47 protein-coding genes are annotated in these 52848 nt (G+C 51.2%); 23 read left to right on the top strand and 24 right to left on the bottom strand.

Features of this window, described 5'->3' with window-relative positions; translation table 11 throughout:
* Positions 1–3848, bottom strand: a 3848-nt coding sequence (locus AC4GL5_RS10520; protein ID WP_490382738.1) for an ATP-binding protein, incomplete at its 3' end; no start/stop codon positions are given.
* A gap of 198 nt (positions 3849–4046) precedes the next feature.
* Between AC4GL5_RS10520 and smrA the strand changes: the two genes are divergently transcribed.
* Positions 4047–4658, top strand: a complete 612-nt coding sequence (gene smrA, locus AC4GL5_RS10515; RefSeq protein WP_490382737.1) for a DNA endonuclease SmrA — start codon at positions 4047–4049, stop codon at positions 4656–4658.
* A 9-nt stretch (positions 4659–4667) separates the two neighbouring features.
* Here the strand turns inward: smrA and AC4GL5_RS10510 are convergent, their stop codons facing one another.
* Both AC4GL5_RS10510 and uvrB read right to left on the bottom strand, forming a co-directional pair.
* Positions 4668–4943, bottom strand: a complete 276-nt coding sequence (locus AC4GL5_RS10510; RefSeq protein ID WP_490382736.1) for a hypothetical protein — start codon at positions 4941–4943, stop codon at positions 4668–4670.
* Between the two features lie 57 nt (positions 4944–5000).
* Positions 5001–7025, bottom strand: a complete 2025-nt coding sequence (gene uvrB / locus AC4GL5_RS10505; RefSeq protein WP_490382735.1) for an excinuclease ABC subunit UvrB — start codon at positions 7023–7025, stop codon at positions 5001–5003.
* Between the two features lie 273 nt (positions 7026–7298).
* On the opposite strand from uvrB, the gene AC4GL5_RS10500 reads away from it, so the two are divergent.
* A complete protein-coding gene (locus AC4GL5_RS10500; protein WP_490382734.1) occupies positions 7299–8477 on the top strand; it encodes a pyridoxal phosphate-dependent aminotransferase in 1179 nt (392 codons plus the stop codon).
* An 85-nt stretch (positions 8478–8562) separates the two neighbouring features.
* Here the strand turns inward: AC4GL5_RS10500 and AC4GL5_RS10495 are convergent, their stop codons facing one another.
* The 3 genes from AC4GL5_RS10495 to AC4GL5_RS10485 all read right to left on the bottom strand — a co-directional run bounded on the left by AC4GL5_RS10495 (position 8563) and on the right by AC4GL5_RS10485 (position 12972).
* Complete coding sequence (locus AC4GL5_RS10495) at positions 8563–8994, bottom strand: universal stress protein (RefSeq protein WP_490382733.1); 432 nt, start codon at positions 8992–8994, stop codon at positions 8563–8565.
* Positions 8995–9163: 169 nt separating this feature from the next.
* Positions 9164–11803, bottom strand: a complete 2640-nt coding sequence (locus AC4GL5_RS10490; protein WP_490382732.1) for a TRAP transporter permease — start codon at positions 11801–11803, stop codon at positions 9164–9166.
* Between the two features lie 164 nt (positions 11804–11967).
* Positions 11968–12972, bottom strand: a complete 1005-nt coding sequence (locus AC4GL5_RS10485; RefSeq protein ID WP_490382731.1) for a TAXI family TRAP transporter solute-binding subunit — start codon at positions 12970–12972, stop codon at positions 11968–11970.
* A gap of 419 nt (positions 12973–13391) precedes the next feature.
* On the opposite strand from AC4GL5_RS10485, the gene AC4GL5_RS10480 reads away from it, so the two are divergent.
* Entirely contained in the window at positions 13392–15056 is a 1665-nt protein-coding gene (locus AC4GL5_RS10480; protein ID WP_490382730.1) for an ATP-binding protein, read from the top strand.
* Here AC4GL5_RS10480 and AC4GL5_RS10475 read toward each other — a convergent pair whose 3' ends face one another.
* Positions 15057–16052 carry a TAXI family TRAP transporter solute-binding subunit gene (locus tag AC4GL5_RS10475; RefSeq protein WP_490382729.1) on the bottom strand — a complete coding sequence of 332 codons (996 nt, stop codon included), beginning with the start codon at positions 16050–16052 and terminating at the stop codon, positions 15057–15059.
* An 81-nt stretch (positions 16053–16133) separates the two neighbouring features.
* Positions 16134–16349, bottom strand: a complete 216-nt coding sequence (locus AC4GL5_RS10470; RefSeq protein ID WP_490382728.1) for a hypothetical protein — start codon at positions 16347–16349, stop codon at positions 16134–16136.
* Between the two features lie 83 nt (positions 16350–16432).
* Here AC4GL5_RS10470 and AC4GL5_RS10465 point away from each other — a divergent pair, with 83 nt between their 5' ends.
* Positions 16433–16672, top strand: a complete 240-nt coding sequence (locus tag AC4GL5_RS10465; RefSeq protein WP_490382727.1) for a (2Fe-2S)-binding protein — start codon at positions 16433–16435, stop codon at positions 16670–16672.
* Between the two features lie 83 nt (positions 16673–16755).
* On the opposite strand, the gene bfr (AC4GL5_RS10460) is transcribed toward AC4GL5_RS10465, so the two are convergent.
* Positions 16756–17226 (bottom strand): bacterioferritin, encoded by a 471-nt coding sequence (bfr, locus tag AC4GL5_RS10460; protein WP_490382726.1) that lies wholly within the window; start codon positions 17224–17226, stop codon positions 16756–16758.
* Between the two features lie 11 nt (positions 17227–17237).
* Positions 17238–17708 carry a bacterioferritin gene (gene bfr / locus AC4GL5_RS10455; RefSeq protein ID WP_490382725.1) on the bottom strand — a complete coding sequence of 157 codons (471 nt, stop codon included), beginning with the start codon at positions 17706–17708 and terminating at the stop codon, positions 17238–17240.
* A gap of 270 nt (positions 17709–17978) precedes the next feature.
* On the opposite strand from bfr (AC4GL5_RS10455), the gene AC4GL5_RS10450 reads away from it, so the two are divergent.
* A complete protein-coding gene (locus AC4GL5_RS10450) occupies positions 17979–18470 on the top strand; it encodes a thioesterase family protein (protein WP_490382724.1) in 492 nt (163 codons plus the stop codon).
* 60 nt (positions 18471–18530) lie between these two features.
* On the opposite strand, the gene AC4GL5_RS10445 is transcribed toward AC4GL5_RS10450, so the two are convergent.
* Both AC4GL5_RS10445 and AC4GL5_RS10440 read right to left on the bottom strand, forming a co-directional pair.
* On the bottom strand, positions 18531–19340 hold the full coding sequence (locus AC4GL5_RS10445; RefSeq protein ID WP_490382723.1) for an esterase/lipase family protein: 810 nt from the start codon (positions 19338–19340) through the stop codon (positions 18531–18533).
* Between the two features lie 27 nt (positions 19341–19367).
* Positions 19368–19844: an Lrp/AsnC family transcriptional regulator gene (locus AC4GL5_RS10440; RefSeq protein ID WP_490382722.1), complete on the bottom strand. Its 477-nt coding sequence runs from the start codon at positions 19842–19844 to the stop codon at positions 19368–19370.
* 154 nt (positions 19845–19998) lie between these two features.
* On the opposite strand from AC4GL5_RS10440, the gene AC4GL5_RS10435 reads away from it, so the two are divergent.
* Both AC4GL5_RS10435 and AC4GL5_RS10430 read left to right on the top strand, forming a co-directional pair.
* On the top strand, positions 19999–20640 hold the full coding sequence (locus AC4GL5_RS10435) for a LysE family translocator (RefSeq protein WP_490382721.1): 642 nt from the start codon (positions 19999–20001) through the stop codon (positions 20638–20640).
* Positions 20641–20730: 90 nt separating this feature from the next.
* The gene (locus AC4GL5_RS10430) at positions 20731–21372 is read left to right on the top strand and encodes a LysE family translocator (protein ID WP_490382720.1); all 642 of its coding nucleotides are present in this window, start codon (positions 20731–20733) and stop codon (positions 21370–21372) included.
* Here the strand turns inward: AC4GL5_RS10430 and AC4GL5_RS10425 are convergent.
* Positions 21319–22281, bottom strand: a complete 963-nt coding sequence (locus tag AC4GL5_RS10425; RefSeq protein ID WP_490382719.1) for a helix-turn-helix domain-containing protein — start codon at positions 22279–22281, stop codon at positions 21319–21321. The two genes, AC4GL5_RS10430 and AC4GL5_RS10425, sit on opposite strands and share 54 nt — an antisense overlap.
* Positions 22282–22707: 426 nt before the next feature.
* Between AC4GL5_RS10425 and AC4GL5_RS10420 the strand changes: the two genes are divergently transcribed.
* Genes AC4GL5_RS10420 through AC4GL5_RS10410 form a run of 3 tightly spaced genes read left to right on the top strand, consistent with a single transcriptional unit; the run spans position 22708 to position 26007 of the window.
* On the top strand, positions 22708–23376 hold the full coding sequence (locus AC4GL5_RS10420) for an ATP-dependent zinc protease family protein (protein WP_490382718.1): 669 nt from the start codon (positions 22708–22710) through the stop codon (positions 23374–23376).
* Between the two features lie 59 nt (positions 23377–23435).
* Positions 23436–24941 (top strand): inactive transglutaminase family protein, encoded by a 1506-nt coding sequence (locus tag AC4GL5_RS10415; protein ID WP_490382739.1) that lies wholly within the window; start codon positions 23436–23438, stop codon positions 24939–24941.
* Between the two features lie 4 nt (positions 24942–24945).
* Positions 24946–26007 carry an alpha-L-glutamate ligase-like protein gene (locus tag AC4GL5_RS10410; protein WP_490382717.1) on the top strand — a complete coding sequence of 354 codons (1062 nt, stop codon included), beginning with the start codon at positions 24946–24948 and terminating at the stop codon, positions 26005–26007.
* Positions 26008–26038: 31 nt separating this feature from the next.
* Here the strand turns inward: AC4GL5_RS10410 and AC4GL5_RS10405 are convergent, their stop codons facing one another.
* The 3 genes from AC4GL5_RS10405 to AC4GL5_RS10395 are packed head-to-tail and all read right to left on the bottom strand — an operon-like array spanning position 26039 to position 27928.
* Entirely contained in the window at positions 26039–26494 is a 456-nt protein-coding gene (locus tag AC4GL5_RS10405; RefSeq protein WP_490382716.1) for an N-acetyltransferase, read from the bottom strand.
* A gap of 29 nt (positions 26495–26523) precedes the next feature.
* On the bottom strand, positions 26524–26937 hold the full coding sequence (locus tag AC4GL5_RS10400) for a hypothetical protein (RefSeq protein ID WP_490382715.1): 414 nt from the start codon (positions 26935–26937) through the stop codon (positions 26524–26526).
* Between the two features lie 49 nt (positions 26938–26986).
* Positions 26987–27928: a LysR family transcriptional regulator gene (locus AC4GL5_RS10395; protein WP_490382714.1), complete on the bottom strand. Its 942-nt coding sequence runs from the start codon at positions 27926–27928 to the stop codon at positions 26987–26989.
* 209 nt (positions 27929–28137) lie between these two features.
* Here AC4GL5_RS10395 and AC4GL5_RS10390 point away from each other — a divergent pair, with 209 nt between their 5' ends.
* Both AC4GL5_RS10390 and oadA read left to right on the top strand, forming a co-directional pair.
* The gene (locus tag AC4GL5_RS10390) at positions 28138–29553 is read left to right on the top strand and encodes an acetyl-CoA carboxylase biotin carboxylase subunit (RefSeq protein ID WP_490382713.1); all 1416 of its coding nucleotides are present in this window, start codon (positions 28138–28140) and stop codon (positions 29551–29553) included.
* Positions 29554–29650: 97 nt separating this feature from the next.
* On the top strand, positions 29651–31471 hold the full coding sequence (gene oadA / locus AC4GL5_RS10385; RefSeq protein WP_490382712.1) for a sodium-extruding oxaloacetate decarboxylase subunit alpha: 1821 nt from the start codon (positions 29651–29653) through the stop codon (positions 31469–31471).
* A 460-nt stretch (positions 31472–31931) separates the two neighbouring features.
* Here oadA and AC4GL5_RS10380 read toward each other — a convergent pair whose 3' ends face one another.
* The 3 genes from AC4GL5_RS10380 to AC4GL5_RS10370 are packed head-to-tail and all read right to left on the bottom strand — an operon-like array spanning position 31932 to position 34776.
* Complete coding sequence (locus AC4GL5_RS10380) at positions 31932–32804, bottom strand: endo alpha-1,4 polygalactosaminidase (protein WP_490382711.1); 873 nt, start codon at positions 32802–32804, stop codon at positions 31932–31934.
* Positions 32805–32847: 43 nt separating this feature from the next.
* Positions 32848–33291, bottom strand: coding sequence for an MAPEG family protein (locus tag AC4GL5_RS10375; RefSeq protein ID WP_490382710.1), 444 nt, complete (start codon positions 33289–33291; stop codon positions 32848–32850).
* A gap of 39 nt (positions 33292–33330) precedes the next feature.
* On the bottom strand, positions 33331–34776 hold the full coding sequence (locus tag AC4GL5_RS10370) for a sigma-54 interaction domain-containing protein (RefSeq protein WP_490382709.1): 1446 nt from the start codon (positions 34774–34776) through the stop codon (positions 33331–33333).
* 255 nt (positions 34777–35031) lie between these two features.
* On the opposite strand from AC4GL5_RS10370, the gene speB reads away from it, so the two are divergent.
* The 5 genes from speB to AC4GL5_RS10345 all read left to right on the top strand — a co-directional run bounded on the left by speB (position 35032) and on the right by AC4GL5_RS10345 (position 40672).
* Positions 35032–35985 carry an agmatinase gene (gene speB, locus AC4GL5_RS10365; protein ID WP_490382708.1) on the top strand — a complete coding sequence of 318 codons (954 nt, stop codon included), beginning with the start codon at positions 35032–35034 and terminating at the stop codon, positions 35983–35985.
* A gap of 110 nt (positions 35986–36095) precedes the next feature.
* Positions 36096–37505: a YjiH family protein gene (locus tag AC4GL5_RS10360; RefSeq protein ID WP_490382707.1), complete on the top strand. Its 1410-nt coding sequence runs from the start codon at positions 36096–36098 to the stop codon at positions 37503–37505.
* Between the two features lie 390 nt (positions 37506–37895).
* On the top strand, positions 37896–38558 hold the full coding sequence (locus tag AC4GL5_RS10355; protein ID WP_490382706.1) for a carbonic anhydrase: 663 nt from the start codon (positions 37896–37898) through the stop codon (positions 38556–38558).
* Between the two features lie 384 nt (positions 38559–38942).
* On the top strand, positions 38943–39431 hold the full coding sequence (gene purE / locus AC4GL5_RS10350) for a 5-(carboxyamino)imidazole ribonucleotide mutase (RefSeq protein ID WP_490382705.1): 489 nt from the start codon (positions 38943–38945) through the stop codon (positions 39429–39431).
* Positions 39432–39556: 125 nt separating this feature from the next.
* The gene (locus AC4GL5_RS10345; RefSeq protein WP_490382704.1) at positions 39557–40672 is read left to right on the top strand and encodes a 5-(carboxyamino)imidazole ribonucleotide synthase; all 1116 of its coding nucleotides are present in this window, start codon (positions 39557–39559) and stop codon (positions 40670–40672) included.
* Positions 40673–40752: 80 nt separating this feature from the next.
* Here the strand turns inward: AC4GL5_RS10345 and AC4GL5_RS10340 are convergent, their stop codons facing one another.
* The 4 genes from AC4GL5_RS10340 to AC4GL5_RS10325 form a co-directional block, all read right to left on the bottom strand.
* On the bottom strand, positions 40753–41196 hold the full coding sequence (locus tag AC4GL5_RS10340; protein WP_490382703.1) for a DUF3224 domain-containing protein: 444 nt from the start codon (positions 41194–41196) through the stop codon (positions 40753–40755).
* Between the two features lie 112 nt (positions 41197–41308).
* Positions 41309–42541, bottom strand: coding sequence for an MDR family MFS transporter (locus AC4GL5_RS10335; protein ID WP_490382702.1), 1233 nt, complete (start codon positions 42539–42541; stop codon positions 41309–41311).
* Positions 42538–43335, bottom strand: a complete 798-nt coding sequence (locus AC4GL5_RS10330) for an ABC transporter ATP-binding protein (RefSeq protein ID WP_490382701.1) — start codon at positions 43333–43335, stop codon at positions 42538–42540. Before AC4GL5_RS10330 ends, AC4GL5_RS10335 begins: the two co-directional genes overlap by 4 nt.
* Positions 43335–44390, bottom strand: coding sequence for a FecCD family ABC transporter permease (locus tag AC4GL5_RS10325; RefSeq protein WP_490382700.1), 1056 nt, complete (start codon positions 44388–44390; stop codon positions 43335–43337). The genes AC4GL5_RS10330 and AC4GL5_RS10325 overlap by 1 nt, the downstream gene beginning before the upstream one ends.
* Positions 44391–44533: 143 nt before the next feature.
* Between AC4GL5_RS10325 and AC4GL5_RS10320 the strand changes: the two genes are divergently transcribed.
* Entirely contained in the window at positions 44534–45616 is a 1083-nt protein-coding gene (locus AC4GL5_RS10320) for an ABC transporter substrate-binding protein (protein WP_490382699.1), read from the top strand.
* Positions 45617–45687: 71 nt separating this feature from the next.
* On the opposite strand, the gene AC4GL5_RS10315 is transcribed toward AC4GL5_RS10320, so the two are convergent.
* The gene (locus tag AC4GL5_RS10315; RefSeq protein WP_490382698.1) at positions 45688–46575 is read right to left on the bottom strand and encodes a LysR family transcriptional regulator; all 888 of its coding nucleotides are present in this window, start codon (positions 46573–46575) and stop codon (positions 45688–45690) included.
* Between the two features lie 205 nt (positions 46576–46780).
* Between AC4GL5_RS10315 and AC4GL5_RS10310 the strand changes: the two genes are divergently transcribed.
* The 5 genes from AC4GL5_RS10310 to AC4GL5_RS10290 all read left to right on the top strand — a co-directional run.
* Positions 46781–48400, top strand: coding sequence for an NADH-quinone oxidoreductase subunit L (locus AC4GL5_RS10310; RefSeq protein ID WP_490382697.1), 1620 nt, complete (start codon positions 46781–46783; stop codon positions 48398–48400).
* Positions 48397–50868: a YbcC family protein gene (locus AC4GL5_RS10305; RefSeq protein ID WP_490382696.1), complete on the top strand. Its 2472-nt coding sequence runs from the start codon at positions 48397–48399 to the stop codon at positions 50866–50868. Before AC4GL5_RS10310 ends, AC4GL5_RS10305 begins: the two co-directional genes overlap by 4 nt.
* A 277-nt stretch (positions 50869–51145) precedes the next feature.
* Positions 51146–52174, top strand: a complete 1029-nt coding sequence (gene pseI, locus AC4GL5_RS10300; protein ID WP_490382695.1) for a pseudaminic acid synthase — start codon at positions 51146–51148, stop codon at positions 52172–52174.
* The gene (locus tag AC4GL5_RS10295; protein WP_490382694.1) at positions 52171–52620 is read left to right on the top strand and encodes an acyltransferase; all 450 of its coding nucleotides are present in this window, start codon (positions 52171–52173) and stop codon (positions 52618–52620) included. Before pseI ends, AC4GL5_RS10295 begins: the two co-directional genes overlap by 4 nt.
* Positions 52601–52848: DegT/DnrJ/EryC1/StrS family aminotransferase (locus AC4GL5_RS10290; protein ID WP_490382693.1), on the top strand; the 248-nt coding region annotated here is incomplete at its 3' end. The genes AC4GL5_RS10295 and AC4GL5_RS10290, both read left to right, overlap by 20 nt.

Below are 52848 nucleotides of genomic sequence, written 5' to 3'. Positions count from 1 at the left end.
TCAATTGAAACCGGTTTACAAAGGTAGTCGTCAAATCCCTGATCAAGAGCCCGATCAATCGCGTCGGATGCCACATCACCACTAACCGCAATGACGGGAAGTTCTTTCCCTTCTGCGCGTTCACGAATGATGCTCAGCACTTCTGAGCCAGAGATTCCACCCAGATTCATATCGACAAACATCAGATCCGGTACAGCATCCAGGAACTGGGAGATTCCATCTTCAGCGCTCTTCGCGGCAGCAAAGGTAATCTCCGGATCCAAATGCCGAATCAGGCGCTCAAGTACTTTTCTGTTGGTTTCATCATCTTCAACATAAAGCACCCTGAATGCCACAGATGTTTTTTGCACCTCACCGCTGAATGAGCCTTCGTCAATAGAAAAATCTTCCCTATCGAGTGATAAAGAAGGCTGGCCCGACTCTGAACCGGTCATTATCCCGCGGTCAGAAGCACTAATCTGAGGTCTCACATTATCCGGCTCAGTCTTCTCAGAGACCGCCTCCGCAGAACATGAGGAAACGGAACAACAAGCAGCACCATCCTCTGACGGCTCACAGGGGATTTTTAATGTAAAGATGCTACCGACACCGACTTCGGAATCCACATGAATACTGCCCCCCATCGCTTCAACGGCATAACGGGCAATGGCCAACCCGTTCCCCATCCCCTTCGCATCAATATAACCATCAGCTGCTTCGAAAGGCATAAAGATCTTATCGAGAAAATCCTGAGGAATTCCTCTTCCTGAATCCTGGATAGTAAGCTCACAGTAACTCTGAAGACAACGATGCCGAACCGCAATCTGACCGCCCGGAGCAGTAAAGTTTATAGCGTTTTTCAATAACGACTGTATAACCTGACGCAGGCGCTTAACATCAGCCTGTACAAAGTAATCCACACCAGGCAGGTCAGCTTCAAACCTGAGATCCGCTTGCTCGATATCAGAAATAACGTCCGTAATACAGTCTGTTACCATTTCGGAGAGGCACACCCGAGTTAAGTCAACGCTAAACTCCTGTCGATCCAGTTGAGCCAGATCCAGAACATCATCTACGAGCACCAGCATCGCTTCACCGGAATCCACAATTTGAGCCAGGTGCTCTTTGTGCTCATCCTGCATAGATTCTTCCATCTGAAGCAGATGACCAAAGCCGAGAATCGCATTCAGAGGGGTACGGAATTCATGACTCATTCTGGACAGGAACTGAGTCTTAGCCCGACTGGCATGCTCTGCGCGCTCTTTTTCTAACTTGAGGCTCTCTTCAGCCCAAAGCCTTTCATTTTCAGACTCATGCCCGGCAAGAAGGGCCGCAATTGTTGCCAACCAGGGTTCAAATAAGCGGGACTCTGAGGACCAATACCTGAAGTCCTGAAGAACCAAAGCAAAACAGATAACGGGCTGACCAGAAGAGATGACCGGTAGCAATAGCAGTCCTTTGCGCGAAAAATCCCGGCCCGGGAAAATATCGGAAAGAGGCATAAGCATTGGTTTAGCGGGCTCAATTGATGCCCTCCATTGAGCAACGCCCTGAACAATTCGTTCTTTAAAGCTTTCAATATCTGAAGTCATGATTTCGGACTCAGCATTGAAACGAACCGCCTCAGAAAAAGCAGGGCAACCGAGCTTCTGTTGCAAAGATTCTGCCAGCCAATAGTAACCTCTTTCAGACTGAGCCAAATCAACCAGAGAGGATAACTGACCTTCGATATCGGGGCGTTTATCCGGACTGCAGATAAAACGGGTTTGCATCTGAGAGATACTCATTAGCAAGCGGTTATTAAACTGCCTGAAATACTCCTCCCTTTTTCGCTCAGAGATATCCCGAATGAGCAGAAGAATTTTATTGGTCCCTGTGCGGGCAAAGCGCAGCTCCAGAGCCTGAGCGGTTCCGGCATTATCAAGGGTGATCTCTGTAAAATAGCGCGCCAGGCCCGAACTCCCCTGATCAGTCAGTTTCTGATGTAAGGTTTCCGCCTCTAACTGCGGGAAGATGTCAAAAAGTATCTGACCCGAGCTAAAATCCAAGCTGAGTATATCGCCTCTTGGCTGCTGAAAACTCAAGACTTCAAAACGGGAATTAAATACCACCAACATATCCGGAAGCGCCTCAATAAGCGCCTCATTCTCCGCTTCTCTGACCTCAAGCTCCTGTGAAGTGACGGACAATTTTTCGGTAAGACGCATCCGCTTACGATAAAGATCTGCTTCAAGGCGTTTACGCTTAGTGATATCTCTGATAAAGAAACAGGCAACCTCTTCTAAACCATCTGTGTAGAAACGAATCAGCATCTCAGAAGAAAATGAGATCCCATTGCGCCGTAATGTATTGCCTTCCTGCTCAATTGCCTCCCCTCGGCGAATGCGACTCCAGATCAGCTTCCAGCTTTCCTCATTGATCGACGCATCGATATCACCAATGTTCAGCCCCTGTAACTCCTGATAAGCGTATCCCAGCTGTTTTGAAGCCGTTTCATTTGCCCCGACGATGCCACCTTCGCGATTCACCCATAACACAAGTTCAGCAGCATCATTCAAAGCTTCACTTTGCCGCTTAAGAAGCAGGTACTCCTGACGCTTTTGGGTAACATCTTTAACACTGAGGATCGTATCCGTATCTGATGAAAAAGGTTCCCGGGTAAAAGCCAGTAAACGTCGCCTCCCTGTAACGGACCACCAGGCATAAAATACCTGACCGCTGGCACTGCCTATCAGGGACATCAGATCACCCAGCGGTTCACCTTTTTCATCACTCAGTCCAAGAGCACACTCTGTCAGGAAGATAGACATCGCTGGAGGTGTCACATCAGCCCCACCAGCCAGAAGAACGGCAGCTCTCTGATTAAAACTCTCGACACCGCCATGGGAAGAGACCTTCAGCAGCCCTTTTCCTCCATGGTTATAAAGCATTTTTTGCAGTGCATCCGGTTCGGAGTTTTCCGGGCGCTCCCGAAAAAGGCTCACAAGAAGACTGATAAGGGCCAAAAGAGCAAGACTACCGATACTCAGCAAAAGATATTGTTGAGAACTAAAATTGTTGCTGACAGGAAATGCTTTTGTTACGGAATAAGAGACGGGTAATTGACGGTTTTCACGGGTTACGACAACATCCTCGTATCCCCCTCCCCCTTCAGATGATTCCTGGCGATTGATCTCCACCAAGAGCTTATTTTTTGAGAACAATCGGATGGCAAGGCCCTCAGTTGCCACCACCTCATCCAACAGATGATATAGCTCCCGCTCCATATTCACCGTAAAGATCAATGCAGCCCGAACCTCAAATCCGTTGGAAACCGGTGCTGCAATCAGTAATAAAGGCTGCTCCTGGCGAAATACGCCGTCATGGTCGGAAATAGGGTATGGACTCATATAGGGGATTAGCCACTGATTCCTGCCCTGCCAGAGCGGGGCGAACAGTGCCGGGTATTCTGCAATCGGTGACGACTCACCAATCAAACGATTATCAGACGCGCCACGCACAACCCCACGGCTGTCGATCAGCATATAACCATCAATCTTGGATGACTTAAGTAAAGGGGAAAAAAAATGACGAAGATAAGACTGTTCAGGAGCTGCAATAAGCTCTTTTCTATTTATCGACAAAGCCGAAAGTGAACGGGCAGCATCCGAAACCTGAGGGTATCTCGACCAAATATTGAGCACACTTTTTTGTTTCTGAAACCAGCGGTTAAACAGCTGATCACTTACTCTGGCTTTCTCCTCCAACAAAGCTTGTCGGGTCTGATCATTATGTTGCTGTAACTGATAAAAACCGGCAAAACAGACAAATAAAATCAGGCTGGATACCACCACAGAGATCCAATGTGTTTTATTGCCCTTCAGTACCATCACAACTCATTCCTAACGCCGGTAAAGCACCACAAGCCCGATCAAAAAGCAGCTCAAGGCACCGTAACACTCTGTGTTCAATTAAAATTAGGTTAAGGGACATATTATCGCCTTTAATTTGTCTTATTAAAGCCTTATCTATAGAACCTAGGGTTTTCCCTCTACAGTAACTTACCTCCACTTCATTGGGAGACAGCTATGGCTTACCGTGATGACGATCTGGATTACTTTCTGCGCGAGATGCGGGGAGTCGTACCTCTGAAGCAAGATCAAAAAGCCGACCTTAAAACCAACAAAAAAGAGGATGCTATAGCACTGCAGGCCCGCCGCAATGCGGCCCAGGCGCAAACCGAAAAGGATACGAATTTTCTCTCAGATGAGTTTGTGGACCTGCTAGGCCCTTTTGACCCTGTAGAATACAAGAAAGAGGGCGTTCAGGAAGGCGTTTACAAACGGCTCAAACAAGGCCGCTACCCTATCGATGCCGCACTTAATTTGCATAAAAAATCAGTAGAGTTCTGCCGGAGAGAGGTATTCGGGTTTATTGAGGATTGCTATCGGCATGACATACGAGTAGCACTGATCAGTTTCGGAAAGGGCAGCGCCCCCGACTCACTCCCCTGCGTGGTCAAAAGTTATCTCGCCCGCTGGCTCCCGGAGTTTCCTCAGGTTATCGCAGTAAACAGTGCTCATAAAAGCCATGGTGGTAGCGCTGCGGTTTACGTGCTTTTTAAGAAGAGTGAACGTCAAAAAGCGATTAACCGCGACCGACATATTAAACAGGGGCGCCAGACAAAGACCACATGGTGATATCAACCGTCACTTCCGCCCCACAAACTTGAAAATGAGAAAAACCAAAAAAGCAGGTACTACTGGCAGAAAACACCAGAACAAACCCCACCCCCCTTCATCAAGAAGGAACAACGTGGCAGCTATCACCATCGGCTGACTGTAAAACAATCCTCGAATCGCTCTGGCATACCATGCAAAACTGATTGAACTTCCCGGCAAGGATGCAAAGGCCAGAGCGATCCAAACTAATACACCGGAAAGGAGAGCCACCAAAACAGCGACACTATGAAGAATTGCTTCCATGCAGATACCCGTGGCCTTCTTATGAACAGGAGTAACGACTTTTTAACAAAATTCGCATTATTTCAGCAGATGACTGTTCAGGCGCTGAATTTCATCCCGAATTTGGGCGGCTTTTTCAAACTCCAGATTCTTGGATGCCTCGTACATACTGTCTTCCAGCTTGCTGATCGACTTAAGCAGCTGTTCCGGTGACATCAACGCCGGATCTACGGCATATTCACCCACGGCCTCAGCAACCTTCTTACCGGCCTTGTTGCTGATTTTCTTGCCGGGAATGCGGGCACCTTCCATGATATCTGCAACATTTTTCATCACCGTCTGCGGTGTAATACCCGCTGCCTCGTTGGCCTCCATCTGCTTCTCACGTCGACGTTTGGTCTCATCAATCGCTTTCTGCATAGAGCCTGTAATGCGGTCGCCGTACAGAATCGCTTTACCTTTGGCATTACGGGCGGCTCGACCGATGGTCTGAATCAGCGAGCGCTCAGAACGCAGAAAACCCTCTTTATCCGCATCCAGAATAGCCACCAGAGATACCTCCGGCATATCCAGACCTTCCCGCAGCAGGTTGATCCCCACCAGCACATCAAACTCACCCAACCGGAGATCACGGATAATCTCAACACGCTCCACCGTATCAATATCCGAGTGCAGGTAGCGCACCTTCACGCCATGCTCCGACAGGTAATCGGTCAGATCCTCTGACATGCGCTTGGTCAGTGTCGTTACCAGCACGCGGTCTCCATCAGCCACCCGCAGACTGATCTCCGACATCAGGTCATCCACCTGAGAGGTTGCCGGACGTACTTCAATCTCAGGATCCAGAAGACCGGTAGGACGAACCACCTGCTCGACCACCTGCCCCTGATGCTCCGCCTCATAGTTACCCGGAGTCGCAGAAACAAACACCATCTGAGGCGAGATCTGCTCCCACTCCTCAAACTTCATTGGCCGGTTATCTAACGCTGAAGGCAAGCGAAAGCCATACTGAACCAACGTCTCTTTACGGGATCGGTCACCCCGATACATAGCGCCCAGCTGAGGCACGGTAACGTGAGATTCATCGATAAATAACAGGGCATCATCCGGCAGATAATCAAAGAAAGTCGGCGGCGCATTGCCCGGATCACGATCAGAGAGATAGCGCGAATAGTTTTCGATACCGTTGCAGTAGCCAAGCTCCAGCATCATCTCAATATCATAAAGGGTACGCTGCTCAATTCTCTGAGCTTCAACCAGCTTGTCATGCTCTCGGAACCATTCGATACGTTCTCTAAGCTCATCTTTAATATGCTCAGTAGCTTCAACAACGGTTTCCCGTGGCGTCACATAGTGACTCTTCGGATAGATGGTGATTCGGGGCAACTTCCTCAGTTGTTCACCGGTTAACGGATCAAAAATAGAGATGTTATCGATCTCATCATCAAACAGCTCAACCCGAACCGCTTCCTGTTCCGATTCTGCCGGGAAGATATCAATCACATCACCGCGTACACGATAAGTCGCACGACGAAAATCAAGATCATTGCGGGTGTACTGCAATTCAGCCAAACGACGCAGCATCTGACGCTGATCGATGCGTTCTCCACGGTTAATGTGCAGAACCATTTTGTGGTAGGACTTGGGATCACCCAGACCATAAATCGCAGAAACCGTCGCAACGATCAGAGAATCCCGGCGCTCTAACAGCGCCTTGGTGGCAGACAAACGCATCTGCTCAATATGCTCGTTAATCGATGCGTCTTTATCAATAAAGGTGTCAGAAGCGGGCACGTAGGCTTCCGGCTGATAGTAGTCATAGTAAGAGACAAAATACTCAACCGCATTTTCAGGAAAAAAGTCCTTAAATTCACCATATAACTGAGCGGCCAGAGTCTTATTGTGCGCCAGAATAATCGTTGGCCGCTGCGTGCGCTCAATAATGTTTGCCATGGTAAAGGTCTTACCTGAGCCGGTTACCCCCAAAAGGGTCTGATGCATCAGGCCACTATCTAGACCGTTACAGAGCGCATCGATAGCTGCAGGCTGATCGCCAGCAGGTTTGAAACGGGAATTAAGTTTAAACTTTTTCTGTGATTCCATGCTTTACCAGACTATTTTTTCACCAGAATAACACGACACAGCAAACAATGCTGAACATGCCATTCCTGAAATTTGAAGACACTATCAACCAGCGTCAGAACAAAACGAATACGCGAACCGAAGCCATCAGATCAATCAACCCAAACGTAGATAACGACCGGACTTTTTGGTGTTTTTTTTAAAGTTTTCACCTTCACGAAGGGTTGCTATCTCCTGTATGATTCGTCTGCATAACGCCTATTTTCTGACTGAAAATAAATTGAGGATATCAGCTTGGACGTACAACTGTCAGATCGCGTACAGTCAATCAAACCTTCACCGACTTTAGCGGTCACTAATCGTGCGGCAGAGCTTCGCGCAGCAGGCAAAGACATTATTGGCCTGGGCGCTGGTGAGCCGGATTTCGACACCCCGCAACACATCAAAGACGCAGCGATTGAGGCTATTAATAACGGCCTGACAAAATATACCGCTGTTGACGGTACACCAAGCTTAAAGAAGGCCATTATAGCGAAATTCGAGCGTGATAATGGTCTCAAGTACGAGCCAAATCAGATTCTGGTTTCATCCGGCGGCAAACAGAGCTTCTTTAATCTGGCTCTGGCACTGCTGAACCCGGGTGACGAAGTGATCATCCCAGCCCCTTACTGGGTTTCTTACCCGGATATGGTGATTGTGGCAGAAGGTAAGCCGGTTGTTCTTGAAACATCCGCAGCGGATCACTTCAAAATTACGGCAGAACAACTGGAAGCGGCGATTACTCCCCGCACCAAGCTGTTTGTTATCAACAGCCCGTCCAACCCAAGCGGCATGGCTTACTCTCTGGATGAGCTGAAAGCTCTGGGCGAAGTGCTGAAGAAGCACCCGCACATTATGGTTGCCACTGATGATATGTACGAACATATCCTTTGGGATCAGAACTTCTGCAACATTCTGAACGCGACGCCTGAGCTGTATGAGCGCACCTTCGTTCTGAATGGCGTGTCCAAAGCTTACAGCATGACTGGCTGGCGTATCGGTTACGCAGCAGGTCCTGCTAAAGTGATCGGCGCGATGAAGAAGATCCAGTCTCAGTCAACCTCAAACCCGGCATCGATTTCTCAGTATGCTGCTGAAGCTGCACTGAACGGTCCTCAGGAGTGTATCTCCGAGATGCTGGTATCCTTCAAACAGCGTCATGACTTTGTCGTTGAGAAGCTGAATGCGATTCCAGGTGTTAACTGCCTGGCGGGTGACGGTACTTTCTACGCTTTTGCTGACTTCTCTGAAGCGATCACCGCATACGGTTCTGTCAGTGACGTTGAGTTTGCTGAAGCGATGCTGGAAAAAGCCGGTGTTGCACTGGTTCCGGGCTCAGCATTCGGCACCGCAGGCTGCATGCGAATCTCTTTTGCAACCAGCAATGCAAACCTTGAAACTGCAATGGAACGTCTGGCTAAAGAGCTGGCTTAATTCTCTGCAGCTAAATCCGAAAAGCCTGAAGGTTTCCTTCAGGCTTTTTTTGCATGCAGTCAAACGATTACAATTTAGGCTTAACTCACCTCCGCAGCAGCATTACCGAGCAGTGGGAGCGTTCAGCAACCCGTGCAGAAACAGAACCCAGCAGAAACTCATCCAGACGGGATCTGTGATGTGCAGCCAGCAGCACCAGATCGATCTCGTGATGCTTAATGTGCGACAAAATATGCTCCGCTGGTGATCCTTCATACACCTTCATCACCGGGTGCAAACCTTCCGGCAGTTTTTCATGGGCAAACGTCTGAAGCTGTTCAGCAATATGATGAACCGCTTTACTGTGCTCATCTTCACTAAAGTAGCCTGCCACAATCGGATTACCATAACCGGCAACCACCGTGATCAGATGCAATTCAGCCTGATTTTCACGCACTTCACGCAGAGCGAGCTCCAGAGCCTGCTGACTGAAATCCGGCTCTCCCAGATCTACAGGTACCAATACTTTCTTAAACATAAGCATATCCTCTACTTAGCCTCAGTGGAGGCCAAACTGAAATTCCGAAGGCCTCGATATTTCAGTCTTTTAACGACAGAAGCAAAACTCTGCTGCCCTCCGGTTATTCGTTACCACCGACCAGAGAGCAAGATTAACAGAGTGTTGCTGCAATCCCTTTACAAATCGCTTAAGCAGCCTGAGGCTCAAACTCTTCCCGATGACGGCGACGCTGCATCCACGCAATCAGAATCAGAAGACCCAGGGCCGGAATATAGATCAGTTCACGTGGTGGCTGATCAACCGGAACCTGAACACCTGTGATCTCCTGATCAAAGGCCATGCCCGCTTTTTCAGCCGCACTGTCAAAGCCGACGTAATCAACGATCAGGCGATCACCATCTTTCAGCAGCTCTATACCGGTTGCCGATAAACGATCAAACCCCGTATCACCTTCCCCTAAAGGCAGAAGAGTTACGAAAGAACGCGGATTACCCACCGCATCCAAACCATCAACCCAGAAACGCAGTTCTGTGCCCGGCGCAACGTCACCCAGTGTTTCAACTACAGCGTCCGGCTGAACCATCTCATAAGGATCAACAATACGATCCATCCAGAAGCCCGGGCGGAACAATGAGAACGCCACCAGCAACAGCAGTGCAGACTCATACAGACGACTGCGGCTGAAGAAGTAACCCTGAGTTGCTGCAGTAAAGACCAGCATCGCGATGGTCGAGATGATAAACACCTGGATACCTTCAACCCAGGTCACATCGATCAGCAGCAGATCCGTGTTAAAGATAAACAGGAACGGCAACGCCGCAGTACGCAGGCTGTATGCAAAGGCCACAAAACCGGTCCGGATCGGATCACCACCGGACACCGCAGCAGCGGCAAACGACGCCAGACCGACCGGAGGCGTCACATCCGCCATAATGCCGAAATAGAATACAAACAGGTGAACCGCGATCAGAGGCACGATCAGACCCGCCTCCTGACCCAGCGTAATCACCACCGGTGCCAGTAGGGAGGACACCACAATATAGTTAGCGGTGGTTGGCAGCCCCATGCCCAGAATCAGACTTAAAACCGCGATCAGAATCAGCATCAGCAGCAGATTGCCCATAGAGAGCACTTCCACCAGATCCGCCAATACCGAACCAACGCCGGTCTGAGAAACCGCACCCACGATAATACCGGCGGTTGCCGTCGCAATACCGATACCGATCATATTGCGGGCACCGGTAATCAGACCATCAACCAGTTCATCAAAGCCCTGGCGGATCTTATCACCAAGAGCCGTTTCACCCCGGAAGAAGGCGATCAGCGGGCGCTGAGTCAGCAGAATGGCGATCATCAGAATCGTCGCCCAGAAAGCAGACAGCCCCGGAGACAAACGCTCTACCATCAGACACCAGACAAGCACCACAACCGGCAACAGGAAATGCAGACCGGATTTAACCGTCGGGCCCACCTCCGGCAACTGAACCATCGGCTCGTTAGGATCATCCAGTTTAAGATCCGGTACGTTAGCGGCAACTTTAACCAGCGACAGATAAACCGCAACCAGAAGAACCGCAATGACAGCCGTCGAATAATCACCAAAGGCGGGTTTAATCCAGCCGATACCGTAATAGACAATCGCCGCCATACCACAGGTCAGCAGGAAGCCCGTCAGCATACCGATCAGACGCAGATGCCAGGCTTTCACCTCCACACGGCGAGGCAAGCCCTGCATGTTCTGCTTCAGTGCTTCCAGATGCACGATATAAATCAGTGCCAGGTAAGAGATCAGTGCCGGCAGAAAGGCATGGGTAATCACCTGAACATAGGAGATACCCACATATTCCACCATCAGGAAGGCAGCAGCCCCCATCACCGGTGGCATGATCTGACCATTCACCGAAGAAGCCACTTCAACAGCACCAGCTTTCTCAGAGGTAAAGCCGACGCGCTTCATCATCGGAATGGTGAAGGTGCCCGTGGTGACCACGTTCGCAATGGAAGAACCTGAGATCAGACCGGTCAGGCCGGAAGACACGACAGCCGCTTTAGCCGGGCCACCACGCATGTGCCCCAGCAGAGAGAAGGCAACCTGAATAAAGTAGTTACCCGCCCCGGCTTTATCCAGCAGCGCACCAAACAGCACGAACAGGAACACAAAACTTGAGGAAACCCCCAGCGCGATGCCGAATACACCCTCAGTAGTCAGCCACTGGTGATTGATCAATGGCTCAAGATCGATCCCTTTGTGAGCGATGATATCAGGCATATACGCCCCGGCCAGAGAATAGCCCAGGAAGACGATTGCCACGATCATCAGCGGTGGCCCCAGCGTACGGCGCGTCGCCTCAAGCAGCAGAATAAGACCGGCCACCGAGACGGCCACATCCTGCGTATTGGGCAGACCGGGACGACTCAGCAGCTGATCGTAGAAAACAAAGATATAAGAGGCGGCAAAAGCAGCTACCAGCGACAACACCATATCCGCAACCGGAATAGTATGCCGAGGGGATCCGGTAAATGCAGGATAAGCCGTAAAGGCCAGGAAGGTAGCAAAGGCTAAGTGAATGGCACGCACTTCCGTGTCGTTAAAGATGCCAAAACTACCGATAACCGGCCAGTCATAAAAAGGTAAGGGCGATGCTATCCATAGCTGAAACAGAGACCACAGCAGAGCAGCCCCCAGTAAAACCCTTCCCTGCCAGCCATGGGGAATACGAGCCCCGGTATCATTGGCTGACACCATATCCTGCAGTTCTTGCTCATTTGCAGAATTATTGGCACTTGCGGGAGGGCGGCTATCCGGTCTGTTGTCATGAATTGACATATCAGCTCCTTAAACAGATCAGGCTCAGGACAGAAAAAGCCCTCTCCCGTCAGACATGGCACGCGGTAGCCTGACGGCAGAGGGTTTAAAAAGGTGAACCAACCTTTAAAAACAACACTCAGCTACCCGTCATCCGGGTAGCTGAGCAGCGCGGGGTGTAAGGATTACATCCAGCCACGCTCTTTGTAGTAACGGATCGCACCTTCATGCAGAGGCGCAGACAGACCGTCAGAGATCATCGTTTTAGGATCCAGGTTAGCGAAGGCAGGGTGCAGACGCTTGAAGCGGTCAAAGTTATCAAATACCGCCTTAACAACCTGATAGACAGCATCCGCACTAACATCAGCAGAGGTTACCATGGTTGCGGTATTACCAAAGGTCGCTACATCGTTGTCAGTACCCTTGTACATGCCGCCTTTGATACTGGCTTTAGCATAGAAAGAGTTGTTGTTGATCAGTTTGTCGATCACAGGACCGGTAACCGGAATCACATTAGCATCACAGGACGTGGTCGCTTCTTTGATTGCACCGGATGGGTGGCCTACGTTGTACAGCATGACATCGATTTTATTATCACACAGCGCCTGAGCCTGCTCAGATGCTTTCAGTTCAGCGGCCAGTTTGAAGGTATCTTTGGTCCAGCCCTTTTCGTCCATGATCAGTTCCATGGTGCCACGGGTACCGGAACCCGGATTCTGCAGATTAACGCGCTTACCGACCAGATCATCAAAGTGTTTAACACCGGAATCTGCACGGGCAACAACAGTGAATGGCTCACCATGGATCGAGAACAGTGCGCGCAGTTTCTTATAAGGCCCCTGCTGAATGAAAGACTCGTGCTTCTCACCTTTCATGGCGTAATACTGCCAGTCAGACTGAGCAACACCCATATCCTGTTGACCCTGACGGATCGCATTGATGTTAACAACAGAACCACCAGTCGACGGCGCTGTACATTTAACACCGTGATCACTGGTGCCACGGTTTACTAAACGGCAGATCGACTGACCTACAACATAGTAAACACCCGTCTGACCACCGGTACCAATGTTAACGAACGTTTGGCTCGCGCTGGCGGTAACAGGCGTTAAAGAAGCCGCCATACCCACCGCAGAAAACAGTGCGGTAGCAGCCAGTTTAGTTTTGAGAGACTTTAATTTCAGAGACATAGCAACCCTTCTTATCATTATCAACCCGCCGAAGCCGGGAATTGGTTTCTTCAGCTATCGAGCGGCATCAGCAGGTTTACCCTCATGCGAACCTGCTACCGCTCCTCCTTGCTAACAGAGCTACGGGCTCGGATATAACAGGAGGCAACCTAAAGTTACTGCAAAGTCAGGAAAGCCATGACCGCAATTCATGCCAACAAGACCTCCTAACGTGCCAAATGAGGCATAAATATTTCACTTTAAAAAAAAGATCCTGACAATAAAGCAAAATAACCCTCACCGGGTAAGTATAGGCAACACACTGAAAATGGTAGGCTTTGTTCGTGAAACGGCGTTTACGGGTAAGATAAAGATGCAAACGCTATACTGTCGCTCCTTAATATAAAGATCACCTGGGCCCAGCTCGAAAGGTTCAAAAGATGCAGAGAATCAAAACCTTTTATCATCACAACCCGCTGGGCCTGCGGCTGCTCACCGCTATTCTTATTTACAGCTCACTGATCACCCTGTTTGCCACGGGCTTTCAACTGTGGAGTGATTACCGCTATGAGCGCTCCGCCATTGATGAGCGCCTTATTCAGATCGAAAACAGCTCTCTTCGCGGCCTTTCAAACAGCTTGTGGGAGATCAATCCGGCACAGGTACAGGTTCAGCTTGATGGTCTTCTGCAGCTGCCCGATGTACGGTACTTAGAGATTACCACCCCCTACGGCGAAGCCTTTTTTGCCGGCAGCAAGCCAAAAACAGGGCAGCTTCTGCAGCACAACTACCCCCTGACCCATGAGGGACATGGTGGTAAAAGTTATACCGTAGGACAACTCAGCCTGATCATCAGCCTGGAAGATCTCTATCTGCGAATGGCCGATAAGGTACTGCTTATTCTGGCGACTCAAGGCATTAAAACCTTTCTGGTTTCTGTCTTTATTCTGACACTGTTCCACCATCTTATTACCCGCCATCTGAGCACTATGGCGCTCTTTGCCCGACGGCTGAAACTGGATCGGCTGGAGCAGCCATTAGCGCTTAAGCGCAAAGCTCAGAATGACGAACTAAACGATGTCGTATCAGCCTTTAACACCATGCGCCAATCAATGCTGGGCGATATGCAAAAGCGCGAGCAGGCCGAACAAGCGCTAGAGTCCGCCAACCGGGAGTTAGCAGACCTGAACTGGAAGCTGGAGCAAAAAGTAGCTGACCGGACTCAGCAGCTCAAAGAGCGAAGTGATGAATTAGAACAACGCAATCAAGAGCTTGAACATGCACTCAATCAGCTGCAAAGCACTCAGAAGCAACTGGTTGAGTCAGAAAAAATGGCTGCATTGGGTGAGCTGGTCGCCGGGGTCGCCCATGAGATCAACACCCCTATAGGCATCGGTTTTACCGCAGCCACCTATCTGTCAGATGAAGCCAAGCGTCTGCAAAAATCTCCCTCTTTCAAGGCATCAGAGGGCGAGAAACTTCTGAACCTCACGCTGGAAACCAGCGACCTGATCTGCAAAAACCTGGAGCGGGCCGCTCAACTGATCCGGGCGTTTAAACAAGTTTCAGTCGACCAATCCAGTGAACAGCACCGCCGCTTTGATCTGATTCAGTATCTTCACGAAGTCCTGCTATCCCTGCAACCTGGACTGAAAAACTGCCATCCCGAGGTCGAAATTCAGGGGCCGGAGCCACTGATCATCGACAGCTACCCCGGCAGCTACTATCAGGTTTTCAGCAACCTGATACTGAACTCGGTTATTCATGGCTTTGAACATCAGAAAGGCGGGAAGATCTCCATCAGTATCACGCCTCTGAAATCCGATGGTCACCAAAGAAAGCCTGCAGAACAGCTGGATCAGGCCGATCACCTGCAAGTGGATTATCGGGACAATGGCGTGGGGATAAAAGCAGACTGGCACCAGAAACTGTTTGAACCCTTTGTCACCAGCAAACGCCATCAGGAGTGCAGCGGGCTGGGAATGCATATCAGCTACAATCTAGTGACTCAGCTACTTCAGGGGCACATTGAAAGCATACCAACCGAGGGAGATTCCGGGGCGCACTTCAGATTGATCCTCCCGCTGCAACTTAAGGAAAGCTGATCAGTTCTGACCACTGTCCAGCCAGCCTTTCTCAACAAAATAATCTCTGGCTCCCGGATGCATGGGCGCAGCCAGGGGAATACGAACCATGGATTCAGCCTTTAAGGCCGAAAAAGCCGGATGAAGCTGCCGAAACTGATCAAACTGCTCAAACAGGGACTGAACGATGGCATACGCCACATCATCAGGAAGGTCATTTCGGGCAAAGAGAGTGGCGTTTACCCCAGCTGTACTCACATCCGGCTGCTGATCAGAGTAGATTGATCCCGGTAAGGTCAGCGCCTGATAGTGAGGACTATGAGCGATCAGAGCATCAATATCACGCTGCTCCAGCCCAATCAGATGGCTGTCACAATCCCGAATCGCTTCTTTAATCGCCCCGTTAGGGTGCCCAACAACATACAGCGTCGCATCAATCCGGTTCTCGCATAGCGCCTTCGCCTGCTCAGCCGGTTCAAGTTCCTCAAGAGCCGCAAAATCTTTCCGTTGCCAGCCTCTCGCTTTCATCAGCACATCAAGGGTTACCCGTTGACTGCTGCCAGCTTTACCAAGGTTAAAACGCTTATTTCTGAGATCAGCAAAGCTGTTAATACCTGAATCTTTCCGCGCCAGAATCGAAATATGCTCAGGATAAAGTCCAACCAAGGTACGCAATTCACTGGCCGAGCGGCGAAAGCCACCCCGACCGTGGTAGCCGTTATCCAATTGCCCCGCTTCAGAAATGCCCATATCCAGCCGTCCGGCAATCACCAGCTGCAGATTCTCTACCGACCCCAAAGTACTTCGTAGCGCACAACGAACCCCGTGCTGCTGACGGTTCAGATTCATCAGACGGCAAATAGCGCCACCCGCCGGATAGTAAAGCCCTGTGACACCGCCGGTTCCGAGAGTAAGAATCCGGCTATCCGCACGAAGCGTTGAAGAAAAGAAAAGCAGCGGTACAGCGAGTAAAACAACTGAAAGAAAATAACTTTGAATAGAAAAACCTGATTTCATCACACCGGCTTTCATCAACACTGCTGCCTTATTATTTTTTGTTTAACAGAGGGCTAGAAACACCAAGACCCTAATTAGAATTCAGCTCTGCGATTCAAAACCCGTAGTCAAAGTCTGACCGGAAGAAAAACCAACCAGATGACACAATCGCAGCAGTATATCAGCCCCCTTCTCTGGTGACAGTCCGTCTTCGGTTAAGGCATTGATTCGTGTCACGGCCGGAATGATCTCAAGCCGGGACAAGGCTGCGGTAATATCTTCTCCCCGCATATTGTAATAGCGGCCAAACGCAAACAAGAAATTTTCTCACTAAGACTTGCAAACGATAAGGATTATCACTAATATTTAACCATCAAGTTCAACTTACGGATGTTTCAGCCATGTATGTTTGTGTTTGTGCAGGAATTACCGATCAACAGATTCGCGATGCAGTCTCTTCAGGAGATCACAACCTGAAAGCATTGCGTGATAATCTCGGAGTAGCGCGCAGCTGCGGTATGTGCGTGAAGGAAACCCGACAAATTCTTGATGAAGAGTTGCGCATGAAAGCAGCGGCCTCTCTGGCAACTGAGCTGGCAATAGCCAAAACGGAACCCGTCCCTCAGAAACAAGCCGCATAAAAAATCATTGCTAAAAAAACGGCGTATCTAGATCATCTGGATACGCCGTTTTTAGCTTTTGAGAGACTGAAACCTGATTAAAATCAGGCCATCTGCTTCTGAATGTAGTTCTCGACACCCACCATATCGATCAGACGCAACTGCTGCTCCAGCCAATAGGCATGGTCCATTTCAGTATCATCGAGAAGTTTAGTCAGCACCTTACGGGTGATGTAGTCCTGCTCCTGCTCACAAACAGCAATCGCTTCTTTCAGGGCTTGATCAACTTCGTACTCAACCTGAAGATCATTGCGGAACATGCTGGCAACATCAGTACCCACATTGGCTTTTTCCTGAGCGTTCATATCCGGCTCAGCTTCCAGAAACAGCATGCGCTCCATAATCGCTTCCGCATGCTCGGTTTCCTCTTCCATCTCATGATGCAGACGCTCGTGCAGCTTATCCAGTCCCCAATCTTTAAACTGGTTAGCGTGAGCCATATACTGATCACGAGCCATCAGCTCATTGTTCAGCAGACGTTGAAGATGCTCGAGAACCTTTGGATTACCTTTCATAACACGTCTCCTTAATCTTCCATCTGCGCAGCCAGATAATTTTGAATACCCGCATTATCAATCTGCCACTGCTGGGTTTCGATCCAGTCGATCTGTTCTTCAGTTTCTTCCAGAATCTCGGTCAGCAGATCACGGGTGACATAGTCCTGAGCCTTTTCTGAAACATCGATCGCAGTCAGCAGCTGATCACGAACTTCCGAGTGCACCTTCATATCTCCCGCCAGCATCTCAGGAACATTCTCGCCAATATGAAGACGATTCAGCGCCTGCATTCCCGGCAGAGCTTCCAGAAACAAAATGCGTTCGATCAGATCATCAGCAATCTTCATCGATTTGATGGAAGCTTTGTATTCATGACTGTTGAGCTCTTCCAGTCCCCAGTTCTTAGCCATTCGGGCATGAAGAAAGGTCTGGTTGATCACCGTCAACTGGCCTTTCAGCGCTGAGTTAAGTTCAGCGATGACTCCTGTATCAGCTTTCATCAATCTATCCTCGGTTATTAAAACTTGCTTATAAAGTAAATCTAAATCTGAGTTCAGATATCGGTTATTGCCTAGTTATAGACAATTCAGCCTGAGATTACGAACCCATTTGGGCTTTTAAAGGTAATTTAATCCAAATAAAATCAATCACTTTGAATGAACAAGAAGTGTTTTCATTGCCAAATAATAATTCGTTTTAAAAGAGTGATATTCTCTTTTGGTACAGAGACGCTTTCAGCCCAAAACAAGAACAAATCGGGAGATAAACTCATGCAACGGGAAACCCACAAGGACCTACTTGTCGTCTATCGGGATCATGTTCAGCCGGATTGGATCGACTACAACGGCCACCTTAACGATGCCTACTATGTTGTTGCCTTCAGCCGCGGACTGGATGGCTTTATGGAAGCGATTGGACTCAATGCCGGGTTTAGGGAACAGCATCAGGTCTCTATGTTTACTCTGCAGTGCATGACTCATTACTTCAAAGAGATCGATGAAGGTGAAGCCTTCACCATCACCTGCCAGCTGATCGATCACGATCACAACAAAGTACACCTTTATCTGCAGATGTGGCATGGAGAAACCTGCGAAGAACACGCCGCCTTTGAGGCTCTTATGCTGCACATGGATATGCGCCAGCGACGATCTGCCCCTTGGCTACCGGAAACGGAAGAGAAAGTTACCGAACATTTCACGCAGGACCAGAAACAGCCTCAACCCGATAAGGTGGGTGCAGCCATTGGTATTCGCAGGAAATAGGTATGAGCTTTGTTATTCATAAGGGCTGAGAGCGTGCCGGAGCAGATTAAAAATCTGCCATTATGGATGTTCAAAAGCGCCTGTTCTCAGAACATGGATCACCTGACCGGCCACTTCGGCATCATAACGCAGCATAGAGTGGCCTACATCAACAATCAGAAAATCTTTCATTTCCGGTAAGCGGGTAGAATCGGTACTGACTAAACCATCATTACTGCCGGGAAAAGAAAACCCCGTAAAAACGGATGGCTGAGTACCTGCAATCACTGCAGTAGGGTAATAGGGTGAAGGCAGTTGTCCCGCCAAACCAACATCACGGGTGTTCAAAGATACGACAACATTGCCCTGCCAAACTTCCGGGAAATAATCATGAGCAAGATCGGCCAGTTCACTGCCGTGATTGGGAGTACCGAGCATCACGACCTCCCCTAAGCGATTATATTCTGACAAAGAGGTGTCAAGATTCAGGTAGTGACGTATCACTAAACCACCCATCGAATGCCCGACAAAGTGAACGATCCCCGCTTCGGGAATGCAGGACTTAATGTCAGTACCGGCCTGATTTAAAGCGCTTTCAAGCGGCGTAGCAAGAGTCCGGTAGTCGATGGTACAAACATCAAACCCCGCCCGGCGCAGACGGAACTCAAGCAGCCACATTGCCCGCTCATTTCTGCCAAGACCATGCGCCAAAATAACCCTTTCGTCTGCGACACCTGCTGCAATAGCCTCATCAGAGGGGCCGATGGCATGGAGAACTATCGGGAAAACAGCCTGAACACTCAGCCAAATAAGCAACAAGACTTTGGCCAGCAGCAAAAGACGATAACGACCGGCAAATTTTAAACCATCAAATGCAGTGTTCCCTTTCATGGATATTTTCCTCAGACCACTAGCGGCTTATACCGGCAATCTCTGCCCGACTTTGACCTCTCTTAACGACAGGCTGGAACGAATCGAACTGATGCCCGGCAAAACACGGAGTCTGTCACGGACAAAATCACCGTAGCTTTCCAAATCATCCGCCACAATCTGTAAAATATAATCACAGTCACCGGAAACATTATGGCAGCTAAGAACTTCCGGCATGGCAGCCATTTTCTGCTCAAGTTCCATGGGCATCTGTCCTGAGTGGTCACCTAAAGTCACCTGAGCAAAGCCTATCACGCCCAGGCCTAATTTATGTCGGTTTAAACGCGCCTGGTAACCTTCGATATACCCCTCAGACTCAAGTCGCTTTAGTCTTCTCCAGCAAGGTGTTTCACTCAAATTTAACTGCTCAGCCAGTTTGGCATTCGTCAGGCGGCCATCCTGCTGCAGTAAAGTCAGAATGCGTCGGTCCGTTTCATCTAAAACATCGGATCTGGAAATACTCACCCAACCCTCCTGAAATAATCTTTCACAAAAAAACAGATTAAAGAAATCATATACCTTAATAACAGCAAATACGGGCAGAGATAGCAATCCTATTTCCACTAATAAAAGGATAATTGGCTCCGTTGATAGAACTTTTTTTGGGAGTCCCTAAACCATGCTGAATCTGACTGAGCTATCTGTTTATATTCTGACACTGGGTGCTGCATATCTGATTCCCGGCCCGGATATGGCACTGGTGATGGCATCCGCGTCAGGGCGGGGCTTTAAACAGGCACTAATGACCTCTGCAGGCTTATCAGCGGCTCGGGGCCTGCATGTACTGCTAGCAGCACTGGGGCTGGCAGCTCTGCTGATCGCTCACCCGGATCTGCTACGGGTTATTCAGTGGATTGGCGCTGCATACCTGATTTTTCTGGCCTGGAAGATTATTTCAGCAGGCTCGCTATCTGCCGGTGATGTGGGTTCCGATCAGCAGCACTATCTGGCCGCTATTCGTCGAGGCTTTCTTACCAATCTGCTGAACCCAAAGGCACTAATGTTCTGTTCACTGCTACTGCCGCAGTTTATTGACCTGCAGCCGGAAAACGGTAGCCACGCCCCAATACTGGTCCAATACTTCTACCTCGGCATTATTCTTGTTATCACTGGTATCGTGTTCGATATGCTCATTGCTGCCAGCGTATGTGCCGTAGCCGCCAAGGTGAAGATAACCCAAACCGGACAGAAGATTCAGAAGTGGCTTTTTTCCAGCGTTTTTATTGCAGGCGCAATCCGGCTCAGTCTGAGTGAGCTGTAAAAAGACACCTGCAATTTTGTTCAATACCTTACCTCAGCAAACCGTCAGACTGCCTTTTCTTTATGAACAACGCCGTTTATCGGAGGCACTATGTCGGATCTATCTTTCTTCAGTAGTTTCACGGGCACGGGCTCAATCGAGCTATCCGTGCTCTCTTCAATGACCATTTTCGCTCTAGTGGCCTCGATCACACCGGGGCCGGTAAACCTGGTAGGACTCAGTAGTGGAGCCCGCTATAAGCTACCTGTCGGCCTGATTTTTATCACAGGGGCAACACTGGGTTTTGTCGTGCTTTTTATAGCAATCGGGTTGGGCTTGTATCAGGTGATGCGGGAGTTCCCGGCGATAAACCAACTACTGCAATGGGGCGGGATCGGTTTCTTGCTCTGGTTGAGTTATTTGCTGATTAAGGACAACGGTGAGATCAGCGAGCAGGATCAGCAAAAAGCACCGGGCTTTATGACAGGGGCCATCATGCAGTGGCTTAACCCGAAAGCCTGGCTGGCTTCCGCTTCTGGGATTGCGGCTTATACGGCATCCGGCGAACTTAATGAGGTACTGATCTTTGCAGCAATTTACCTACCCGTGTGCTGGCTGTCACTTTCATGCTGGGTTTATGCGGGAGCCTTTCTCCGACGCTATGTTCATAACGCACGCATGATGCGAGTCATCAACCGCTCACTGGCCGGACTGCTGATAATCAGCTGCTTGCTGATTCTTCTGGAGAGCTAAGTAAGAGAGCGTAAAAGGAAGCCCCATAGGCAACGCTATCCGATACTGGTTTGGTGTTGCCTGCAGAATCTTCTTGAACACCCGCTGAAAATGAGGCTGATCAGCAAAACCTGCAACCAGAGCAGCATCCACGATAGCCTGTCCTTGTTTCAGCGCTTGCTGACCCAGCTGAACCCGTCGATTAACCTGATAAGCATGGGGCGTAAAGCCATAGTGCTTCTTAAAAGCCCGGATCAGTTGGGTTGGTGTAATGCCTGCCGCCTGACTCATCGCTTCAAGGGGCAAAACCTGTTCCGGGTGCTCATCCAACTGACGGGCAATAGCTGCAACGGCATCGGCAACAGGTTCAGCGGTGAGAATAACCGCGCCCTCTGATAAGGGCTCGGAGGCAGAAACAGCCAACAATCGCAGCACATCACTGAGAACATTCTCGATATCGGTATCCAGAATTTTTGGATCACAGTTCAAATCAGAAGCAATCAGACGCTCAACCAACCCTCTGACCTGATCGAACAGCGCAGGCTCTTCCAGAAGATTAACAGGTATATCCCGCCAGACAGTATCAGACTGCAGACCAAGCCGTTGTGCTAACCTCGCAAGCCAACGGGTATCCAGATAAAACATGACATAGGACCAGGGCTTATCATCCAGAGCAGAACAGGCGTGCACCTGATCCGGATTCATAAACACCATACTGCCCTGCTGAATTCTGTGGGAGTGTTCCCCGCTTCCCTCACCTTTAAGCTTCTGAATCTGATAACGGCTTTGCCCTTTAAGAATCAGCCCCATCGACCACTGCTTGTGAGTATGCGGAGCATAACAGACCTTACGACCATCTTTGATCATCCGCAGCTCAATGTATGGCAATTGACTATGCCGCCAAAAAAACGGCTTATTAGCTGATGACATGGCAGATCCCCTCAAACTCCGTAACAAAAGCATCTAATACAGCTACTTGATTTTACTCTATTTTTACATAATAAGACGGAACCCTTAACAACTTGCCCCATCTATAACGTCTATGGCTATAAGTTAAACGGCAGCGAAAACATTTTCACACCATTTTTTAATCAAAAGCATCAGAGTTAGTGAAATTTAGCTGCCAAAATACACCTTTATAAAACTATAACCCCTAAAGCAACTCCGGTAGACTAGCCGCTTTTCCGGACACCCTACTTTGCCAAGAGCATCGCTAAATTTATGTGTTTTAAACGCTTTGTATCGCCATCATTACTGCACCTTTTTGTTTTAACAGTTAGTGCGCTAGCACTATCAGGCTGCGCACTTAATGCTAATAAAGAAACACTAAATGCTATCCAATCCATGGATGCGGGATTGCAACAGCGCTTAGAAAACCTTGAACAACAGAACCTACAGCAAAGTCAGCAACTGACAAACCTCAAGAACCAGTTAAACAGCAGCGACAAAGCGATAGCGGAACTAAAAGCAAATCAGACCCGCTTGCTTGCCCTGGCCGAGGAAAAGAAAAAAACAGGCAGCCAAAACACCGCTACCAGTAATCCGCAACAACCCAACCCTCAGAGCAAAGTGATACTGGGCAGTAAAGAGTGGGTTTGGCTCGATGCCGCCCAAGCCAACTTTAAAGCACGGGTTGATTCCGGTGCGACCACCTCCTCGATTCACGCGCCCAGTCCGGTTTTCTTTGAACGCAACGGCGAAGAGTGGGTTCGGTTTGAACTGTTAACGGGTGATAACGAGGAAACAGAACCCAAAACGATCGAAGCCCCTATTGTTCGCTGGGTACGCATTATTCAGGCCTCTGCTGAAGAAGCGGAGCGCCGCCCGGTCATCGAGGCCTGGATTCAGGTTGGCGGCTTACGGGAGAAAGCAGAATTCACTCTTGCTGACCGATCAAATATGACCTTCCAGATTCTGCTGGGCCGGGAATTCTTTAAGGACGTCGGCTTGATCGATGTGGGCAAAGCTTACATTCACCCGAAACAAAGCCCGCAATCGCTAACGGATGGCACACCTTCTGAATAATCCCGGACCCAAGCCTGAAGCCGCATCACAGCAGTAACCATGGACATCAGTGACACATGATTAATCGACTGCCCTTTTATCTCTTCGTTGCCACCCTAGTTCTGGTCGGCGTCGCCCTAAGCCTTTATCGCCACTCGGTTTATGGCGTGCCCTGGTTTCCCGGGGAGCAACGGGAACAGTGGGAGATTGAGGCCCGAATAGAGTTCACCGCTAACGGTGACCCCGCCAAAGTTGCCATGGCAATCCCTGATGACCAGCAGAACTTTATCCTGACCGATGAAAGCAGCTCCTCTCAGGGTTACGGTGTAGCCCTGCTGGAACAGAATGGCCAACGCAAAGCCGAGTGGTCCATCCGCAGTGCTGAAGGCCTGCAACTGCTCTACTACAAGGTGCGTTTTCTGGCCGACCCGGATGCCCGATATCAGATACAGCCCCCAGGTAAGCCCCATCCCCAGTATTTTGAGGATGTCCGACAAACAGCTGCCCTGTCCATGCTACAGGATGCGATGAAGCACTCAGCGGATAACCCAACACTGGCCAGGGAACTGATCCGACAACTCAATGACGGACAAAACCAGAATGCCGCACTACTGTTGAACAGCATGAACCGGGAAGATGCGCTGGTCAGCTTGCTCTCGATGGAAGAAGTTCCGGCGCGAACCGTAGCGACCCTGACACTGGAAGATGGTCGCCGTCGCCAGAGCGTTCAGCCCTGGGTACAGGTCTGGGATGAGCAAAAAGAGCACTGGCAACTGTTTAACCCTCAAACCGGAGCTGAAGGCAAACCGAATAACCTGCTGATCTGGAGCCCCGACTATCAGAGCCTGCTGGATGTCATTGGCGGCCGCCAATCCGACGTCAGCTTCTCCATGATCGCGCAGGATATCTCTCCGGAAACCGCCACCCGTAAAAAGATTGAAGCTAACGACCTGCTCAACTTCTCGATTCACAGCCTGCCAGTGGAAGAACAGGCCATGTTCAAAACCATCATGCTGATTCCGGTTGGTGCGCTGCTGGTGGTTTTCCTGCGCATTATTGTCGGCCTTAAAACCTCGGGTACCTTTATGCCGGTACTGATCGCTGTAGCCTTTGTGCAGACAGAGCTTGCCCCCGGCATTATCGGTTTTCTGCTGATTGTGGGCACAGGTCTTATGATCCGTAGTTATCTGTCACACCTGAACCTCCTGCTGGTTGCCCGAATTTCAGCGGTCATCATCGCCGTGATTCTGATCATCTCTGTCTTCACCGTTATCGCCTATCGAGTTGGCCTGCTGGAAGGCCTCAGCATCACCTTCTTCCCGATGATCATCCTCTCCTGGACCATTGAGCGCATGTCGATTCTCTGGGAAGAAGAAGGTGCAAAAGAGGTTTTTGTACAGGGTGGAGGCTCACTCTTTACCGCTGTATTGGTTTATCTGGCGATGACCTCAGAGCTGATTCGCCATCTGACCTTTAACTTTGTCGGGCTGCAGCTGATCATCCTTGCGTTGATTCTGCTGCTGGGGAACTACACCGGTTATCGGTTAAGCGAGCTGCGCCGATTCCGGCATCTGGTAAAGGACTGACACCATGGCGGAGAGCAAAGACCTCGTGGCGTCGTCACACGCTCAACAGGAACCCTTCCTCAATGCTCTGATCAGCAAGATCAGAGCATTTGTCGAAATTCCCCGAAAACTGCGTCAGCGTGGCATTCTCGGTATGAACCAGCGTAACCACAGCTACATAGGTCGTTACAACGACCGATCAAAGTATCCGCTGGTGGATGACAAACTGAAAACCAAACATATCGCCGAGCAAGCTGGTGCCACCGTGCCCGAGCTGATTGGCGTGATCGAAAGCCAGGTACATGTTAAAGAGATTCATGCCCTTGTGGCTGAGTGGCCGGGTTTTGTCATCAAACCCGCGCAAGGCTCCGGTGGTAAAGGGATTCTGGTAGTCACCTCCCATAAAAACGGGCGCTACATCAAACCTTCAGGCGCAGAGCTGAGCCGCGAAGATGTGGAGCGCCATATCACCAACACCCTGGCCGGACTTTTCTCTCTGGGTGGTAAAAATGATGTCGCTGTCGTGGAGAATCTGATCGAATTTGACGATAGCTTTGCCGACTTCAGTTATGAAGGCGTGCCGGATATTCGCGTTATCGTCTTTCACGGCTATCCGGTGATGGCGATGATGCGCTGCTCAACTGCAAGCTCTGACGGCAAAGCCAACCTGCATCAGGGGGCTGTGGGCGTCGGACTGGATATCGCCACCGGCAAAGCGGTACGCGCTGTACAACACAACCATCCGGTGAGTCACCACCCGGATACCCAACGCCCACTGGATGAGCTGCAGATCCCCGACTGGGAACAATTACTGGTTCTCGCCGCAAGCGCTTGGGAGATGACGGGGCTCGGGTATATCGGAACCGATATGGTGCTGGATAAAAGCCGTGGCCCTATGGTACTGGAGCTGAATGCCCGCCCCGGCTTAGCGATCCAAACCGCCAACGGCACCGGCCTGCTGCCGCGCCTGCAGAAGATTGAAGCCCTAAAACAACAGGGCATCTGCCATAACACACCGGAAGAACGAGTAGCTCTCAGCCGGGAGCTGTTTGCCAGCACGTCTTCAGTAAAAAGGGTTGGTAAGTAGAAAAGAAATCTCAGCCTGTAGCAACCTGAAATCAGACGCTCGCTAAATCCATCTGATATTCCGGCTCGCCTGTATGCTGGCAAACACGCTCTTCGCGAATGACAAATCCCTGGGAGCGATAGAAACCGACACTTGGTTGATTGGCTTTGTAAACGCTTAAGGACAAGGGTTGTTCGCTATGCGTGATCGCATGCTGCAACAGGGATTTCCCCTGCCCTTTACCCTGACAGTCAGGATAAACAAAGAGGGCTGCCAATATGTTGTCGTACAAGGCGCTGAATCCCGTAACCCGCCCCTCTTCTTCATACACAAAAACCTGTGCAGCAGGCAGGTAGATCTCCGCCATTGCTGCCAGCTGTTCCTTCCAGAAGGATTCAGGGATAAAGTCATGGGCTTTGATTGAGGCGGTAAGCCAGATATCCAGCACGGCCTGTAAATCTTGCGGCTGAAAAGCCCGGACAGATTTTCCGGTTTGTGTGGTGGTCATGCTTGATCTCCTTCACAAAATCAGTCGCTCTAATACGTTCGCTGAATATTGTGGCGGTTCATAAAGGCTTCGCTGGTAAAAACACCGGTCAAAGTACCGGATGACAACACCAAAGTACCGATAAAGATCAGGCTCAGCAGATTGCCATCAGTGGCAGTCAGGTCGGTAAAAAGATAGATAGCTGCCAGTACGGTGTAGGCGGAAAGGGCGAATTTATTAAGTACAAAGTCAATCGTCAGCTGAAATGCCCACAAACTCTCCGCTGACTTGCGACGGGCCATAACCAGACGGGAATGCAGCCAGCCACCGGATATGCCGGCCAGCAAACACATAAGTGCATATGGGAAGAAACCACTGGCTTCACCCAACACATAACCGATTCTCAGTGATAGCCCCAAAGCGACCATCCACATCAACATTAAAGGTCCAACGATAAGACCCATCACACACTCCTTGTAGCTACCAAGATCAGATTAAAAAAGATGGAGCAGCTTACCTGCCCAAAAACATACGTTCAAACTGTTTGATGTTCTGCTGGATATAATCCAGAAATGCCTGCATCGCCGGGGTCGGATGTTTCGCCTGAGGATGTACTACGCAAAAGCTACGCTTCAGAGGAAACCCCTCCACCTCTGGAATGCGCAGTTTTCCTAGCTCCAGCTCAGGCAGAATGCTCAGCTTAGGCAAGACTCCAACACCAATACCTGCGATGACCCCATGCTTCACTGAATCGTTAGAACCCAGCTCCATCCCTGCTTTAAATTTCAGGCGTAACTGCTGGCAGTGCTGCTCAAGAGCAAGACGACTACCAGAACCGGGTTCACGCACCAGAAGGTGACTATCCAGAAAACGCTGAGCCGAAATTTTACCCTCTGCCAGCAAAGGATGCTCGTCAGGAACGACAGGCACCAACTCGTTATCCAGAAAAGGTAGTGATATTAACGGACGATCCACAGGCACCATCCCCATAATCACCAGGTCATCGTTGTTATCGTTCAGTCGCTGCAGGGCCGTTGCCCGATTTACCACCTTCACACTAACCGAAACCTGAGGATGCAGATCCAGAAAGGCCCTCAGCAGATAAGGCACCATATACTGTGCGGTGTTCACGGCTACCAGCCTTAATTCACCGGCCACACTCCCCTTTAAAGCCGCCAGATCCGTTTGCAGATTACCCAGCTCCAGAAAGATATCCGCCACGCTAAGGGCAAGGCGCTCTGCTGCTGCCGTAGTAAACAAACGACGCCCCACATATTCAAACAGCGGATGATCAATCGCCTGCTCCAGCTGTCGGACCTGACTACTCACCGCTGGCTGGGTCAGCCCTAAAAGTTCACCAGCCTTACTGTAACTCCTCAGATCATAAACGGCCTTAAAGACCTGTAACTGCCTGAAAGTCATACGATTTGTCAGCGTCTGTACGGAGAGAGGCATCGTTGGTACCTGTAATTTTTGTTTCCGGTAAACCGTTTTAAACACGGCATGCACATTCGTTACGCAAGCCTATCTATAAACAATCAGTTATACAAACCAAAAAAAATATCAATTTTACCTTATCAACAAGCACGCATAGTGTTAGCACAACAGGTCCCGGGCGGGCGACCTGCAGCCATTCCTATCAGAGAAGGTCCGAGGAAGGTCCCATGATAAAAAAAGTTCTGATTGCTAACCGAGGTGAAATCGCGGTAAGCATCGTACGAGCCTGTGCAGAATCAGGCATACGCTCGGTTGCGATTTATACTGAACCTGACCGGTACGCACTGCATGTAAAACGTGCCGATGAAGCTTACTCGCTGGGTGAAGACCCGCTGGCCGGCTATCTTGATCCGCTCCGTATCGTCAATCTGGCGCTGGAAACCGGCTGTGATGCCATCCATCCCGGCTATGGCTTTCTGTCTGAAAATGCCGAGTTCGCCCGACTCTGTGAACAAAAAGGTGTGGCTTTTATCGGCCCACGCTCTGAAGTGATTCATAAAATGGGCGACAAAACCCAGGCCCGCGATTCTATGCGCGCTGCCGGTGTTCCTATCACACCAGGTTCTGAAGGTAATCTGAAAGATATCGACGAGGCTCTGAAGCTGGCGGATGTGATCGGTTATCCGATTATGATCAAGGCAACCTCGGGCGGTGGTGGTCGCGGTATTCGTCGCTGCGACACCCCTCAGGAACTGAAAACCCAGTATCCCCGCGTCATCTCTGAAGCCACCAAAGCCTTCGGTTCTGCTGAAGTCTTTATGGAGAAGTGCATCGTCGATCCCCGCCATATCGAAGTGCAGATTCTGGCGGACTGCCAGGGAAATGTGGTGCACCTTTACGAACGGGACTGCTCGATTCAACGGCGCAATCAAAAGCTGATTGAGATCGCTCCAAGCCCTCAGTTAACACCGGAACAGCGCCAATACATCGGCGGCTTAGCGGTAAAAGCCGCAGAAGCGGTAGGTTACGAAAATGCCGGTACGGTTGAGTTTTTGCTGTCCGGCAACGAAGTCTACTTTATGGAGATGAACACCCGGGTTCAGGTGGAGCACACCATCACCGAACAGATCACTGGCGTGGATATCGTTCGTGAGCAGCTGCGGATCGCCTCTGGTTTACCCCTGAGCTACCAGCAGGAAGATATCAGCTATCGCGGCTTTGCGCTTCAGTTCCGCATCAACGCAGAAGACCCCAAAAACGACTTTTTACCCAGTTTTGGCCGTATCTCCCACTATTACGCTCCGGGCGGCCCCGGTGTTCGGGTGGATACGGCCATCTATACCGGCTACGAGATCCCCCCTTATTACGACTCCATGTGCCTGAAGCTCGTCGTCTGGGCGCTGAGCTGGGAAGAAGTGGTTAATCGCGGCCAGCGTGCCCTGGACGATATGCGCCTGCATGGCATCAAGACCACCGCAAACTACTACCAGCAGATTCTTAACCACAAGGATTTCCGGGATGCCCACTTCGACACCAGCTTTGTGCCCAACCATCCGGAGCTAATGAACTACTCCGAGAAGCGTCATCCAAGTGAGATCGCACTGGCCGTTGCCGCTGCTATTGCCGCCCATGCCGGACTGTGAAAGGCCAACACCTAAAAAAATGCCTGCAATCCCAAGCAGGTCATAACGGTATCGAAAAGAATTCAGTCAGCTGAAAAACAGCTGTAGGAGAAACAAGATGACTCAGAGCAAACAAGCCGCTGGCAAAAAAATTGAGGTGACCGATGTCATTCTGCGTGATGCCCATCAGTCACTCATCGCGACCCGTATGCGAACCGACGATATGCTGCCGATCTGCGACAAACTGGATCAGGTGGGCTTCTGGTCATTGGAAGTCTGGGGCGGCGCAACCTTTGATGCCTGTGTTCGCTTTCTGAAAGAAGACCCGTGGGAGCGCCTGCGCCAACTGCGCGCAGCTCTGCCTAACACTCGCCTACAGATGCTGCTTCGGGGTCAGAACCTGCTGGGCTACCGTCACTATGCTGACGACGTGGTGGAAGCCTTCGTCGAAAAATCGGCTCAGAACGGTATCGATGTGTTTCGTGTTTTTGATGCGTTAAACGACATTCGTAATCTGGAAACCGCCATGAAAGCGGTAAAGAAATCCGGCAAACATGCACAGGGCACCCTCTGCTATACCACAAGCCCGGTACATACTCCGGCACTGTTTGTCGATCAGGCTAAGGCGCTGCGCGACATGGGTGCCGATTCCATCGCTATCAAAGATATGGCGGGCCTTCTGACCCCATACGCCACCTATGATCTGGTCGCAGCGCTTAAGGCAGAACTGGATCTGCCGATTGTTGTGCACAGTCACTCGACAGCAGGTCTGGCTCCGCTGTGTCAACTGAAAGCGATTGAAGCGGGTGCCGACCGTATCGATACCGCCATCTCTTCTTTTGCCAGCGGCACCAGTCATCCGGCGACAGAAGCTCAGGTTGCGGCGCTGAAAGATACGCCCTACGACACTGGCCTGGACCTGGAACTGCTGGGCGAAATCGCCGATTACTTCCGTGAAGTGCGCAAGAAATACCATCAGTTTGAAAGCGAATTCACCCGTGAAGACGTTTCCGTACAGATCAATCAGGTACCCGGCGGCATGATGTCCAACCTGGCCAACCAGCTGAAAGAGCAAAACGCTCTGGATCGTATCCGCGAAGTATTCGATGAGATCCCAAGAGTGCGCAAAGACCTGGGCTACCCACCACTGGTCACGCCAACCTCTCAGATTGTCGGGACTCAGGCGGTCTACAACGTACTGGCCGGAGAGCGCTACAAAACCATCACCAACGAGGTGAAGCGTTATCTGCAAGGCGGTTATGGTGCAGCACCGGCTGATGTAAACCCTGAGGTTCAGAAAAAGGCGATCGGTAATGAGAGCGTTGATGTCGGCCGCCCCGCAGACCTTCTGAATCCGGAACTAAACCGGCTGCGTGAAGAGATCGGCACCCTGGCAAGTTCAGAGGAAGATGTACTCACCTACGCTATGTTTCCGGAGCTTGGTCGGGAATTCCTGCAACAACGGACAGACGGCACCCTGCAACCGGAAGAACTCCTGCCACCGGATGCCGCTACAGCAGGCAAACTGGGACAAGCCAGCGCATCGGAGTTCAAGATTAATGTTCACGGGGAAATCTATGATGTTGCCGTAACCGGTATCGGTGACCATGGTTCCGGTAAACGCAAAATCTATCTGTCACTGGACGGCATGCCGGAAGAAGTAATCTTTGAGCCAACGAATGAGTTTGTTTCCGAAGGAGGCAGCAAGCGTAAACACGCTAGCCAGCCGGGACATGTCACCACCGCTATGCCGGGTAATATCTTTGAGGTACTGGTCAAAGTCGGTGATACGGTAGATGCAGGACAGGCGGTTCTGGTCGCTGAAGCAATGAAAATGGAAACTGAAATTCACGCCAATATCGCAGGCACCGTCACTGCTGTGCACGTCGACAAAGGAGATCGCGTCACACCGGGAGAGGTCTTGGTTGAGATTGAATAAGCTCGATTGATCTCCCCAAAGACCAGGATAAAGACACGGATATAACGCGTTAAAAAACTCAATCGTGCTCACTACAAGCGCCATTAACAGGCGCGCCTTCAGCCTGTATTTCTCTGTTAAAACAAAGAATACAGGCTTTTTTTATGGCGGAAGGCTCTTACAGCCAACCTATAAGTTAAAACTTATAGCTGATAGTAGAAATATCAATTTTACCTTATCGGTAAAGCGCTCTAATCTTGCACCACTTCTGGAGGCAGCCCACACGCCAGTCTGACGGCGTTATTGGTCTCCGGGGATAGCACATCGGCCAGAGTTAAAGGCGCGTTTCAGATCAGGGTTTAGCGACTTTCTGAAATCAGCCTTTTACTCGGGCCTTTTTTTTGCCCGTATTTTTTCTGAATAGCCCCGCCCTTCTACACGAACCGCCTCTGTCCTGTAACAGCCAGCCCTCTGACTTGTGTCACTCAGACAAACAGCTGTGCCGCGAAGCATCATCCAGATCTAACGGAAGCACCAGGGTACTAAAATCCATCGCCAACGACTCCGTACACAAAGCCTCCCGTGCGTTCCCGACATTGTTGATGTATTCGCTTTTGTATTCCGCATTCAGAACAGGCTTACCCGCATCAATAAAGGGCTTAAGGGTGTCGCACTCGTTATATTCAAAGCATTGTTCGTTAACAGAGAAGTCATAGTAGGCCACCAGCTGACGGATCTGATCCATATCATTTTTCAGGCCAACCGACAGGCCTCGCTTATGGGCTTCATTACCGATAAAACGGTTATAAGCCAACTGATCCGTCGCCGTTAAGCTGAAACCAGGGCTATTGGTGTAACCATCCATATTGTCCGGCTCTACGCCATCACACCCCTTCTCTTCAGCCAGATCCAGACGTTTTTTCATCACGTCATGAACCGCCGAATGCCGGATATCCAGCCAACGCTCCTCATCCCAGCCATCAAGGGTTTTACCCAGCGTTTCTGCCGGAAAATCACCTTTGTCTTCACGATAATTCTCATATGAACCCGCCGAGAAATAGCAGATAACCTTACGCCCTTCACCCTGAAGGTTGGCAATCTGAGTTTTCGGGGTGTCAAAGAGATCAACGTCGTAGATCTCAACGTTGTAGCTGGTATTCAGCGTGCCCTGTAGCTGCCACTGCCAGGTCACCCCAACATCGGGTCGATACCAGCTTCCCTCTGTGACCGGATCAACGTTAGGATCTAATCCGGTATCATCGGATGAACCACCAGAGTCACCACAACCCGCAAGAAGCAACATAATCCCCAATACCGCATAACCTAAAGGCCTGCCGGATTCTCTTTTCGCCATTCCCTAACCCCAACACTGTTAAACCTGAAAGATGCAGGCCTGCTCAAGCAAGCTGCAGATCAAAAACCAACTGATACGCCAATATCAGCCATATAGCCAGTAAGATAACGTTACTGAACGCAAAGACCAGAAAGCGGTGAAAAACCCGGTTATAGGTCAGATGAATCAGGCTATGCACGATCCGCAGCCCCAGATAAATCCACGAAAGAACCAGTACTACAGCCGTTACCGCATCCAACAGATAAAACAGCACACAGGCGAGATAAAACAGAACCGGAAGTTCCAGCAGGTTCATATAGTTGCGATTAACCTGTACAGCAGCTTCCGCAACCCGGTCAGTCTCCTGCAGCTTAAAATCATTAATGCCAACCTGTCCGCTTTTGATCAGGGCAAAACGTCGAAACGGCAGAATCAGCAGCACGATAAAAGTCCAGAACACCAGTGCCAATACCGGTAGAAAAATCAGTTTAGAGTTAAGCAGTTCCATTGAGTCAGAATCCTCGATGATAATTTCAAAGCAGCCCGTCTATCGGGTTACGGTCAGTCCATGCTTTTTCAGTTTACGCACGGCACTGGGCTGGCTGATCTGCAGGTATTCTGCCAGCTGGTAACTGGATCGGCAGTGTTGTATCGCCTGCTCCAACGCCTGACGCTCGGCCTGATCCAGAATCTCCTTCAGGCTTTGCGGTGCAGAAATGCTGTCAGTATTCGATTGCTCAGCTGCTTCACCAGAAAGCCCCTCCGATTGAGGTTCCGAACCGGCCTGAACCTCAAAGCGGCCTTCAAGATCTACCGCGCGAATCATCTCTCCTTCCGAAGAGACAAACCAGCGCTCTAAGGTGTTTTCCAGCTCACGGATGTTACCCGGCCAGGGCATCTGCTGCAGGCGTGCCTGCAGATGCATCGGCAGTTGTTTCTGCTCCTGATATTTCCGGTTCAGCCGACTCAGAATATGTCCCGCCAATACCGGAATATCTTCATTGCGCTCTCTGAGGGAAGGAATATAAACCGGCACCACATTGACCCGATAATAGAGATCCAGCCGGAACAGCCCCTCTTCTACCATATCGCTTAACTGACGGTTGGTGGCGGTAATCAGCCGGAAGCGTGCCTTGCGGGGTTTCACGCTGCCGACGGGGGTATATTCGCCATCCTGCAGCACTTTGAGCAATTTTGCCTGCATCGCCTGGGGCAGCTCGCCCACTTCATCCAGAAACAGGGTGCCACCCTCTGCACTCGCGATCAGACCGGATTTCCCCTGTCGGGATGCGCCGCTGAAAGCCCCCGCTTCGTAGCCGAACATCTCGGACTCAAACAGGTTTTCCGGAATGGCACTGCAGTTCACCTCGACAAAGGGTTTCTCTTTACGGTCACTGAGCTGATGAATCAGGCGGGCAAAGGCGGTTTTACCAACACCGGATTCCCCCTGAAACAACACCGACACTTCGGTATCTGCAATACGGCGGATCAGCTGAATAATCTCCCGCACCGGACGGCTTTTAAAGGCAAGCCCGGCCAGCTCCTCACTCTGCCGGGTATCCAGCAAGGGTTGTAACAGCCGTTGCTGCAGCTGTTCATATTCCTGCTGCAGCATCTGCAGGTCGGTCAGGTCCCGGGAGAAGCTGATCACCCGCTCAATCTCTCCGGCATCATCAAAGATCGGAAAGCCCAACGCCATCACCTGAAATCCCTGACTGGTGGACTGCATCAGCTGAACATCTCGCCTGCGCTTCAGCACCTCCAGGGTCACCGAAGGCGTCAGAATGCCCGATGCCTGCAGCTCCTGAACGGTTTTTCCCACGGCGTCACTGATAGGCAGACCATAGATGCGATTGAAGTTGCTGCTGGCTTTCAGGATCACCCCATCACCATCAGTCACCACGATATTGTCGGAGGATTTATCCAGAATCATCGCCAGCTCTCTTTCGGAGGAGCGATCAAAGCGGGATGAGTGTGCAGGCGTCGCGGTCATAAAAGCATTATCCGTTAGGGAAACTTAATCGTTAAATCACGCAATTCAACCATGAATCATGATTCAAAAATAAATCAAAAACTATAACAAACAATTCAGAAATGAATCAAAAGATAAAACAACAATCGTAATATACTGATTTTAAAGACTTACCACTTCTGGCACACCCATTGCAAACGATCACTCCAAACCAGAAAAATACGCCTGCCAGTCAGCAAAACGACAGGCACAGAACATAAACACTGGAGCGAGATCATGCCAAAACAACTGAACCAACCTTTAGGTGGAAACGAGATGCCACGCTTCGGCGGACCGGCCACCATGATGCGCCTGCCGACCCAGGAAGGCACTGAAGGGCTGGATGCCTGCTTTGTCGGCGTGCCTCTGGATATCGGCACCTCTAACCGCCCCGGCGCCCGCCTGGCTCCCCGTCAGATCCGTGATGAATCCCGCATGCTACGCCCTTACAACGTCGCCACCCGTGCTGCGCCATTCGACAGCCTGCAGGTTGCCGATATCGGTGATGTCGCCATCAACACCTTCAACCTGCTGAAAAGCATGGACATCATTGAAGAGGCTTACGACGAGATTATTGCCGGAGGCTGCAAGCCACTGACGCTGGGCGGCGACCACACCATTGTCCTGCCGATTCTGCGCGCCCTGAAAAAGAAATACGGCAAGATCGGCATTGTTCATATTGATGCTCACGCCGATGTTAACGATCACATGTTTGGCGAGAAGATCGCCCACGGCACCCCTTTCCGCCGCGCGCTGGAAGAAGACCTGATTGATGGCGACCGCGTCGTACAGATCGGCCTGCGTGGTACCGGTTACAGCGCCGAAGATTTTGACTGGCCCCGCGCTCAGGGCTTCCGCGTGGTTCCAGCAGAAGAATGCTGGCACAAATCTTTGACGCCTCTGATGGAAGAAGTGCGCGAAAAAGTCTCCGGCGGCCCGGTTTATATCAGCTTTGATATCGACGGCATCGACCCGGCTTACGCACCGGGCACCGGCACTGCAGAGATCGCTGGTCTGACCGTGCCTCAGGCACTGGAAGTGGTTCGCGGCTGCCGTGGACTGGATATTGTCGGTGGCGATCTGGTAGAAGTGTCACCGCCTTACGACACCACAGGCAATACCGCTCTGCTGGGCGCGAACCTGCTGTACGAAATGCTCTGCGTCCTGCCGGGGGTTCACTACCGCGATTAAGCGGGCAGCCTCCAGCAACACAGAACAACACGCCCTCTGCTGGCAATGAGGGCGTGATTCACAACGATAAAAACAGATCAACACAACAATAAAGACAACAGGATTTCCCTATGAGTGTAAATCTAGATAAAACAGAAGCCAGTCAGGTTCTGCTGGATCAGACCGGTGATGTGAACGAACATTTCAGCCGCAAGGATTATCTGAAGTTCATCATCCCCTCTCTGATCGGCGTACTTTTCTTTCTGACGCCTATCTTTGTAGAAGGCAAAGTGACCATCGGCATGGGCGTCATCGCGGACTTCTTTAAAGCCCTGCTGAAAGAAGATCTGCCACTGATCACGGTTGCCCTGCTGAGCATTTCAGCGGCGGTCTCTGTGATTGTTTCCTTGATGCCGGAAACCGAAAAACTGAAAAACAGCGCCCTCGGCTCCATCTTCCGTGTGAGCCTGCCATGGTTGGCGCTTCGGGTTCTGGGTGCTGCTTTTGTCATTCTGACCTGGCAGGAAGTTGGCCCCGAGTGGGTATGGAACCGTAATACCGGTGGCGTTGTACTTTACGATCTTGCACCGGCATTGATTACCTTCTTCTTCTTCGCCTCTCTGTTACTGCCGCTGCTGGTGGACTTCGGCCTGATGGAGTTTATCGGCACTCTGGTACGTAACGTTTTCCGCAAGGTGTTCCGCCTACCGGGTCGTTCCTCCATTGATGCGGTCGCTTCCTGGATCGGCTCCGGCACCGTAGGCGTTCTGATCACCACCCAGCAGTATCAGGGTGGCTTCTACTCCAAGCGCGAATCTGCAGTTATCGCCACCAACTTCTCCATCGCCTCCATCGCTTTCAGTCTGGTTGTGGCTGACTTTATCGGCATTGGGCACCTGTTTATCGAGTTCTACGCAGCAGTATTAGTCGCTGGTCTTGTGGCCGCAGTGATCACCCCTCGCCTGCCGCCTCTGAGCTGGAAAAAGGATGAATACGCCGAAGGCGTTGGTAAACAGATTAAAGAAGACGTGCCCGGGGATGTGTCTCTGTACAAATGGGGCCTGCATCAGGCGGTTGCCCGCGCTCAAAAAGCACCGGGCTTTGGTCAGCTGATCAAAACCGGCCTGCACAATGTCGCAGATATCTGGTTTGGTCTGCTGCCACTGGTGATGGCGATCGGTACGCTGGCGATGGCAATGACAGAATACACCCAGATCTTTACCTGGCTGTCTGCTCCTTTTATTCCGCTACTGGAACTACTACAGCTTCCTGAAGCGGCTAAAGCTGCACCTGCGTTACTGGTTGGCTTTGCAGATATGTTCCTTCCAGCCATCGTTGGTAAAGGCATTGAGAGCGAACTGACCCGCTTTGTAATCGCCGGTGTGTCCATGACCCAGCTGATCTATATGTCTGAAGTGGGTGTACTGCTGATCAAGTCTAAGATCCCGCTGAATCTGCCGGAACTGTTCGTGATCTTTATCATCCGCACCTTGATCACCCTGCCAATTATCGCCCTGCTGGGCCACCTGCTGGTTGGCTGATCATCTGCAATAGACCCTATACAACTCAGGGGGCAGATCTCATAGATCCCCCTGAGCAACCTGTCTCACTTGAGGCTGACTGCTCCCGTTAGCATTTCAGTCATTGCAAAAGCCTGTGGCAAGAACGGTCAATTCTCGACGCAGGCTTTTGCTTTTTTTCCTTATACACGCCAAATCTCCCTTTCTACTTTACATTCACCCTGTGGTCAGGCCATAACAACCACCGGAAAAACCTCAAACAACAAAAAACAACTACGCTATCCACAAAGAATTATTTTTATCTTGCGCGACTTTAGTAGAAAATACCCGCCAAGAAAAAATAACGGGCAGCCGACCATTTCCCTTCGGACTGCACCGACCATAAGCAACAACCATTGGAGATGGCTCAGCGTGGACAAAATTGTTAAGGGCGTTCTGAATTTTCGCCAGAATGTATATCCTGAACACAAGGACCTGTTTGGAACCCTGGCCTCGGGCCAAAGCCCGGATATTCTCTTTATCACCTGTTCAGATTCCCGTATCGATCCGAATTTACTGACCGGAACCGTACCCGGTGATCTTTTTATCTGTCGTAACGCTGGCAACATTATCCCGCCACACAGCAATGAAACCGGAGGCATGACCGCTTCCGTTGAGTATGCCGTTGCAGTTCTGGGCGTTCGTCACATCATCATCTGCGGCCATACCGACTGCGGTGCTATCAAAGGCGCACTGGATATGAACGCGCTGGATGGCCTGCCCCACGTTAAAGAGTGGCTGGGACACTGTCGCTCTGCTATGGAGATCGTGCGCGAACGTCACGACATTGGCTACAACGAATGCATTGGTGCTGAACACCTGGATGAGGCAATTGAGCAGAATGTTCTGCAGCAGGTTCAGCATATCCGCACCCATCCGGCAGTCGCCGCAAAACTGGCCACGGGCAAGGTGGATATCCACGGCTGGATCTACAACATCAAGACCGGTGGTGTGCGCTGCTGCAACCACAACGACACCGAGTTTCAGGAGTTTGAACAGCAGTACGCAACCGTGATTGAACGGGTTCAGAGCTAATATCAGCACCCGAATTATCGATAAGGAACAGGGACTTACCCTGTTCCTTCCCCGCCTTTAAGCAGAATAATTTTTATCTCTTCTCAAATTAAGGCATAATAGTGCGCCTCTTTTTCGCTGAACCAACTCTGCTGGACGGTACACCTTAAACCCGTCTGACAGCAGGCTGCCCACAGAGGGCAAGGTTGGTTATGACAAACAGCTTTATTTCAGCCCGTATACTTTGTCAGCGACCTTATCCGAAACGGATCAGGTCTTACTGTTATTGTTTTTAAAAAGTGCCGGAAACGTGCTTTTAAAATTTGGTGTGGCAACCCGCAAACGGGTAAACATCAGACACGGGTTGTCAGCCGGGCTGCACTATAAAAACGGAGAGCTACCGTAATGAAATTTGCTAAAGTCACCATCGTAATGGGTTCTCAGTCTGACTGGGCCACCATGCAGGAAGCCACCAAGCCGCTGGAAGCGCTGGGTGTTGAATATGTTGCTGGTGTTGTTTCTGCCCACCGCACCCCTCAGCGACTGGTTGAGTTTGCAACCCGCGCCCACGAAGAAGGTACCGAAGTGATTATCGCCGGTGCCGGTGGCGCAGCTCATCTGCCGGGCATGATCGCCGCAGAAACCCATCTGCCGGTTGTAGCGGTACCCGTTGCCAGCCGTCACCTGAAAGGCATGGACAGTCTGCTGTCTATCGTACAGATGCCTCGCGGTGTTGCCGTTAGTACTCAGGCGATTGGTGAAGCCGGTGCTTATAATGCAGGCCTGATGGCAGCACAGATGCTGGCCATGAAAGACGACGCCCTGCGTGAGCGTCTGATCGAATTCCGTAAGAAGCAGACTGATGGCGTGGCCTTCGAACTGGTCACTGACTGATCTTCTGCAGCGGGCGCCTTGGCGCCCGCTTGTCGTTAAGGGCGAATAAAATCGGCCTGCGACCACTGTGATAAAGATTTTAGAATGCAAAGCATGAGTCATCATGCAAGTTTGAGGATTGACGTATGAAAGTTGCCGTTGTCGGTAGCGGCCAGTTGGCCCGCATGATGGCCCTGTCTGCCTGGCCTATGGGTATTCAGTTCAGCTATCTGGTGCAGCAGGGTGATTCCCTTGATCCGATCACAAGCCTTGGCGACGTGATCTACGACGAGGAGTTCCCGGAAGCGGAAGCCCTGTACAAGGCTCTGGGCGAGCCGGACGTCATCACCGTTGAGAAAGAAGCGGTGGATACAGATCGCCTGAAAGCCCTGCAGGCGTTCTGCCCGGTTTATCCTGACCCGAACATGCTGGAAACCTGCCGTCACCGTGGTCTGGAAAAGAGCTGGGTGAACGAACAGGGTGTTGATGTGGCCCCTTACCGTCGCACCGGCAACCGTCAGGAAATTCTGGATGCACTGGAAGAGATCGGCTATCCGGCGATTCTGAAAACCTGCACCGGCGGCTACGACGGCTACGGCCAGTGGCGCATCAAGAGCGCAGACGATGCGGCCGCTCTGGATGAAGAGGTGTGCAATCTCGATTGCGTACTGGAAGGGTTTGTCACCTTCAAACGTGAAGTGTCCATGATCGCCGTTCGCAACGCCGAAGGCGAAAGCCGCTTCTACCCGCTGACCGAAAACCTGCACCGCGACGGTACGCTGCTGACCTCTAAGGCTCCGGCACCGAACCTGACACCGGAACTGCAGCAGCAGGCGGAAGAGATCGCCAACAAACTGCTGGCAGCGTCCAACTACGTGGGCATTCTGGCGATTGAGTTCTTTGTTACCGACCTTGATGGCAAAGAACATCTGGTGGTTAACGAGATGGCTCCGCGCGTACACAACTCCGGTCACTGGACACAGCTGGGTTGCATCAGCAGCCAGTTCAACAACCATGTTCGCGCTATTACAGGTCTGCCACTGGGTAATACTCAGGCGATGAAGATCACCGGCATGGTGAACCTGCTGGGTGTTGAGATGGACAACAGCGTTCTGGTCAACAGCGACCAGCAGCTGCACGGCTACGGCAAGAGTCTGCGTCCGGGTCGTAAGATGGGCCATATCAATCTGGTAGCCGACAGCTACGACGATCTGGATACCCAGATTAACGCGACACTGGCGAAAGTTTATCCGGAAGGTTAAATCTCAGTTCAGACGCGTTAAACAAAAAAACCGAACTCAGTGAGTTCGGTTTTTTTATGGTCGCCTTCTGTGGGCAAAGCTTAGGCTTTGGCTTCCTGATCCGCTGCAGCATCGGCTTCCGCTGTTAATGCCGGCAGATGAAAATCAAAGTCGTAAAAGTGCTGCTCGCCCTCTTCGATGCGGATCTTCATGCAGCCTTTTAAGCCCTCCAGCTCACCGGTGGCGGAGTCCGGTACGACTTCAAGAATCAGCTGGTCATAACCGCGATCCATCAGCCCGAAGTGCTGCAGTACAAAACTGCCATTTTTACCGCAAAGGGTACCGGTCACCTGCTCAATGGCGACATATCCGGCAGAACCTTTGGTCGGTGTCAGCGCACTCAGCATCTCGCCTTTGCTGGTCGCCTCCAGCTCACCGAAAAATGTCTTGTCGAGCGACATACGCCCCAGCGCCATGCCATCAGCACCTTCGGCATAATTATCAAGACGATTAAGGGCGACATTAAATTTTCCGCTGATCTGCATAGCACTATCCTTAAAACTCTGTCCAAAGGGTTAAGCCGATTTACTGACTGAAAAATACAGCGCACAGCATTGCCCAAAGCGCCTTCAAGGGCAAGCCCCGATACGGTCCGGCTTAACTGACGGCAGCCTCAGTCCGGGTATCCAGTTTCCGCATTTTCAGATACAAACCGCTGCCCGCCAGAAGACCGATAACCGAAAGCCCCCACCAGATACGATCCGCATCCAGCCCCTCAAGGGAAAGCAGCCCACCAATCGCAAGGTGTCCCAAGAATGCCACTACACCGCCAATACAGGAGTAAAAGCCGTAGTAACTACCCAGTTCTGATTTATCACAAAACCGCGGCACGCTGGACGCCAAAAGGGGCAGGACCAACATAGAGCCAAGACTGAAGGTGATCGCAAAACCGATAAAATTAAGCCGGGAGTCAAGACTGAAAGCCAGCGTAAACCAGAGAAAAGAGCCCCCCATCAGCACCAAACCAAGCCCCATTGCCCGGCTACGCCCTATCCGAGCGGGAACATAGCGGTTTACCGGCATCTGGAAAAAAATACCTAGCACCGAAGAGATCATAAAGACCAGAGTGATCACACCGGCTTCCAGCCCCCTTGACTCAACCTCATGGGGCAGCGAGAGATAAAGCTGATGAAAAAAGAGCTGAAAGCAGCAGGCAAAGGCGACAAAACCGATAAAAGCCCGATTCTGCATCATGCGCTGCCACTGTCGCCAGAAAGGTTCACCGCCCTGACGTTTCTTCTGGCTGGTCAACTCCGGCAGATAATGACGCTGAATCAGAAACAGCAAGGCAAAAAGCGATGCGGCTGAAAGCCCAACCCACATAAAATCAAAGCTCAGCAAGAACATACCCACTAAAGGGCCAAGAAACATGCCTGTCTCGCTACTCCAGTTTTGCAGGGCAAAGATACGATCACGATGTTCACCATCGGTGGCCTCATGGGCCAGATAGGCATTACTGGACGGTGTAAACAGTGCTCCGGCAAAACCAGTCAGAAAAGCCCCAAGCAACAAAAAAGCAAACTGACCGGCAACCGCCAACAAGAGAAACCCGGCAATACGCACCAGACATCCCAGCAGAATCAGTCGTTTATAGCCCAGGTAATCCCCAAGCGTGCCGCCAACCAGAAACAGCCCCTGCTGACTTAACACCCTGAGACCAATCACCAGCCCCACATGCCAGGGGCTTAACCCCAGGTTACGCTGCAGGTGATCCGCCAGAAACGGCAGCAGCATGTAGAACCCCAGATTGAAGCTGAAGCCATTCAGGATCAACACCCGGCCTGCCGCAGAAACCTGCTTCAACTCACGATAAAGATAAGCAGGATTCATGAAGCCAGAGACACCGGCAGTTCCATCAGACGGCGACGGGGAGTACGAATAAAGGGGACACCCTGCTGATCATAGGCTAACTCAGTTTTAACCCCGTAAACCTCTTCAACCAGGTCTTCGGTCAGTACATCCGCCGGAGCACCCTCTGCCAACAGTTTGCCGCCCTTCAGCACCAACAGATTATCCGCATACTGTGCTGCCAAATTCAGGTCGTGCAGAATCATCACCGAAACCCAATGTTGCTGATGCGTCTGCTGATCCAGATGATCCAGCAGAACCTGCTGAAAGTGCAGATCCAATGCACTGACCGGCTCATCCAGCATCAGAATCCTCGGGTTACGCATCAACGCCTGAGCAAACAGTATCATCTGGCACTGCCCACCACTCAGCGTACGAACATCCTGTTGCGCCAGATGCAACAGACCGATCTGATCCAACGCCTGCAGCGCAGCCTTAATCATCGGATCACCCAGCTTGAGCGAAAGCGCATCCAGACGCCCCAGTAAAACAACTTCCAGAACCGTAAGGCCAACATCCAGCCGAATATCCTGCGGCATATAACCAAAGCGCTGCCGCCAATGGTTCAGATTGCGGTAATCCAGATGTTCAGAATCAAACAACACTTCACCGGATTGAGGTTTAATATCACCAAACAAAACTTTCAGCAGACTGCTTTTACCCGTACCATTCGGGCCGATGATGACGTGTGTTTTTCCGGCTTCCAGGGTAAAACTCAGCTGATCCGCCAGTACCAGATCGCCAAATGCCAGCGACAAATTTCGGACTTCCAGCATCAGTTTGCCCTCTTACCAATAATCATCCAGAAGAAAAACGGTACACCGATAATCGCAGTCACAATACCGATCGGAAAAAGCGAACCGGGCACCAGGGATTTAGACAGTACCGAGGCACTGGAGAGCAGAAAAGAACCGACCAGGAAAGAGAGGGGTAAAAAGTAACGCTGGTCTTCCCCCACCAGCATACGGGCAATATTCGGCGCAACAATGCCGATAAAACCGATAATGCCAACGAAGCTGGTAACCGTTGCCGTCATCACCGCAACAATAACCAGGGTTTTCAGGCGCAAGCGCGCCACATTAACACCCAGACTCTTCGCCCGCTCTTCCCCCAGACGAAGGGCTGTCAGTTTCCAGGCATCCTCCATCAGCATCAGCATACAAACAAAGGTCACACCGGCAGTGATTCCCACATTCGTCCAGTTTGCTTTAGTCAGACTGCCAAACAGCCAAAACAGAATCTGCTGGCTCAGCTCCGGTGAAGAGACAAACTGCACCAGAGACAGCAGCGACTGGAACAGAAACAGCAGGGCGATACCCGCCAGAATCAGCTGGCCGGAGGTAATATGGCGCATCATCGCCAGCCCGAACAGCAGCCCGGCCGACAACATGCAGCAGACAAAAGCCCCCAAAGGCACCGCAATCCCGGCATTCAGACCTAAAGAGCCGGCATAAAGCATCAACGCGGCACCAAAACCCGCGGCGGCGGCCATACCCAATGTGTATGGACTTGCCATCGGGTTATTAAGCAAGGTCTGCATTTCGGCCCCACCTACACCCAGCACACCGCCAACAATCAGTGCCATCAAAGCGATCGGCAAACGCAGATTAGTCACAATCACTTCTGCAGGACCCGACACATCCACCGGCACCCCGACCAGACTAAGAAGCACATTAACCACATCACCCACCCCCAGCATCGACGGGCCGGTGGCGATATCCAGCACAAAAGAAGCCAAAAGAACCACAGCCAACATCATAAGAATCATGCTACGTCGGCTTTCCTGCTGCCGTTGCTTAAGAAGCGTTTCAGAGAGAACTGCGCTGGTCATTAGAAAATCCAATTGATAATAATTTGCATAAGCATTTTAGTTAAATATAGAATCCACAACAAGACTTTTCAGGGTGGCCCTCTTAACCAGCCTCTTAAAAATTAATCAATTTCCCTTTATAAAACCGTACCTTAGGAAAACAGATGCTGCAGAAACTGTTCGCAATTACCGCTCTTCTAATGTCTGTCTCAAGCTTTGCGGATGAGGTCACTATTAAGGATATTCTGGACAGGGAGGTCAGTTTTGATGCCCCGGCCCAACGTGTTGTTGTCGGCTTTTATCCCGAAGATTACATGGCGATCGGCACTGAAGCGGCCTATGACAAGGTCGTGGGACTGTCGAAATATATCTGGCAGGCACGTGCAGCCAATTGGGATATGTATGTCAGACACCGCCCGTCTTTGGACGAGATTCCCGGTATTGGTCGGGTTGATACCAAAACGTTTTCCGTGGAGAAGGTGATCAGTCTCAACCCCGATGTGATCATGCTGGCAGACTGGCAATTCAAAGGGCTGGGTAGCGAGATTGAGCAACTCGAGAGCGCTGGCATTAAAGTGGTCGTTGTGGATTTCAACGCCCAAACGCTGGAGCGTCACGTTAAAAGTACCCAGCTGATCGGCGTCATTACCGGGCAGGAAGAGCGTGCCGCTAAAATCGCGGATGAGTACCGTAAAAACATTGAAAACATTACCAGTCGCCTGGAAGAAGCCGGATTACCTCAACCGAAAATTTACACAGAGTACGCATCATCCGGTGTCGATGAGATCGGTTATACCTTCGGCAAAAACATGTGGGGGGCTATCGCGAAAATGGCTGGGGGCGATAATATCTCAGCCCCTTACGTAGAATGGTGGGGCAAGCTGAATCCTGAACAGATTCTGGCCGCCAATCCCGACATTATTGTCCTGACTGGCTATGAGAATGCAGGCAGCGACGATGGCGTCCTTATGGGTCAGGGCGTCGATGAGACTGAAGCAAAAGCCCGGCTGAAAGGCTTTAAAGATCGTCTGGGCTGGTCCAGTCTGAGTGCGGTACAAAACAACCGTATTTACGGTGCTTACCACGGGGCCTGCCGAACCATTATGGATGGCGCTATGCTGCAGTTCTACGCCAAGGCGATGTATCCGGAATTGTTCAGTGATCTGAACCCTGAAGCCGCTTACAAGAACTTTTACAAGAAGTACCTGCCCGTGGTTCCTGAAGGCACCTTTATGACACAACTGTAAAGGGATGGCCGTGGGACGGGATATTTCGCAATGTTCTGTTCCAGGGCCAGCGAATGGCAGGCAGAGGGAGATCAGAGCTCTGATGCGCCCTCCTCCAACAACATTTTCAGAATCGGTAACTCAAAATGCCGCTTAGCGGTAATCGCGTAGAAGTTCTCGATCACGCCTTTCAAGGTGCAATATTTTTTAAGCAATCCACTTTCGATCTCATCCTGCACCACAACCTCGGGTACCACGGTCACACCACCGGAATCCCGCGCCATCAGACGCAGCATCGCCATATCGTCCACTTCCGCGTAGGGAATCAGATCCAGCCCATGCTGTTGGCAGTACATATCAAACTGAACCCGAATATCACTGCTGGGACCCGGCACTAATACCTTAACCTTGGGCAGATCCTGCGGAAAACGCAGCTGATTGAAAGTCTCCGTATCCGGCCCCACCAGACAGACACTCTGACGTGCCAGCAACTGACAACGCCAGGGCAAGGTCGAGTCAGAAGCAACCGCCCGGTTAGAAAGAATCAGATCCAGCTTGTGCACTTCCAGCTGCTCAAGAAGCCCCTCCAGCGCCGAAGAGTGCAGCACCAGCTGAACCCCTTCCTGCCCGATGACCGGCTTAAGAAAGTTATCCTGAAAGTTTCTCGACAAGGTCGCTACAGCGCCCACTCTCAGGCGTTGCAACCGCTTGAGACCACCGCTCTCCATCATGGAAAGCATCTCAGAACCCAGACTGAAAATACTCTCGGCATATTCAAGAACCAGATGCCCGCTTTCGGTCAGCTGCAGAGTGCGCCCCTGCCGGTCAAACAACCTCTGACCCAGCTGCTCTTCCAACTGCTTGATCTGAGACGAGAGCGCCGATTGAGAGAGATGCATCTGCCGGGCCGCACGGGTCAGATTGCCCTCTTTGGCCACGGTCCAGAAGTAATACAGATGACGAAAATTCAGATCACGCATAACACCCCGCCCTATCGCTTTTAATTTAGACTGCAGATTAATCGTTCTTTTTTTAAGAACATTTAGTGAAGAACTATATATTTTACAAAATCACCCCGCCAGCCAAAAATGCTCACTCAGAAACATCTGAGGAATGTTTGCCCTCAGTGAACACAAGTTACCCAGCTCATCCAAAGAGCAACCACCCTACAGAGCAGGCTTGGTTATGTCGCACACAATTATGTCGCATACAGTTTTGTCATCACTTTTGAGTGGCTGGCCGTTGCCAGTTATCTTCTTTACTGCTTTTCTGTTCAGTCTGTACCGACCGAAAAAAGCCTGGCCAATTGCCCACGTTAGCGTTCGTGCCGGACTGACGGCTACGGCCCTAACGTTAGCCGCTACCCTGGCTGGCATTTTTATTCTTGAGCTGCAGGCTGATGTTCTGAGTGTGACGCTGATGCTGCTGGTCGCACTACTGGGCTGGGTGATCACGGGCTTTGCTTATCGCTATCTTCAGGGCGAAAGCTCTGAGCAGCAGGCGCGCTTTGTTCAGGGCATGCTGTTCACTCTGACCAGTGTTGGCCTTTTGATTACCAGTCAGCACCTGCTGCTGATCACATTCGCATGGGCAGGTACCAGCTTCGGTCTGCACCATCTACTGACCCACTACAAAGAGCGCAAAGCCGCTCAGGTGGTGGCACACAAAAAATTTATCGTCAGCCGTCTGGCGGAGATCGCACTGGTGATTGCGCTGGTGCTGATCTACCAAACCGCAGGCACGCTGTCTCTGCCACCGCTGAACGCCTTTATCAGCGAACAACCCTCTCTGCCGGTGACACTGCACTGGGCTGCGGCGCTGTTTGCCCTAGCCGCGATTCTTAAAACCGCTCAGCTGCCCCTGCACGGCTGGCTGATTCAGGTGATGGAAGCCCCAACACCGGTTTCTGCACTACTACACGCTGGTGTGGTGAATATGGGTGGTTTTGTACTGATCCGTCTGGCGGAGCTGATCTCGCTGGCTTCGGTGGCACAGGCGATGCTGGTGGTCGTGGGTAGCTTAACCGCCGTGCTGGCCGGTCTTGTCATGATGACCCGTATCAGCATCAAGGTTCGTCTGGCCTGGTCGACCTGTGCGCAGATGGGCTTTATGCTGATGGAGATCGGTTTAGGCCTTTACGAACTGGCGCTGCTGCACCTGTTGGCTCACTCGCTCTATAAAGCCTACGCCTTCCTGAGTTCCGGTGAGACCGTTGCTCAAAGCCGTATCGGTGACTTTTTCAGCAAAGAGAAAAAGCGCCATGTGCTGCTGAGTACCCTGTTCAGCCCACTGCTGACACTGGCCGTCGTATCCGCTTCTGTGCTGATCTGGCAGCAATTTGCTACGGAACTGCATCTTTCTTCGGCGGTTACCCTGATTCTGGTACTGGGCCTGACCCCGCTTTTCTGGCAGGAACAGCAACTGCGCCTTTTCGCCCTGTTGACCGCAACAGTGCGGGTGACATTACTGACCCAGCTGTATCTGATCTGGCATCTGCTGTTTGCTCAACTCGCGCCCGCTGCAGGCACGGCCTCCCAAGCACTGATGATCTGGGTTGCCATCAGCTTTATCGCTCTGTACTGCCTGCAAACCTGGATTCGCCTCTGGCCGGAAGGCCGCGTTTCCCGTCGACTCTTTCCATGGGCGTACAACGGTTTCTATCTGGACGAAACCTTTACCCGCCTGGCATTTAAGTGCTGGCCAGCCCGTCTCAGCCCACAACAGGCCCAGACCCGCTTTAACCGCCAAAGCCAAGATACACGCTATTCCAACAGCCATCAGTACAACCTGGGAGACCGCGCATGAATGCTCCATTTAAAGCAGACCCATTAAAGGAAAAAGCCCTGCACGATGCGATCAAACGCGCAACGGGCAGTATCGCTCCGACCTGGCCGCTGGATCGCATGATTGCGGTGAACCCTTACTGGGAACAGATCAGCCATCACTTTAACCAGGTTGCTGATCGCCAGTCCCGGCTGGCCGGTTCTGCTATGACGCTGCCTTTGAGTTACTACCAGAAGCGCTGGATCGACGGCACCATCAAGGCGGTTCATCTGCAGCAGGCACTGGCAGAATTCGCTTCTCAAAGTGAAGACTTCTGCCTGAGTGAACAACAGGCTATTGCAGGGCTGACCGAGCAGGACACGTCACCGGTCCCTCCCCCCCTGCTGGGCGATACGCTGGATCAGATGCGGGATCTGCAACATGAGCCCGCCTGGTGCGACACCATCACTCATCAGGTCTCTCAGTTCTGTGCCGCCTGGTTTGATAACGATCAGGCCGACTGGCATCCGGGGCAAAAGAAGTCCACGGGCCAAGGTTCGCTATACAAAAGCTGGCGTAAAACCCTGACCCGGGATCACAGCGTTGCTCTGCTGATGAAGGCACCGGGCATCGCCGCTAAGGCGAAAACTCTATCGGAAGATCCGGTACAACAGATCGCAAACACCCTGCAGGACCTGCAAATACCGGAAGCCCAATGGCCGGAATATCTGCAGGCGGTGCTGATGCGGATCAGCGGCTGGGCATCCTGGGCGGCCTACCTGGGCTGGCAGGCAAGGCTTGAAGGCCAGGAAGATCATACGCTGACCGACCTGCTGGCGGTACGGCTTAGCTGGCAGCAACTGATCGATGATGGTCAGCGTCAGCAAGGCTCAGTCTGGCAGATCTGGCAACAACAGTGGCAGCAGCATCGGCAGACGCATGAGGGAGTCAATCCTCTGCATCTGATCTGGCAACGCGCCCATGAAATCAGCTACCAACAACAATTGAGCAAACGATTACAGGGCAAACCCCACCCCCTGGGAGCTCAGGCCAGTGTACAGGCGGTGTTCTGTATTGATGTACGCTCAGAGGTTTTCCGACGTCATCTGGAAGACCAATCCGATGAGATTCAGACACTGGGGTTTGCCGGTTTTTTTGGATTGCCGGTCAGCTACACGCCGCTGGGTACAGAAGCAACACGACCTCAGTTACCGGGGCTATTGGCTCCCTCACTGCACATTACTGATACCTGCGGCAATGAGGCCAAGGATCATAAGATCGCCCACAAGCGCCGCTCAAACCTGAACAAGCTGCTGAGCTGGCAGCCGTTTAAATCCGTTCCGGCATCCGCATTTACCCTGGTGGAAACACTGGGCCTGAGCTATGCCGGCAAGCTGATCCGTCGAAGTCTGCCCGATGAAGGCGAACTCACTTCAGGTAACAGTTTAGGCCTGAATAAAGGCTGTGATCTGCAACCGTCTCTGGCAAGTTCAGGTGCAAGTCCTGAACAGCAAGCAGAGCTGGCGAAAAAAGTGCTGACTGGTATGAACCTGACGCAGGGTTTAGCGCCGCTGGTTCTTTTGGTCGGTCACGGTAGCCAAAGCCATAACAATCCTCAACGGGCAGGGTTGGATTGCGGGGCCTGCTGCGGACAGACCGGCGAAGTGAACTCCCGCGCGCTGGCAAAACTGCTGAATGATCAGGAGGTACGGGAACAAATAGCACAGCTGGGCATTCAGATTCCGGAAACCACTCACTTTGTCGCGGCATTGCACAACACCACCACCGAAGAGATCAGCCTGTTTGATCAGCAGCAGATTCCGGAATCTCATCAGTTGGCAGTGAATAAACTGCAGCAACAGCTGGCCTCTGCCGGTAAACAAGCGCGTCGGGAACGGGCACCGTCTCTGGGGCTGGCTGAACTGCAGGAGCAACCGGATAAACTACTCAAGTCGGTTCGCCAGCGGGCAAACGACTGGGCGCAAACCCGCCCCGAGTGGGGACTGACCAACAACGCCAGCTTTATTATTGCGCCCCGCTCCCGCTCCCGGGGAATCAAACTGGATGGCCGGAGTTTTCTGCACGACTACTCGCCACAGAAAGACCCGGAAGGCACACTGCTGGAACAGATCATGACCGCCCCTATGGTGGTGACCCATTGGATCAATATGCAGTATTTCGCCTCAACCGTGGACAACACCCGTTACGGCAGCGGCAACAAAACCCTGCACAATGTGGTTGGCGGTCGCCTTGGAGTATTCGAGGGGAATGGTGGCGATCTGAGAACCGGTCTGGCACTACAGTCGGTGCATAACGGTGAAGACTGGCAGCACGAACCGCTGCGCCTGACGGTGGTGATCGACAGTGATCGGGTAACCATTGAGAAGATCCTGAGTAAACACGACACTCTGCGCCAGTTGGCAGATAACCGCTGGCTCTATCTGGCGCGCTTTACGCCGATGGGTATCGAGTTTTATCAGGGTGAAGGTAAGTGGCAGGTCAATTGCTGAGGTTTAGCTCCGGAATTTAGACTGCAACAATTAACACCCCATAAACAGCAACGCCCCGAGGGCATCCCATCGGGGCATTGTGCTATTCCGAGAGCCTTAAGGCGGCTTTTTGCCCAAAGGGCCTCGAACTCACATTCTTAACGCCCCAAGATGACAGATTTTGTTTGATTTCAATATCTTGCTTGTTACTTTCCCTCAAAGTATATTGCAGGATGTTATTTTTTTGTCCGACAAACAGTTAAAAGCTTTGCATAACGGCAAAATTCGGGACCGAAACATGAAAATTAATGGACGGGCAATCGGCCATCAAGCCCCCCCTTATCTCATCGCAGAAATGTCAAATAACCATACGCAGGACCTGAATAAAGCGTTTGAGATGGTTCTGCAGGCAAAACGCTGCGGTGCTGATGCGGTGAAAATTCAGACGTACACCGCTGACTCCCTCACCATTGATTGTGACAAAGCGGATTTTCTGATTCCTGATCCCTTATGGCAAGGCAAAAAGTACTATGATCTCTACAGCGAGATCACAATGCCAACCTCTTGGAATAAATTACTGTTTGAAAAAGCTGAAGAGATCGGTATTACCCTGTTCAGCTCTCCTTTTGACGAAGCGTCTGTCAACCTTCTGGAAGACCTGAACTGCCCAGCTTACAAAATTGCTTCTTTTGAAGCGAAAGATCACTATTTTCTGAAGCAGGTCGCCGCAACCGGTAAACCCATCATTATCTCAACTGGCATCTCCAGCCTTCAGGATATTGAAGAATCTCTGACCATACTTCGTGATGCAGGGGCTAGGGATATCGCCGTACTGCACTGCATCAGCAGCTACCCCAGCAACGCGGAAGATATGAATGTTTCAGTTGTTGGTGAACTGGCAAAACTGGGCGTTCCCGTTGGATTGTCCGATCATTCTCTGGAGCATATCGCCCCGGTATTGTCTGTTGCCTACGGTGCGTCGGTTATTGAAAAACACTTTACGCTGAGGCGCTCTGACGGTGGTCCCGATGCCGCATTCTCTATCGAGCCCGACGAACTTAAAGAGCTTCGCCGTCAAACAGATCAAGCATGGAAAGCAATCGGTAATCCAAACGCCCTGAATGAAAAGCGCCCTGGAAGTCACCATGGTCGTTCTGTTTATGTGGTGCAGGATATACGTCAGGGTGAAATACTGTCCCCTGAGAATGTTCGGGTTATCCGACCTGGATTCGGACTGGAACCCCGGCATTATGAAGACGTACTGGGAAAAACCGCGAACAAAGACCTTGAACGCGGAACACCTTTAACTCTGGAAGTTCTGCTGTGAACCCACTTAAAGCCTTATTCCTCTACTTTTTCCGATCCGTCACCGGGTTCAGAAAAAATAAGTTTCACCCTCTGGTCTGGGTTAACGGGGAACCTGAATTTGGCCAAAATGTTTATATCTCAGGTTTCTCTGAGGTTTACGCCAAAGGCGCACATGTCTCCATCGGTGATAACTGTGATATCGCCTCGTTTGTGGTTATTAACTGTGCTGATTCACACCGGAAAACAATTGGCCTTTCAGACACAATAACTCGCAGGGATATCACGATAGAACACAATGTTTTTATTGGCTCTCACGTGATGGTTAAAGGCGGGGCTCATATTGGCCATCACTGTGTTATTGCTGCCGGTACTATGGTTGATGCAGGGTATATCCCCCCTTACTCGCTGGTTTGTGGCAACCCTATGGTTATTAAGGCCGGTTACTATGCTTCAGATTGCGCATAACCGCCCAACACTGGGAAACGCAGAAGCAGAGGCGGCACGACAGGTTATTGAGTCCGGCTGGATCGCTCAGGGTAAGGAAACAGCAGAGTTTGAACGCCAACTGGCGGCATATCACGATTTACCCGCGGAGCATGTAGTCGCTGTGTCTTCAGGAAGTGCAGCCCTTTTTGGAGCTCTGACCGCTCTGCAGGCCGAAGGGCTCCGAGTTGCACTGCCGGTATACGCCTG

It is taken from the genome of Oceanospirillum sp., assembly GCF_982874595.1.
This window is presented reverse-complemented; position numbering and strand designations above follow the sequence as displayed.

Coding starts and splice junctions, on each gene's coding strand:
- smrA (WP_490382737.1), top strand. CDS start 4,047: ATGGCTTACCGTGATGACGATCTGGATTACTTTCTGCGCGAGATGCGG.
- AC4GL5_RS10510 (WP_490382736.1), bottom strand. CDS start 4,943: ATGGAAGCAATTCTTCATAGTGTCGCTGTTTTGGTGGCTCTCCTTTCC.
- uvrB (WP_490382735.1), bottom strand. CDS start 7,025: ATGGAATCACAGAAAAAGTTTAAACTTAATTCCCGTTTCAAACCTGCT.
- AC4GL5_RS10495 (WP_490382733.1), bottom strand. CDS start 8,994: ATGTTTAAGAAAGTATTGGTACCTGTAGATCTGGGAGAGCCGGATTTC.
- AC4GL5_RS10490 (WP_490382732.1), bottom strand. CDS start 11,803: ATGTCAATTCATGACAACAGACCGGATAGCCGCCCTCCCGCAAGTGCC.
- AC4GL5_RS10485 (WP_490382731.1), bottom strand. CDS start 12,972: ATGTCTCTGAAATTAAAGTCTCTCAAAACTAAACTGGCTGCTACCGCA.
- AC4GL5_RS10480 (WP_490382730.1), top strand. CDS start 13,392: ATGCAGAGAATCAAAACCTTTTATCATCACAACCCGCTGGGCCTGCGG.
- AC4GL5_RS10475 (WP_490382729.1), bottom strand. CDS start 16,052: ATGAAATCAGGTTTTTCTATTCAAAGTTATTTTCTTTCAGTTGTTTTA.
- AC4GL5_RS10465 (WP_490382727.1), top strand. CDS start 16,433: ATGTATGTTTGTGTTTGTGCAGGAATTACCGATCAACAGATTCGCGAT.
- bfr (WP_490382726.1), bottom strand. CDS start 17,226: ATGAAAGGTAATCCAAAGGTTCTCGAGCATCTTCAACGTCTGCTGAAC.
- bfr (WP_490382725.1), bottom strand. CDS start 17,708: ATGAAAGCTGATACAGGAGTCATCGCTGAACTTAACTCAGCGCTGAAA.
- AC4GL5_RS10450 (WP_490382724.1), top strand. CDS start 17,979: ATGCAACGGGAAACCCACAAGGACCTACTTGTCGTCTATCGGGATCAT.
- AC4GL5_RS10445 (WP_490382723.1), bottom strand. CDS start 19,340: ATGAAAGGGAACACTGCATTTGATGGTTTAAAATTTGCCGGTCGTTAT.
- AC4GL5_RS10435 (WP_490382721.1), top strand. CDS start 19,999: ATGCTGAATCTGACTGAGCTATCTGTTTATATTCTGACACTGGGTGCT.
- AC4GL5_RS10430 (WP_490382720.1), top strand. CDS start 20,731: ATGTCGGATCTATCTTTCTTCAGTAGTTTCACGGGCACGGGCTCAATC.
- AC4GL5_RS10425 (WP_490382719.1), bottom strand. CDS start 22,281: ATGTCATCAGCTAATAAGCCGTTTTTTTGGCGGCATAGTCAATTGCCA.
- AC4GL5_RS10410 (WP_490382717.1), top strand. CDS start 24,946: ATGGCGGAGAGCAAAGACCTCGTGGCGTCGTCACACGCTCAACAGGAA.
- AC4GL5_RS10405 (WP_490382716.1), bottom strand. CDS start 26,494: ATGACCACCACACAAACCGGAAAATCTGTCCGGGCTTTTCAGCCGCAA.
- AC4GL5_RS10400 (WP_490382715.1), bottom strand. CDS start 26,937: ATGGGTCTTATCGTTGGACCTTTAATGTTGATGTGGATGGTCGCTTTG.
- AC4GL5_RS10395 (WP_490382714.1), bottom strand. CDS start 27,928: ATGCCTCTCTCCGTACAGACGCTGACAAATCGTATGACTTTCAGGCAG.
- AC4GL5_RS10390 (WP_490382713.1), top strand. CDS start 28,138: ATGATAAAAAAAGTTCTGATTGCTAACCGAGGTGAAATCGCGGTAAGC.
- oadA (WP_490382712.1), top strand. CDS start 29,651: ATGACTCAGAGCAAACAAGCCGCTGGCAAAAAAATTGAGGTGACCGAT.
- AC4GL5_RS10380 (WP_490382711.1), bottom strand. CDS start 32,804: ATGGCGAAAAGAGAATCCGGCAGGCCTTTAGGTTATGCGGTATTGGGG.
- AC4GL5_RS10375 (WP_490382710.1), bottom strand. CDS start 33,291: ATGGAACTGCTTAACTCTAAACTGATTTTTCTACCGGTATTGGCACTG.
- AC4GL5_RS10370 (WP_490382709.1), bottom strand. CDS start 34,776: ATGACCGCGACGCCTGCACACTCATCCCGCTTTGATCGCTCCTCCGAA.
- speB (WP_490382708.1), top strand. CDS start 35,032: ATGCCAAAACAACTGAACCAACCTTTAGGTGGAAACGAGATGCCACGC.
- AC4GL5_RS10360 (WP_490382707.1), top strand. CDS start 36,096: ATGAGTGTAAATCTAGATAAAACAGAAGCCAGTCAGGTTCTGCTGGAT.
- purE (WP_490382705.1), top strand. CDS start 38,943: ATGAAATTTGCTAAAGTCACCATCGTAATGGGTTCTCAGTCTGACTGG.
- AC4GL5_RS10345 (WP_490382704.1), top strand. CDS start 39,557: ATGAAAGTTGCCGTTGTCGGTAGCGGCCAGTTGGCCCGCATGATGGCC.
- AC4GL5_RS10340 (WP_490382703.1), bottom strand. CDS start 41,196: ATGCAGATCAGCGGAAAATTTAATGTCGCCCTTAATCGTCTTGATAAT.
- AC4GL5_RS10335 (WP_490382702.1), bottom strand. CDS start 42,541: ATGAATCCTGCTTATCTTTATCGTGAGTTGAAGCAGGTTTCTGCGGCA.
- AC4GL5_RS10330 (WP_490382701.1), bottom strand. CDS start 43,335: ATGCTGGAAGTCCGAAATTTGTCGCTGGCATTTGGCGATCTGGTACTG.
- AC4GL5_RS10325 (WP_490382700.1), bottom strand. CDS start 44,390: ATGACCAGCGCAGTTCTCTCTGAAACGCTTCTTAAGCAACGGCAGCAG.
- AC4GL5_RS10320 (WP_490382699.1), top strand. CDS start 44,534: ATGCTGCAGAAACTGTTCGCAATTACCGCTCTTCTAATGTCTGTCTCA.
- AC4GL5_RS10315 (WP_490382698.1), bottom strand. CDS start 46,575: ATGCGTGATCTGAATTTTCGTCATCTGTATTACTTCTGGACCGTGGCC.
- AC4GL5_RS10310 (WP_490382697.1), top strand. CDS start 46,781: ATGTCGCACACAATTATGTCGCATACAGTTTTGTCATCACTTTTGAGT.
- AC4GL5_RS10305 (WP_490382696.1), top strand. CDS start 48,397: ATGAATGCTCCATTTAAAGCAGACCCATTAAAGGAAAAAGCCCTGCAC.
- pseI (WP_490382695.1), top strand. CDS start 51,146: ATGAAAATTAATGGACGGGCAATCGGCCATCAAGCCCCCCCTTATCTC.